Annotated in this window: 38 protein-coding genes and 2 pseudogenes; 15 read left to right on the top strand and 25 right to left on the bottom strand. The window is 61.0% G+C overall.

Annotation, left to right across the window (positions count from 1 at the left end; translation table 11 throughout):
* The 6 genes and pseudogenes from A9975_RS13930 to A9975_RS13905 all read right to left on the bottom strand — a co-directional run.
* A partial coding sequence (locus A9975_RS13930; protein ID WP_183033298.1) for a helix-turn-helix domain-containing protein occupies positions 1-205 on the bottom strand: 205 nt, incomplete at its 3' end.
* A 42-nt stretch (positions 206-247) separates the two neighbouring features.
* A pseudogene (locus tag A9975_RS13925) lies at positions 248-541 on the bottom strand (Bug family tripartite tricarboxylate transporter substrate binding protein); the annotation flags it as partial.
* A gap of 47 nt (positions 542-588) precedes the next feature.
* A complete protein-coding gene (locus tag A9975_RS13920) occupies positions 589-1,389 on the bottom strand; it encodes an SDR family NAD(P)-dependent oxidoreductase (RefSeq protein ID WP_183033296.1) in 801 nt (266 codons plus the stop codon).
* A 54-nt stretch (positions 1,390-1,443) separates the two neighbouring features.
* Complete coding sequence (locus A9975_RS13915) at positions 1,444-1,998, bottom strand: carboxymuconolactone decarboxylase family protein (RefSeq protein ID WP_183033295.1); 555 nt, start codon at positions 1,996-1,998, stop codon at positions 1,444-1,446.
* 442 nt (positions 1,999-2,440) lie between these two features.
* Positions 2,441-3,838, bottom strand: coding sequence for an MmgE/PrpD family protein (locus tag A9975_RS13910; RefSeq protein WP_183033294.1), 1,398 nt, complete (start codon positions 3,836-3,838; stop codon positions 2,441-2,443).
* 6 nt (positions 3,839-3,844) lie between these two features.
* Complete coding sequence (locus A9975_RS13905; RefSeq protein ID WP_183033293.1) at positions 3,845-4,834, bottom strand: tripartite tricarboxylate transporter substrate binding protein; 990 nt, start codon at positions 4,832-4,834, stop codon at positions 3,845-3,847.
* A gap of 213 nt (positions 4,835-5,047) precedes the next feature.
* Between A9975_RS13905 and A9975_RS13900 the strand changes: the two genes are divergently transcribed.
* Complete coding sequence (locus A9975_RS13900; RefSeq protein WP_183033292.1) at positions 5,048-5,935, top strand: LysR family transcriptional regulator; 888 nt, start codon at positions 5,048-5,050, stop codon at positions 5,933-5,935.
* Here the strand turns inward: A9975_RS13900 and A9975_RS13895 are convergent.
* From A9975_RS13895 to kbl, 6 genes are all read right to left on the bottom strand, one after another.
* Positions 5,928-6,809 (bottom strand): alpha/beta fold hydrolase, encoded by an 882-nt coding sequence (locus tag A9975_RS13895; protein ID WP_183033291.1) that lies wholly within the window; start codon positions 6,807-6,809, stop codon positions 5,928-5,930. The genes A9975_RS13900 and A9975_RS13895 overlap by 8 nt on opposite strands.
* A 134-nt stretch (positions 6,810-6,943) precedes the next feature.
* Positions 6,944-7,912 carry a tripartite tricarboxylate transporter substrate binding protein gene (locus tag A9975_RS13890; RefSeq protein WP_183033290.1) on the bottom strand — a complete coding sequence of 323 codons (969 nt, stop codon included), beginning with the start codon at positions 7,910-7,912 and terminating at the stop codon, positions 6,944-6,946.
* A 579-nt stretch (positions 7,913-8,491) separates the two neighbouring features.
* Positions 8,492-10,015: a 3-hydroxyacyl-CoA dehydrogenase gene (locus A9975_RS13885; RefSeq protein WP_183033289.1), complete on the bottom strand. Its 1,524-nt coding sequence runs from the start codon at positions 10,013-10,015 to the stop codon at positions 8,492-8,494.
* A 484-nt stretch (positions 10,016-10,499) separates the two neighbouring features.
* The gene (locus A9975_RS13880) at positions 10,500-11,918 is read right to left on the bottom strand and encodes an amino acid permease (protein ID WP_183033288.1); all 1,419 of its coding nucleotides are present in this window, start codon (positions 11,916-11,918) and stop codon (positions 10,500-10,502) included.
* 470 nt (positions 11,919-12,388) lie between these two features.
* Positions 12,389-13,363 (bottom strand): NAD-dependent epimerase/dehydratase family protein, encoded by a 975-nt coding sequence (locus A9975_RS13875; RefSeq protein WP_183033287.1) that lies wholly within the window; start codon positions 13,361-13,363, stop codon positions 12,389-12,391.
* Positions 13,360-14,562: a glycine C-acetyltransferase gene (gene kbl / locus A9975_RS13870; protein WP_183033286.1), complete on the bottom strand. Its 1,203-nt coding sequence runs from the start codon at positions 14,560-14,562 to the stop codon at positions 13,360-13,362. Before kbl ends, A9975_RS13875 begins: the two co-directional genes overlap by 4 nt.
* Positions 14,563-14,650: 88 nt before the next feature.
* On the opposite strand from kbl, the gene A9975_RS13865 reads away from it, so the two are divergent.
* The 3 genes from A9975_RS13865 to A9975_RS13855 all read left to right on the top strand — a co-directional run bounded on the left by A9975_RS13865 (position 14,651) and on the right by A9975_RS13855 (position 17,703).
* Positions 14,651-15,247 carry a helix-turn-helix domain-containing protein gene (locus A9975_RS13865; RefSeq protein WP_183033285.1) on the top strand — a complete coding sequence of 199 codons (597 nt, stop codon included), beginning with the start codon at positions 14,651-14,653 and terminating at the stop codon, positions 15,245-15,247.
* Between the two features lie 392 nt (positions 15,248-15,639).
* Positions 15,640-16,812: an MFS transporter gene (locus A9975_RS13860; RefSeq protein ID WP_183033284.1), complete on the top strand. Its 1,173-nt coding sequence runs from the start codon at positions 15,640-15,642 to the stop codon at positions 16,810-16,812.
* A 99-nt stretch (positions 16,813-16,911) separates the two neighbouring features.
* Complete coding sequence (locus tag A9975_RS13855) at positions 16,912-17,703, top strand: helix-turn-helix transcriptional regulator (protein ID WP_183033283.1); 792 nt, start codon at positions 16,912-16,914, stop codon at positions 17,701-17,703.
* A gap of 166 nt (positions 17,704-17,869) precedes the next feature.
* Here A9975_RS13855 and A9975_RS13850 read toward each other — a convergent pair whose 3' ends face one another.
* A complete protein-coding gene (locus A9975_RS13850; RefSeq protein ID WP_183033282.1) occupies positions 17,870-19,654 on the bottom strand; it encodes an acyl-CoA dehydrogenase in 1,785 nt (594 codons plus the stop codon).
* Between the two features lie 323 nt (positions 19,655-19,977).
* Here A9975_RS13850 and A9975_RS13845 point away from each other — a divergent pair, with 323 nt between their 5' ends.
* The gene (locus A9975_RS13845; RefSeq protein WP_183033281.1) at positions 19,978-21,609 is read left to right on the top strand and encodes a 3-(methylthio)propionyl-CoA ligase; all 1,632 of its coding nucleotides are present in this window, start codon (positions 19,978-19,980) and stop codon (positions 21,607-21,609) included.
* A gap of 9 nt (positions 21,610-21,618) precedes the next feature.
* On the opposite strand, the gene A9975_RS13840 is transcribed toward A9975_RS13845, so the two are convergent.
* Complete coding sequence (locus tag A9975_RS13840; RefSeq protein ID WP_183033302.1) at positions 21,619-22,590, bottom strand: AraC family transcriptional regulator; 972 nt, start codon at positions 22,588-22,590, stop codon at positions 21,619-21,621.
* A gap of 457 nt (positions 22,591-23,047) precedes the next feature.
* Here A9975_RS13840 and A9975_RS13835 point away from each other — a divergent pair, with 457 nt between their 5' ends.
* The 3 genes and pseudogenes from A9975_RS13835 to A9975_RS38070 form a co-directional block, all read left to right on the top strand.
* The gene (locus tag A9975_RS13835; RefSeq protein ID WP_183033280.1) at positions 23,048-23,227 is read left to right on the top strand and encodes a hypothetical protein; all 180 of its coding nucleotides are present in this window, start codon (positions 23,048-23,050) and stop codon (positions 23,225-23,227) included.
* Between the two features lie 77 nt (positions 23,228-23,304).
* Entirely contained in the window at positions 23,305-25,710 is a 2,406-nt protein-coding gene (gene ppsA / locus A9975_RS13830; RefSeq protein WP_183033279.1) for a phosphoenolpyruvate synthase, read from the top strand.
* Positions 25,706-25,882: pseudogene (locus A9975_RS38070) on the top strand (IS4 family transposase); the annotation flags it as partial. The gene ppsA and the pseudogene A9975_RS38070, both read left to right, overlap by 5 nt.
* A gap of 115 nt (positions 25,883-25,997) precedes the next feature.
* Here A9975_RS38070 and A9975_RS13825 read toward each other — a convergent pair.
* Together A9975_RS13825 and A9975_RS13820 are read right to left on the bottom strand one after the other, a co-directional pair.
* Entirely contained in the window at positions 25,998-26,342 is a 345-nt protein-coding gene (locus A9975_RS13825; protein ID WP_183033278.1) for an EF-hand domain-containing protein, read from the bottom strand.
* Positions 26,343-26,556: 214 nt separating this feature from the next.
* Positions 26,557-27,192 carry a LysE/ArgO family amino acid transporter gene (locus A9975_RS13820; protein ID WP_183033277.1) on the bottom strand — a complete coding sequence of 212 codons (636 nt, stop codon included), beginning with the start codon at positions 27,190-27,192 and terminating at the stop codon, positions 26,557-26,559.
* Positions 27,193-27,265: 73 nt separating this feature from the next.
* Between A9975_RS13820 and A9975_RS13815 the strand changes: the two genes are divergently transcribed.
* Positions 27,266-28,162 (top strand): LysR family transcriptional regulator ArgP, encoded by an 897-nt coding sequence (locus tag A9975_RS13815; protein ID WP_183033301.1) that lies wholly within the window; start codon positions 27,266-27,268, stop codon positions 28,160-28,162.
* A gap of 245 nt (positions 28,163-28,407) precedes the next feature.
* Here A9975_RS13815 and A9975_RS13810 read toward each other — a convergent pair whose 3' ends face one another.
* From A9975_RS13810 to A9975_RS13795, 4 genes are all read right to left on the bottom strand, one after another.
* On the bottom strand, positions 28,408-29,613 hold the full coding sequence (locus A9975_RS13810) for a porin (protein WP_183033276.1): 1,206 nt from the start codon (positions 29,611-29,613) through the stop codon (positions 28,408-28,410).
* A gap of 627 nt (positions 29,614-30,240) precedes the next feature.
* Entirely contained in the window at positions 30,241-31,044 is an 804-nt protein-coding gene (locus A9975_RS13805) for a GntR family transcriptional regulator (protein WP_183033275.1), read from the bottom strand.
* A 330-nt stretch (positions 31,045-31,374) separates the two neighbouring features.
* A complete protein-coding gene (locus tag A9975_RS13800; protein WP_174424987.1) occupies positions 31,375-31,578 on the bottom strand; it encodes a hypothetical protein in 204 nt (67 codons plus the stop codon).
* A gap of 345 nt (positions 31,579-31,923) precedes the next feature.
* A complete protein-coding gene (locus tag A9975_RS13795) occupies positions 31,924-32,952 on the bottom strand; it encodes an AraC family transcriptional regulator (protein WP_183033274.1) in 1,029 nt (342 codons plus the stop codon).
* A 126-nt stretch (positions 32,953-33,078) separates the two neighbouring features.
* Between A9975_RS13795 and A9975_RS13790 the strand changes: the two genes are divergently transcribed.
* On the top strand, positions 33,079-33,990 hold the full coding sequence (locus A9975_RS13790; protein WP_183033273.1) for a TauD/TfdA family dioxygenase: 912 nt from the start codon (positions 33,079-33,081) through the stop codon (positions 33,988-33,990).
* 9 nt (positions 33,991-33,999) lie between these two features.
* Positions 34,000-34,560, top strand: coding sequence for an alpha/beta hydrolase (locus tag A9975_RS13785; RefSeq protein ID WP_183033272.1), 561 nt, complete (start codon positions 34,000-34,002; stop codon positions 34,558-34,560).
* Between the two features lie 218 nt (positions 34,561-34,778).
* Here the strand turns inward: A9975_RS13785 and A9975_RS13780 are convergent, their stop codons facing one another.
* Positions 34,779-35,777 (bottom strand): tripartite tricarboxylate transporter substrate binding protein, encoded by a 999-nt coding sequence (locus A9975_RS13780; protein ID WP_183033271.1) that lies wholly within the window; start codon positions 35,775-35,777, stop codon positions 34,779-34,781.
* Between the two features lie 302 nt (positions 35,778-36,079).
* On the opposite strand from A9975_RS13780, the gene A9975_RS13775 reads away from it, so the two are divergent.
* Positions 36,080-37,369: an MFS transporter gene (locus A9975_RS13775; RefSeq protein ID WP_255503208.1), complete on the top strand. Its 1,290-nt coding sequence runs from the start codon at positions 36,080-36,082 to the stop codon at positions 37,367-37,369.
* 14 nt (positions 37,370-37,383) lie between these two features.
* Here A9975_RS13775 and A9975_RS13770 read toward each other — a convergent pair whose 3' ends face one another.
* A complete protein-coding gene (locus A9975_RS13770) occupies positions 37,384-38,523 on the bottom strand; it encodes a LysR family transcriptional regulator (protein ID WP_255503205.1) in 1,140 nt (379 codons plus the stop codon).
* Between A9975_RS13770 and glaH the strand changes: the two genes are divergently transcribed.
* Both glaH and A9975_RS13760 read left to right on the top strand, forming a co-directional pair.
* Positions 38,485-39,321: a glutarate dioxygenase GlaH gene (glaH, locus tag A9975_RS13765; RefSeq protein ID WP_370564581.1), complete on the top strand. Its 837-nt coding sequence runs from the start codon at positions 38,485-38,487 to the stop codon at positions 39,319-39,321. The genes A9975_RS13770 and glaH overlap by 39 nt on opposite strands.
* Positions 39,322-39,387: 66 nt before the next feature.
* On the top strand, positions 39,388-40,626 hold the full coding sequence (locus tag A9975_RS13760) for an alpha-hydroxy acid oxidase (RefSeq protein ID WP_183033269.1): 1,239 nt from the start codon (positions 39,388-39,390) through the stop codon (positions 40,624-40,626).
* A 266-nt stretch (positions 40,627-40,892) separates the two neighbouring features.
* Here A9975_RS13760 and A9975_RS13755 read toward each other — a convergent pair whose 3' ends face one another.
* The 3 genes from A9975_RS13755 to A9975_RS13745 form a co-directional block, all read right to left on the bottom strand.
* Positions 40,893-41,951: a 3-keto-5-aminohexanoate cleavage protein gene (locus tag A9975_RS13755; protein WP_183033268.1), complete on the bottom strand. Its 1,059-nt coding sequence runs from the start codon at positions 41,949-41,951 to the stop codon at positions 40,893-40,895.
* Between the two features lie 393 nt (positions 41,952-42,344).
* On the bottom strand, positions 42,345-43,325 hold the full coding sequence (locus A9975_RS13750) for a quinone oxidoreductase (RefSeq protein WP_183033267.1): 981 nt from the start codon (positions 43,323-43,325) through the stop codon (positions 42,345-42,347).
* A 409-nt stretch (positions 43,326-43,734) separates the two neighbouring features.
* Positions 43,735-44,412 (bottom strand): DsbA family protein, encoded by a 678-nt coding sequence (locus tag A9975_RS13745; RefSeq protein ID WP_183033266.1) that lies wholly within the window; start codon positions 44,410-44,412, stop codon positions 43,735-43,737.
* Between the two features lie 81 nt (positions 44,413-44,493).
* Between A9975_RS13745 and A9975_RS13740 the strand changes: the two genes are divergently transcribed.
* Positions 44,494-44,949: IS5 family transposase (locus tag A9975_RS13740; protein WP_183033265.1), on the top strand; the 456-nt coding region annotated here is incomplete at its 3' end.

The following is a 44,949-nucleotide window of genomic DNA, read 5'->3' as shown; positions in this document are numbered from 1 at the left end:
GTATCGGCTTAGCCAGCAGCGCCGTCTGCCCGCCGTTGGCAAAGTCGGCCAGCCAGCGATAGACGCTGCGCACATTGACACCAAAGGCCGCAGCCACGCTTTCTACCGTCTGGCCTTCGCGAATAGCCTTCACTGCCTGCTGCCGCATTACCTGCAAGGCTTGATGCTCGATCGACCGAGCATCCGAGTTTCGTTTGCATTTCATGAAAGCATTGTCTCACATGACAATACTTTCTAAAAGGTTAGTATAAAGCAGCGTGTAGCCATCGGCCGGCGACTTTGCAACGAATTCCGCGGCGATGTTACCCCCAGCACCGGGGCGATTGTCCACGATGATTTGCTGGCCAAGCCGAGCACTCATGTCCTTCGCAACGACGCGCGCGATGATATCGGTTGGACCGCCTGCCGAGAACGCCACGACGAGTCGAATGGGCTTGTCCGGATAAGTTGCGGCCAATGCAGGCGCCACTACTGCGCCCAGGACGGCGGCGGCCAGCAGGCCGAGCGACTGACGACGCTTCGCGTCGAAACTTGACTTCATTGGCGACTCCTTGAATTCCCTTGCTTCCATTTATCGGATCTACTGCATCAGTCGCAGCGAACGCTCATACCGCCATCGACCACAATCTCGGCACCCGTGACGAACCGAGCTTCATCCGATGCGAGGAACAGAGCGGCATTCGCGGTGTCACGGCCATCGCCCATAAAGCCCAGGGGAATACGAGCTTGCCGCTGCGCAAGCAGCTCATCGACATCGCCGCCGGCACGCTGACCCGCAAGGCGCGCCTCGACCATCGGCGTGTGCATCTGGCCTGGAATGACCGTGTTCACACGAATGTTCTTCTTCGCGTACTCGACAGCGACCACACGTGAGAACTGAATAATGGCGGCCTTGGCCGAGGCATAGCCCACTTGCGCCGCGCCGGTCCAGCGGATGCCGGACGTCGACGCAGTGTTGATGATGGCACCACTGCCTTGCTTCTCCATGCGCGGGAGCACGTGCTTGCAGGTCAGGAAGACGCTCTTCAGGTTAAAGTTGAGCTGACGGTCCCAGTCTTCTTCGCTCAGTTGAACCGGACCACCCTTCGCGGAACCACCAACGTTGTTCACCAGAATGTCCACTCGACCAAAGCGCTCGACGCATGCTTCGACCATTGCAGCGACTGCGGCAGAGTCGGTCACATCGCAGAGATACGATGCAAACTCTCCACCAACGGTGGCCAGGCGGTCCAAGGTCTCCACCATCGGCTCTTGGTTCTTGTCCACCGCGAAAACTCTCGCGCCCTCTTCCGCAAAACGTACAGCAACTGCGCGACCATTACCCCAGCCCGGACCGACACATCCTGCGCCGGTAACGATGACGACTTTTCCTTCCAGACGACCAGCCATTCTGAGTACCTCTATCCGTTTATTAGCAAGCGAAGTTAATATGACCCCAACCACTCAGGCTTTCTGGAGTTCCGGCGCGCTTCCATCGGGAGGAACAACGCCAAACACGTTGATGGTCATGGAGATCAGCGTGTAGTACCCGGCAACACCCACCAGGTCTACGACCATATCTTTGCCAAGGACGTCCAGTGCACGTTGGTAGAGCGCATCAGAAACGTTGCGAGTCGCGTGCAGCTCAGTGATGAAGTCGAATATCACTGCCTCGTCTGGTTGCGAGAAATCCGGCGTCTTGCCAACACGAATTGCTTCGACCACCTCGGGCGACACGCCGGCCTTCAGCGCAATTGGCTTGTGCGCCCACCACTCAAACTCTGACATCCAGGTCCGTGCCATCACCAGGATGGCAAGCTCGGAGAGGCGCTGCGGCAGCGATGAGTTGTAACGGCAATACTGTCCAAGTGCTTGCGCTCGGCTGGCCAAGCCGGCCCGGTGCAGCCACATGGCCAGCGGGCCACGCACTTGCCCCCGGGGGCCGGAAGCGATGGCGTCGTACACCTCGCGTTGTTCGGCCGACAGTTCTTCAGGTTTAAGCGGCTTGAGACGTTCCATGGTGAGCTCGTGATCCGAAGTGAAAATGAACCGGAACACCGCTCCAGGCACTGGCATCGATGGACATCGATGCGCCGCCAGACAAGGCTTGTCTCCGTTTCATTTTTGTTTTGATTGCCGTATTTTGTCGGCCCGAATCGATAGCGTCCAATACATATTTCGGAAGAGACTAATTCTCAAACAGAATAAGTACACCCGTCGACACTTCCTTCGTTGCATCGCACCTGCTTTCCGTGGTCGGCCTTGTCGGCTTGGGACGGGGTCTCGCCCTGGTGCCCGCAACCCTTGCCAAGGCTTCCTTGCCAGAGGTTGCGCTCAGAGAGCTGAACGATGTCTCGGCCGTGGCCGAATACTCTGCGATCTGGCACCCCGAGAACCGATCACCGGTGTTATTGAGGGCATTGAAGGCGCTCGGGGTCCCAGACCTGGACAGCTAAGGAGTTCACTTCCGACGGACCGCCAAAGCAAGAATGTCCTTGACGGGAGCGGCACTCAACTCTCCAAACGCCGCCGTGATCTCCTCTGCGCACTCCGGAGACAACACAGACTCCGTTAGGACCTTGAACTTTGCCCGAATGGCTGCCGCGCGTTCGGGGTTTTCGGCAGAACCGGAAGGATTGGCTTGGTCCGCTCGAACTCGCCTTCCATCCTGCGAATCGAGCTCGACCCATCCGCAGAAGCTTGCCGGATATAGGGCATCAAGTTTAGGATCGCGGACGATTTCGATGGCATTCGCGAGTGCAACGACTTCCGGGTCCGACAGCCGCTGGCCAGCAAACTGGGCAGGCAACACCTTCCCATCGATGAGTGCTACGGCAAGGCTGTAACGTGCACTCATTTGGGCATTCAGCACGCTGCCCGGCTCGTATCGATACCCGCATTGCACGTCCACGACGGTCGGCATACCGACCTTGATACTGCCCTGCCGAGACCATTTATCCCTTAGCTGCAACGCACAGTCCACGTGGGAATGAGCGCTACCGCAGCAAGCATATGGCTTGAAGTTCGTTCGCGGCATGCGCCATTCCCGGCCCAACGCCTTCAAGATTTCGTCCGGACGGGAATCATCCGAGAACGCCTTCAACCAGCCCCCGTCCTCTGCCTCGAAGAGCTTCCCTGGTCCGGTTAGTCCCCGTGCAGCGAGTTCCGCAGCCATTACCCCGGCATGAGAGCCACGGCCGGGATGGAAACGTTTCGAGTCCGACCCATCGCATGAGAATGCAAAGAGACCACCGGATTGCGTGCCTGCCAGCCCCAACGCCCACGCGGTCCGCTGGGCATCGAGTCCTAGCATGACCGCCGACGCAGCTGCCGCTCCGAGGGGCGCGCATACAGCGGTCATGTGCCAACCTTTCATACGGGCAAGCGCTGGCTGCAAGGCGAGGGAGCAGCGGATCATCGTCTCATAACCGACGGCAATGGCTGTCTCCGAGCGCCCAGGCTCCACGTTTTGTTCCTCCGCCAAAGCAAACACTGCCGGCAGCACGACTGCGCCAAGGTGCACCTTCGCGTTGTGGAAGTCATCCAGTTCGTACGCATGCGCCGCAGCGCCATTGACCAGGGCTGCGTCAGCTGCGCGGAAATTGGCAATCGGGCTGCCCCACGCGCTTGCTCCTTTCACACGTGGCCCCTGGCTGCCATCGGCCGCCCAATCTGCGATAGCTCGCGACCAAGGCTGGTCGTGACCGGTCAGGCCCGCGCCAAACGTGTCGAGAGACAGCAATCCGACTGCCTCCCTCACATCCTCCGGCAGATCCTCATTCCTGATGTTCGAAATCCAGGAAGCAAGCGTTGCCGTGATAGCCACACCCGGCTCCTCGTGATGAATGGCAGTAGTCATTTCGTGTCAATCAATCTGAATGTTGGCCGCCTTGACGATGGCGGACACCTTGGTAATGTCGGAACTAATCAAGGCCTTGAACTGCTCGGGTGTGGACTGCACGGGCTCGAATGCCATATCCGCGAATCGAGCCTTCACCGTCGGCTCATGGACAGCCTTGTTGATCTCACGTGAGAGTCGTTGCGCGATTGCTGGAGGAAGGTTCGCCGGCCCCCAGATGCCATACCAGGACAGCAACTCGAAACCTGCTAGCCCGCTCTCCGCTACCGTCGGCACATCGGGAAGTTGCGGAATTCGCTTTCCACTGGTGACGGCAAGGACCTTGAGCCGACCACCCTTCACGAACGGATAGACGCCCGGCATCGGGGAGACGGCGGCAGTAACGTGGCCACCCATTACATCGTTCAACTGTGGGACTGCCCCCTTGTAGGAAACAATTTCCATATCAAGTTTGAACGAGTGGCGTAGCATCTCTTCGGTGAGATGGCTAGTAGTACCTAGGCCAGATGTAGCCCAGGTGTAGGTTCGTGGTTTTGCCTTGGCCAGCTGCACGAGGTCGCGCAGGGAGTTCGCCGGCACATTCGTGTTTGCAACCACCAGGAGCGGCACATGGCCAATCTGGCCGATCGGCGTGTAGTCCTTTACTGCGTCGTACGGTGCATTTTTCGCAACCAGGGGCAGATACACTTGGCTCGACGCGTTGAAGAGCAGCGTGTAACCATCTGAGGGAGCCTTGGCGACAGCTTCAGACCCAATCATCCCCGACGCGCCCGGGCGGTTCTCAATAACGATCGGCTGCCCCATTTGGCGTTGCAGCTGCGCGGCAACCAGCCTCCCGACCGTATCGATGGACCCCCCGGGCGTGTAAGGAATAATCATCTTGATAGGCCGGCTCGGATAGTCCGCAGCGGCATGCGATGGCAGACTAAATGCAATCGACATCGCGCCAACCAAGCCGACGGCCGCCCGTCGCACATTCCATCCATTGACTTTCATGAAGGTCTCCTCCTAAGTGTTCTTGCGCTTCCCGTCGGTTTTGGACCCCGGTTACGCCTGCAAGCCACTTTAAGAATCGCCTTGGCCGTCGTCCAATACTGTTTGGCTCCATGAGTTATAGGGTTGACGAATCAGATGAGCCTCACGTCTTCCCTAGCACCTCGAAGCGGCACTTCGGGCTATCCTTAGGCCACAGAATACAAGGGATGTGGGATGGAACTGCGCCAATTGCTCTACTTCGTCACCGTTGCTGACGAACTCAACTTCAGCAAAGCCGCGGTGCGGCTGCATATGTCTCAGCCTCCGCTATCTCAGCAGATCAAGGCGTTGGAAGACGAGATTGGGGTGGAACTGTTCACACGCAATCGAAGAGAAGTCAGACTGACGGACGCCGGTCGGGCGTTTCAGTCCGACTGTCGCTCAGTTCTGGAGCAGGTGCGGGTTGCGGTATCAACCGCGCGCCGTACGGCCGCGGGCGACATTGGCACGCTCCAGATAGGAATGGTTACCTCGGGAATCTACCACGTGCTTCCGACCATCATGAAGCGCATGCGCGAGAGCTTCCCTGGACTCCATATCGCGGTGACCGACATGGGCTCCGCAGACCAGGTGCATGCAGTGATGCAGGGGAAGCTCGATATTGGCGTCGTTCATTCGGTGCCCACGCGAACGGGGCTCGGCAAAGCACCGATTCTGACTGAGCATTTCTCGATCGTTGTGCCGGAGGGACACGAGTTGACGACGAAGTCGGATTTGTCACTTCGGGACTTGGAAGGCATGCCCCTGGTGGCGTTCTCACGCGACCACGCGCCGGCGCTGTTTGATGCCATGGTCGCATCATGCATTCACGCGGGATTTAGCCCTGCGATTGCGCACACAGCACGAAACCCGCTCACAACCTTTCAGATGGTCAGGCTGGGGCTCGGAGTCGCGCTCGTGCCGCGCTCCTACGCTCATGCAGGGATGCCTGGTGTCGTGTTTCGCGAAATTGGTGAAACAGCTGGACATATCCAACTCTACGCCATCTGGCGCGAGCAAGGACCCGGGGAACTCGTCCGCAAGGTCCTGAGCACGGTGATGAGTGAGCCAATTGTTAGCTGACTGGCGTCACGCCACGCTCTGTCACTTCACTGCGATCCCTGAGGTAGCCGATGATGGCATCAGCCACTTCGCCTAGGCGCTCCGGCAACAGCGCATGAGCAGCATTGCGAATCGTGTGATTCTTGACTCGCTCACCCAGGTATTCGCTGAGGACATTGGCATAGCGCTGAGGCGCGATGACATCAAACTCTGCCTGGACGTTGAAGATTGGCTTGCCACCACCAGCGAAGAAATCATCGACGGGCGTTCGCTTCTGAGCCAAGGTCTGCATCGTCATCAAGTCAGTGTTCCAGCCCGTCAACCAGCTCGTCGGATCATTGCCCGGCGCGAAGAAGACTGCTTTCAGACTTTCAATGCGAACATCGTCCGGAAGGCTTGTGTCTCCGCATTGCTCGATCTTCGCACGAATCTCGGGAGGAATCGGCATTGCATCGACCCCGCGAGGTACCTTTCCCGCAGAACCAGCAAGCAATACCAATGCGCGGACGAGCCGGGGATAGTCACTTGCCACGGTCCGGGCGATCCAGTTTCCGTGGGCGTGACCCACAATCACAACGGGAGCCTGCCCGGAATGCTCGATAACTGCCGCGATATCGCTAGCCCAGTCGTGGAGGGTCTTGTTCTCGATGGGGCCGGTACTTCTGCCATTCCCTCGAGGTTGGGGACAGAGCACGCGATAGCCGGCGTCGACCAACGGCTCAGCAAGCTCAAGCATGTCCGTTGCACCACGTCCTAGCGACGGCAACAGAACCAAGACGGGACCGGCTCCAGCCGCATAGACCTCGATGGAAATCTCCTTGTTGCGACGGACATCGTATCGTTGCACCTGCACAGACAGTTCGGCCTGCGGTGCCTTCTCACAATCAGCTTGCATAACTACCCCTTCGGTTGGACGGCTATGTGACAACTTGCAAAGTCCAGACAACTTTACCGAGAGGGCAACGCAATATCCAATATGAATTCTGACTGAGAGTTATATCGGGCGCGTAGCCGTGCCGCCCTCCTACGTCAATCTGGCTTCACTCCCAGCTTCGTGACAATCCCTGTCCAGGTCGTGACTTCCCGTGCGATCAAGTCGTCAAACTGCTGCTGCGTGCCGCCTGCGGGCGCAGCGCCATCCGCAGAGAACTTCACGGCAGTCTCAGGCATTGCGAGAATGCGATTCACCTCGGCATTCAGACGTTTCACGATGTCTGCTGGCATGCCTTTTGGCCCGATGATCCCATACCAAAGTGCGACGTCGTAGTTGGGCAAACCACTCTCGGCAAGGGTCGGTACATTTGGCAGCGCCTTCATCCGCTGCTTCGAGGTCACTGCATAGGCCCGCAGCTTCCCGGATTTGATGAGAGGTAGCGCGCTTGCACTCGCTGCAAAGTACAGGTCAACTTGCTTGGCAAGCACGTCGTTCAGTGCTGCACCACCGCCCTTATAGGGTACGTGTCGGAGCGGCACCTTCCCATCCGCCCCGAAGCGCTCCCCTGCCAGGTGGATTACGCTACCGGATCCTGAGGACGCAAACGTCAGGCCGCCCGCCTTGTTTTTGGCCAACGCCAGGACCTCGGACACATTTCGCGCCGGAAGGTCTGGGTTCGAGACCAGAATGAGCGGGCCGGCCGACACCTGGGAAATCGGCGTAATGTCACGCGCCGGGTCAAACTTCAACTTATAGAGGCTTGGATTGACCGTGTAGCTAGAGGAAATAAGGGTCACGGTGTATCCATCCGGCTGAGCAGCCAGACCCGCATTTACGCCAATCTGACCTCCCGCGCCGGGCCTATTCTCGACTATCACTGGCTGGCCAAGCGTGCGCGACAGCTTGTCGGCGACATAGCGCCCCACAATGTCGGCACCACCGCCTGGCACGTATGTGACGATCATCCGAATCGGCTTCGTTGGATAGTCAGCGGCGAGCAACGAAGCGGGGGCCACGGATAGCGTCGCAAGAATGGTCGCAACAAGGCCAAGGTTACGGGACATGATGCAGTCTCCAGATTGGTTATTGTGAAAGTATCTGGCATCGGATAATGCCGGACACGAACGGCAATGGCCAATACCGTTTGGGAAACACTATGATTCCGCAGCGGTATCGCAAGGACCACCTCGTATCAGCCCTTCTCTGTTCACTTCCGCTATAAGGCAAAAGGCGAACCGAAATTGCTGTTCGCCATCGTCAGCAAGATTGGATCACTGGAAACTCCTTGAGCCTATCGAGGACGATGGATTGTGTCGCAAGCCCAGCATGGGACCGAACTGGGTCTTTCCTAGGACAAAGCTTGTGGACGTACCTGTCCTGGAGTTGTAGCCAAGTAGGCCGAGTTGAGAGCCAGCCTTGTTTCGTGTGAAGCCGACGTCCAAGTGAGCATCAGTGGGCACGGAGAACACGTAGTTGGCCAACGCTACAAGCATGAGCGGAACGGCACTGAAATGCCGTTCATCGGTGAAGTGTGCAGCCCCGCTGAGGGTTACGGACCCGGCTGGAGAATACCGTAGAGCGGCCCTTCAGCTTTCGCTCAGCCCGAAGTCTGAACTCAGCCCCGACGCGCGCAGGCCTGCGACCTACGCCTCTGTGCTAAGCAGAGACAGGCCCAAGCCGGCGCGGCGCCACAGCCACGGGCTCGGGCGATATCGCATGTCGCCGCTAAGGCGATTCATGTTGCGCAGAACCTCCAGGATCAACTTGGGTCCGATAGTGTCGCCCAGCGCCAGCGGGCCTTTCGGATAGCCAAGGCCCAAGTTCACCGCCAGGTCGATATCGGCTGGCGTGGCGATGCGCTGCTGCGCGATGTCGCTGGCGATGTTCACGATACAGCAGATGATGCGCTGCGCGATAAAGCCGGCCGAATCGCGGATCACGGTCACGGGTACGCCATCGCTGGCGAACAAGCCGTGCGCGGCATCGCGTGCGGCGGCGCTGGTGGCCGGTGTGGTCATCAGCGTGCGGCGCTTGGTGGCTTCAAACGATAGCAGCGTGTCGATGGCGACCACGCGCGCGGCATCGAGTCCTTCCTCGAGCGCGGCGGTGGTGGCGTCCAGACCCAGCGGCGTGACGACGATAAGCGCATCGGCCGACGGCTGCTTGCCGGCTTCAACGGTCACGCCGAGCGAGGTCAGCAGCTTCACGATCATGGCATGGCCGCGCTCGTTGGCGCGGCTCACCCACACACTGGCGGCGCGGGCATCGGGCACCGGCTTCGCGGCGCGCACCTGCTTCTGGCCTTCCGGGTAGGCATAGAAGCCGACGCCGGTCTTGCGGCCGAGCAGGCCGCCCGCGTAACGCAACTGCGTGATCGCCGACGGGCGATAGCGGGCTTCCTGGTAGAACTGGTTGTAGACAGATTCCATCACCGGGTGCGACACGTCGAGCCCGGTCAGGTCCATCAATTCGAACGGACCCATGCGGAAGCCGGCCTGCTCACGCATGATGTTGTCGATGTCGACGAACTCGGCCACGCCTTCCTGCGCGGCCTTCAGGCCCTCGATGTTCATACCGCGGCCGGCATGGTTCACGATGAAGCCCGGCATGTCTTTGCAGCGCACCGGCGTATGGCCCATGCGGCGCGATAGCTCCATCAGCCGGTCGCCCACGACCGGGTTGCCCGAGAGGCCGTCGATGACTTCCACCACCTTCATCATCGGCACCGGGTTGAAGAAGTGATAGCCGACGATGCGACCCGGCTGCCTAGCCCCCACGGCGATGGCCGTGATCGACAGCGACGACGTGTTCGAGGCAATCACCGCGTCTTCACGCAGGATGGCTTCGAGCTTGGCCACGAGATCTCGCTTGATGTCGAGCTTCTCTACGATGGCTTCCACCACCATGTCGCAGCCGGCCAGGTCTTCCAGCGCTATGCAGGCGTTCACGCGTGCCAGCGCAGCCTCGCTGTCGGCGGTGCTGATCTTGCCCTTATCGGCCAGCTTGGCGAACGTTTCATGCAGGTACTGGCGCGCGGCGGCGACGGCCTGCACGTTGGTGTCGAACAGGTAGACGGTCAGGCCCGCCTGCGCGGCGATCTGAGCGATGCCGCGGCCCATGGCGCCGGTGCCAACTATGCCGACAGCCATAATCTTTGCTTGGGTCATGTACTTGCGTCTCCGAGTCCCAAGGCTCGCAAGTGGCCCCGGGCAGTCAATTTCGATGCAAGATTTCGAGAGTTCCCTTTTTTTTTAGGTCCCAGTCCCCACCCGCACACTAGCTGTTCTTATGTCAGGCGTACAAGATCCGGCACGCCTCATGTATCGGAGAGACTACGCGCAAGTTGGCAGCGCTTCACCCTTCAATTTCCACCTGGTGGAACTGTTCAGCTTCACGGGCGCGGCGGGTTGTCCGCGAGAAAGGATCATCTGGCTGCGGTACACAGTGCAATATGAATTCTCACGCCGCACCGACTTTTCTCGCGGGCCAGCAAACAGGCAACGCTGGTAGCCCCCCATGCTTTGAAAATACGGAATTTTTGCCGCGCTGGGGAAGCCCTGACCCTTGCCAGATACCATGAAGACACGAGCGGCACACTTCCGACCGCTGCGCGCCTCCGCGTGAGAGCACTGGCAACGCGCGGGACAGTGGTCAAGCCGACTTTTGGACATGCCCCTCAAGCGGCGCACGCGACTTGGTGAGCCGATAGCCGATGCCGAGCAGGGCGAACCACACGGGTGCCACGTAGAGCGCCACCCGGGGACCCGGATCGAGCGACAGCAGCGCCGCAACCGCGATCATGAAGGCGACCACCAGCCAGTTGGCATAAGGCGCGCCAGGCATGCGAAAGTCCACCGCCTTGACCCGCCCGGCGGCGACTGCCTTGCGATAGCCAAGGTGGGCAATCATGATGATCGACCAGGTCCACAACGAACCGACCAGCGAAATGCTGGTGACCCAGACGAAGACCTGCTCCGGCACGATGTAGTTGAGCAGCACGCCGATGCCCATCAGCACGGCCGAGAACGTGATGGCGGTGGCCGGCACTTGCTTGCTGCTGACCCTGCCGAAGGCGCGCGGCGCCTGGCCAAACTGCGCCAGCGTATACAGCATGCGCCCGGTGCTGAAGATGCCGCTGTTGCAAGATGAGGCTGCCGCCGTGATGACGACCAGATTGACGATCGCGGCCGCCCCCGGAATGCCGATCCTCTCGAACACGTAGACGAAGGGGCTGACGCCGGGCTTCAGTTCATTCCAGGGCACCAGCGCCATCATGACGATCAGCGCGCCAACGTAGAAGATCAGGATGCGCCAGACTACGCCGTTGGTCGCATGCGGCAACACCTTCTCGGGATTCTGCGCCTCCCCCGCGGTGACACCGATCAGTTCCACGCCCTGGTAGGCGAACATGACGATCTGCAAGGTCAGCACTACGCCGAGCGTCCCGAACGGCATGAAACCGCCATGCGTCCACAGGTTCGAGAAGCTGGCCGTCGGGCCAAGCGGTGTCACACCGAAGAAGATGATCGCCAGCCCGATCACGATCATGGCGATGATGGTCACCACCTTGATCAGCGCGAACCAGAATTCCAGTTCGCCGAATACCGCGACCGCGATGCAATTCACCAGGTACAGCACCGCCAGGGTGGCCAGCGCCGGTATCCACTGCGGCACGTCCGGGAACCAGTAGTGCACGTAGACTGCGACCGCGGTGATCTCGGCCATCCCGGTGACCACCCACATGAACCAGTACGACCAGCCGGTGGCGAAGCCGGCAAAGGGGCCGGCAAACTCCTCGGCGTAGGTTGCAAAGGATCCGGTCACCGGGCGGTACAGCAGCAGCTCGCCCAGCGCGCGCATGATGAAAAAGATCGCCACGCCGCCGATGGCATAACTCAGCATCAGTCCCGGGCCGGCGATGGCGATCGCGCGCCCTGCTCCCAGAAACAGTCCGACACCGATGGCGCCGCCGATGGCGATCATCTGGATGTGCCGGTCCTTGAGCCCGCGATGGAGATCCTTCTCCTCGTGGGCACGCTCTTCGTCGAGCAGTTTCCTTACGTCAGTCATATTGATCTCCTCTCAGACCAGCGAACGCTTGTCAGCACCCGCACGGCTCTCACCCGTGAATTGGTTCCGGCGCGCAATGACCTTCCGGATACGGGTTGCCCGGCTTCGCGCCGGTAGCGCGCCAGCATGAACGCTCCGATGTCGATGCCGGCCCTGACGGCCGGAGAGTCGGATTGCTGGATTTGCAGCCGTGATCATGAGTTGTCTCCTCTGGTAATCGTTATTTGGATCGATGCAGCCGGCGCTTCGCGCCTTGTCTATCGCCCGCGCGGCATCGCGCATCGTCCAGACCGCCTTCATTCCCCGACAACGCATCCCAGCGTCCAAAATCGAGGCGATCTTCCATCACAGGGCCTCTGCCCTGTCTATACGTTTCCCGCGCTGCCGTGCAACGACCTTCGCGCAGCCTGCTGTCATGCCGCGAGACTGGCCTGCGCCCCGGGGTCCTGGCTTTGCCTGCTGCGCCAGTCTCAGCTCACGCATTCCAAGGCGCTACCCTGGTCAAGCGTTGCCAGGTTTTTCAGCATGTCGGCCACCATCTCCTTGAGGCCGAATTCAGGTCTCCAGTTCCAATCCCGCCTGGCTACCGAGTCGTCGATGGAGTTTGGCCATCCACCGGCAATTTCCTGACGGAAATCAGGCTCGTACCTGACATCGAACCCCGGGCAATGCCGCCGGATCTCGTTCGCGATATCGCCAGGCGTGAAGCTCAGGCCCGCAAGGTTGTAACTTCCCCGCTCGGAGATGCTGGCGCCAGGCGCCTCCATCAGCTCGATGGTCGCGCGAACGGCGTCCGGCATGTACATCATTGGCAGGGCTTCATCTTTCTCCAGGAAGCAGGTATAGGGTTGCGCCTTGAGCGCCGAATGGAAGATATCGATTGCGTAGTCCGTGGTTCCGCCGCCTGGAGGCGTCTTGTAGGAAATCAATCCTGGATACCGCACGCTCCGGACATCCACGCCATGGTTCTCAAAGTACCAACGGCACCATCCTTCGCCCGCCAGCTTGGAGATGCCGTAGACGGTCTTGGGCTCCATGATGGTGCTTTGGGGCGTGGCGTCCGGCGGCGTTGTCGGGCCGAATGCCGCAATCGAACTGGGCCAGAATACTTTGTCGAGCTTCTGGTGACGCGCAGCCTCCAGCACGTTCAGCAGGCCGTTCATGTTGAGTTGCCACGCCCATGTGGGCGACTTCTCTCCGGTTGCCGACAATGCGGCTGCCAAGTGATAGATCTGGGTGATCCCATGCCGCTCGATGACGTCGCGAAGTTGCGCCCGATCGGTTACGTCGAGCATTTCATGCGTGAGGTGCAGGTGGCGGCCGTGCGGCACCATGTCGCTCGTGACGACATTCTGCTTGCCATAGCGATCGGCCAGCGCCGACGCCAACTCCGTTCCCAATTGGCCGTTGGCGCCAATGATCAGAACCCTGGCTGGCTTTGTCATTGAATGATCCCCAGTTCCTTGCCTGCGATCTCGAACGCCTCCAACGCCTGGTCCAGCTCGGCGCTGTCGTGCAAGGCGCTGATCTGCACGCGGATGCGTGCCTGCCCTCTGGGAACCACGGGATAGAAGAAACCGATGACATAGACGCCCAGCTCCAGCAGACGCCGGGACAGTTGCTGTGCCTTTTCCGCGTCGTACACCATGACGGGAATGATGGGGTGGTCGCCGGGCTTCACGTCGAATCCCAGCGCGCCGAGCTTGCCGCGGAAGTACCGCGCATTGCGCTCGAGCTTGTCTCGCAACGTGGTATCGGCTTCGAGCAGGTCGAGCACCTTGAGTGTCGCGCCCACGATGCACGGCGCCACCGTGTTCGAGAAAAGATAAGGCCGAGAGCGCTGGCGCAGCAATGCCACGACTTCCTTTCGCCCACTCGTAAAGCCACCCGAGGCGCCGCCTAGCGCTTTGCCGAGCGTTCCGGTGATGATATCGACCTTGCCGAAGATCCCACGGTGTTCGTGAGAGCCGCGGCCACGCTGCCCGAGGAAGCCGGTGGCATGGCACTCGTCAATCCCGAGGAGCGCCCCGAACTCGTCGCAGATCTCGCGGATCTCGTCGAGCCGGGCAATCGTGCCATCCATCGAGAATACGCCATCGGTAAAGACGAGCTTGAAACGTGCGCCTGCGGCATCGGCCGCCTTCAACTGCTCGCGAAGATCCTCAAGGTCATTGTTCTTGTAGCGGAAGCGCTTGGCTTTACAGAGTCGGATGCCATCGATGATGGACGCGTGGTTCAGTTCGTCGCTGATGACAGCGTCGTCCGGACCAAGGAGCGTCTCGAACAGGCCCCCGTTTGCATCGAAGGCCGAGCCGTAGAGGATCGTGTCTTCTGTGCCGAGAAAGCTCGCGAGACGCGCCTCGAGCGACTTGTGCAGATCTTGCGTACCACAAATGAATCGAACGGAGCTTAAGCCAAAACCACGCTCGCCGAGCGCGCGATGCGCAGCCTCCACGACCTCCGGATGAGACGAGAGACCCAGGTAATTGTTGGCGCACAGGTTGATGACTTCCTTCCCATCGGTAGTCCTGATAAGGCTGCCCTGGGGAGAGGCGATGACACGCTCGGTCTTGAACAGACCGGCTTGTTCAATGGACTCGAGCTCCTGGCGGATGGCTGCGTAGAATGCGTCTGTTGTCGGCACAGCGGTGCTCCTGTAAACTGAAGGTGATCGATAAACCGAACATGTTCTGTATATCGAACGTTTTGTTCAATTTACAGGACTTCATTTCATGACACAAGTCCCCCCGACGGAGCCGTTCGCAGAAGGCCCCCCTGTCATTGGAGCCAGGCTGCAATTGCTTCGCCAGGCACGCAAGCTCTCTCTCGACGAGCTTTCCCGGCGTGCTGGCGTATCCAAATCGATGCTTTCGCAGGTTGAGCGGAATCTTGCCAATCCCACGGTAGCGGTCTTGTGGCGATTGGCGAACGCCTTGGGCATTGGCCTGGCCGAGTTCCTTTCCGGCGGGCAGGCCGACAAGCCGGCACCAACCGTGACGGTCATTCCTGCTCACTCGATCCCGGTGATCAGAAGCCCGGATGGCAAATGCGAGTTGAAGATTCTCGGCCCGGTGGACCTTGCAAGCCGGGTGGAATGGTATGAACTGTCGATCCATCCCGGCGGCGTACTCGCATCCGAGCCGCATGAAAGTGGTTCGAAAGAACATCTGTCAGTCATGAGCGGCTGCGTCACCGTTCAATCCGGCCCCAGTGAGAAGAAAGTCCGGCACGGCGAGTCCGCGCGCTATCCGGCGGATGTTCAGCATGCCATTTCGAACCCTGGAAAAACCATGGTCACGGCATTGCTGGTCGTTGAGTACGCCCAATGACAGCCGTTCATCGGAAGTCGACAGGATTACGCTCGCACTGCAACACGAGCGCGGATATCCGCTTCTTCTAAGCCATGTCCCGCGCGCACAAAAGCGCCGATACCCTCGTCGGAACTGGTAACGGATGCCGATGCGCAAAGGGCGGTCCGTACGTCCTGCCGCCGGACGTCTTACTCTCGGTAAGTTAACAATGCCGGTTCGACGCCGACAAATTTTGCCCCAACCTACTGCGGCAAAGCCCTTTTGTCTATTTCGCGACGAATCTTGTGGTTTCCGCGCGAGATCAATTTCCGGGGGCTGTCTACGATCTTCCATTCAAACGTCAAGGAGGATCCAGACATGCCATTATTCGCCCCCTCGCCACGCCGCGCCTCCCACACGGGAGACGCCGCATGAACAAGAAGCGGCTCGGACTGCTCACCGGCACACACGCGGTCAACGATCTCTATCAGGGGCTGGTGCCGGCCCTGCTGCCCTTCATGGTGCTGGAGCGCGGCTACAGCTACGCGGCCGTGAGCGGCCTGATGCTGGCAGCCACCGGCCTTTCCAGCGTGGTGCAGCCCCTGTTCGGCGCCTATGCCGACCGCGCGCACCGCGGCTGGCTGGTGCCCACCGGCTTCCTGGTGGCCGCGCTCGGCGTAGTGCTGGCCGGCATGGCGTCCACCTATTTCGCCACCTGGGTGGCCATCGCGCTGAGCGGCCTCGGCATCGCCGCCTATCATCCGCCGGCCACAGTGGCCGCCCGCGCTGCCGGCGGCACCTCGCAAAAAGCAATGAGCGTGTTCTCCGTGGGAGGCACCGTCGGTGCGTCGTTCGCGCCTCTGCTGGCCGCCCTCGCGGTTGGGGGCGGCGCGCTGGCGCGCAGCTACCTGCTGGGCATCCCGGCCGTGCTGATGGCCGTGCTGTGGCTGGTCGCGTCGGAGCGTCCGGCGGCCGTGCCCGGCGCAGCCGCGGCCAGGCGTTCGCAGGCGGCGCCGGTGCCCAATCACTGGCGCGCCTTCGGACTGCTGGTAGCTACCATCATCTGCTGGTCGATTCCCTATGTCACGGTGCTGTCGATGCTATCGCTCCATATGACGCGCGATCTCGGTGGCAGCGCCTTTCTCGGCGGCGCGGTGCTGACCGCGTTCACGGCGTCCGGCGCGGTGGGCACGCTGCTGGGCGGCTGGCTTGGCGACCGCTGCGGCCGCATGACCGCGATCCGTGCCGGCTATGTACTGATGCTGCCCATGCTGGCCGGGCTGGTGCTCGTGCAGAGCGCGCCGCTGGCGCTGGTGTTCACGGTCTTGCTGGGCGTTGCCATGTTCCTGCCGTTCACGGCGCAGGTCACGCTGGCACAGGACTACCTGCCGCGCAACCCTGCCATGGCCAGCGGCATCACGCTGGGCCTGGCGCTGTCGGTAGGCGGCATGGCATCGCCGCTGTTCGGCCTGCTGTCCGACGCGCGCGGCCTTGCCTTCACGCTGGCCACCGTGCTCGGCGTGCTGTGCGTGGCCAGCGCGCTTGCCCTGCGCCTGCGCGACCGCGCCCCGCGCATCGACGAGCAGGGCCTTGCCGTCGCCTAGCCTGCGGTAGGGTGGCGCCGCCTGCCGCCAGCCAATGGGCGGCGGGCGGGCTACACTGGCGCGCACGATGACGCTTTCACCGAACCACAGATCCGCCTCATGAAGACCCTGACCGACGCCGCCCTCCAGCAATCGCTGCAGACGCCCCGGCCGATCGTGGTGGTGGCCAACGACCAACCGGACGGCTCCGAGCTGGCCGAGCACTGGCACCAGCACGGACAACTGATCCATGCCATCTCCGGTGTGATGATTGTGCGCACCGCGCGCGGCGAATGGGTGGTCCCGATCGGGCGCGCGGTGTGGGTGCCGCCGCAGCTCAGGCACCGCATCGGCGCCGTCGGCGATGTGCGCATGCGCACGGTCTTCGTGGCCGGCGACGCCTGCGCGGCCATGCCGCAGGATTGCCGCGCCATCGAAGTCAGCCTGCTGCTGCGCGAACTCATCCTGCATGCGGTACGGATCCCGGCCAGCTATGCGCCGGAAGGGCGCGACCAGCGCATCATGGCACTGATCCTGGACGAAATCCGGGCGGCACCCGTGCTCTCCCTGCACCTGCCGATGCCGCAGCACGCCCGCGCCGCGCAGCTGTGCGCACGCCTGATCCACAGCCCCGCCCAGGCGGCCACCCTGACCGGCTGGGCGGCGGAGCTGCATATGAACGAGCGCACCTTCGCGCGCTTGTTCAAGCGCGAGACCGGATTGACCTTCGGCGCCTGGTGCCGCCACACGCGACTGCTGCTCAGCCTGCCCAGGCTGGCGCAGGGCGACGCCATCCTCGAGGTGGCGCTGGATCACGGCTACGACAGCCCCAGCGCGTTCGCGGCGGTTTTTCGCAAGACCTTCGGCGTCAGCCCGAGCGCGTACTTCCGCAAGGCCGAAGCACCGGACTGACATGGCGCCCTGGCGTGAGTGACGACACGGGGCGGCGGCGCACTCGGTGCCTTCTTAAGCGACCGCCCCATCAACGTGACGGTGCCAGAGGGAGTCAACACTGTCATCATTTCAATCGGCGTTGGCGCAACTTGCCGGCTTCGGCAAGCTGCGCCAACGTGCGACCTCAGAACTGCGCTTCGCTCAACGCATTGACCGGCACCGCGCCCGTCACGATGGCATCGCGCAAACCCGATGCCTGCGACAGGATGTGCTCCGCGAAGAAATGCGCCGTCGAGATCTTGGCGTCGTGGAAGGACGGATCCTCGCCACGCTTCGCATCCGCCGCGAGCATCGCGCGGCCAAGCTGCCAGCCCGAAAACACGATGCCGCAGAGCTTCAGGTAAGGCACGCTGCCGGCAAACACGGCATTCGGGTCCGACTTGGCATTGGCCACGACGAACGCCACGACGGTCTCCAGCGCGGCGCGCCCCTTGGCCAGTTGCGCCTGCACCGCGGTGAAGGCCGCGCCACCATGCTTGCCCAGCGCCGCCTCGGTCTCGGCGATCTGCGCGCAGATCGCACGGGCCACCGCGCCACCGTCGCGCAGCGTCTTGCGGCCGACGAGGTCGTTCGCCTGGATCGCGGTCGTGCCTTCGTAGATCGGCAGGATGCGGGCATCGCGATAATGCTGGGCCGCGCCGGTCTCCTCGATGAAGCCCATGCCGCCATGGACCTGCACGCCCAGGCTGGTCACATCGATCGACAATTCGGTGCTCCAGCCCTTGACGATGGGCACCATGAACTCATAGAACGCCTGGCTTTGCTTGCGCACCGCGTCGTCGGCATGCTGGTGCGCCGTGTCGCACGCGGCCGCGGCCACATACGCTACCGCGCGCGCACCTTCGATCAGCGAGCGCATGGTCATCAGCATGCGCTTGACGTCCGGGTGATGGATGATGGTCACAGCCTCGCGTGCGGAGCCATCGACCGGACGGCTTTGCACGCGCTCGCGGGCAAAATTCACCGCCTGCTGGTAAGCCCGCTCCGACACGGCGATGCCTTGCATGCCGACCGAGAAGCGCGCCGAGTTCATCATGATGAACATGTATTCCAGGCCGCGGTTTTCCTCGCCGACCAGCGTGCCGATGGCGCCACCGTGATCGCCGAACTGCAGCACGGCCGTGGGGCTGGCCTTGATGCCCAGCTTGTGCTCGATCGACACGCAGTGCGCATCATTGCGCGCGCCCAGCGAGCCGTCCGCATTCACCAGGAACTTGGGCACGATGAACAGCGAGATGCCCTTGACGCCCTCGGGTGCCGTGGGCGTGCGCGCGAGAACGAGATGGACGATGTTCTGCGCCATGTCGTGCTCACCGTAGGTGATGAAGATCTTGGTGCCGAACACCTTGTAGGTACCGTCACCCTGCGGCTCGGCGCGCGTGCGCACGGCCGCCAGGTCCGAGCCGGCCTGCGGCTCGGTCAGGTTCATGGTGCCGGTCCATTCGCCGGAGATCAGCTTGGGCAGGAAGGTGGCCTTCTGCGCGTCGCTGCCTGCGGTCAGCAGGGCTTCGATGGCGCCGTCTGTCAGCAGCGGGCACAGCGCGAACGACAGGTTCGCCGTGTTCAGCATCTCGTTGCAGGCGGTGGCGATCAACTTGGGTAAGCCCTGGCCGCCAAATTCCTGCGGATGCAGCACGCCCTGCCAGCCACCTTCGCCAAACTGGCGGAACGCGTCCTTGAAACCGGGCGTGGTGGTAACCACGCCGTCCTTCCAGCTGCTGGGATCGGTGTCGCCAACGCGATTGAGCGGCGCCACCACTTGTTCGTTGAATTTGGCCGCCTCGTCGAGCACCGCCTGCGCCGTCTCCGGCGTGGCGTCCTCGAAGCCGGGCAGCTTGCTGACTGCGTCAAGATCAGCCAGTTCGTTCATCACGAACAACATGTCCTTGAGCGGGGCACGGTAGGTCATTTTTTGGGGACTCCATTTTGGGGACAGGGCGCGGTGCATCTGGCCGGATGCCGGCACCGCATGGTCTGGGTACCGGATCGTAGCGCCCGCCGCGTCATGCGGGAATAACCAAACCTGCCCATTCATTGACAAAACCTGCCGCTTTGCGTCGCGCTGGCCGCTGGCCATGCACCCCGGTTCGATTGGCCGGATTTGTCACTAGTTCGGCCATTCCTGTCAGTGCCGGAGATGACGGGCACATCTAGAATGCCTCGCAGCCGGCGTCGCCATGACCGATGAATGCAACCGGCATAACGACAAACCGCCTGTCAGGAGACAAGACTATGGACCTGTTCGGTCAGATGATGTACGCGCCTTTGCAATTGTCCGCGTTGCTGGAGCAGGCGGCGCGGCACTCCGGCACGGTAGAAATCGTATCCCGGCGCGTCGAGGGCGACATTCACCGCTATACCTACGGGGACTGCCATGTCCGCGCCATGCAACTGGCCAATGCACTGACGGGCCGCGGCATCGTGGCGGGAGACCGCGTCGGCACGCTGGCGTGGAACGGCTATCGCCATATGGAGCTGTACTATGGCGTGACCGGCATTGGCGCGGTTTGTCATACCATCAACCCCCGCCTGTTCCCCGAACAGATCGCTTACATCATCAATCATGCCCGCGACCGCGTGGTCTGCTTCGATGCCTCGTTCCTGGGCCTGGTCGAGCAGATCGCGCCGCAATGTCCTCATGTCGAGTCATGGGTCATGCTGTGCGACGCCACCAGCCTGCCGCAAGCACCGGCGCTGCCGCTCGAAAGCTACGAGGCCTTGATCGGCGGGCAGCCCGGCCATTTCGACTGGCCCCGCCTGGATGAGCAACTGGCGGCGGTGCTTTGCTACACCTCCGGCACCACCGGCAACCCGAAGGGCGTCTTGTACTCGCACCGTTCGCTTTGCCTGATGGCCTATGCCTCGGCGCTGCCGGACGCGCTTTGCCTGCGTGCGTCGGACTCCGTGGTGCCTGTCGTGCCGATGTTCCACGTCAATGCCTGGGGGCTGCCGTTCTCCGCGGCGCTGGTCGGGGCGAAACTGGTGCTGCCGGGTCCAGCGCTCGACGGCGCGTCCCTGTCGGCGTTGTTCGACCAGGAAGGCGTGACGGTGTCGGCCGGCGTGCCCACGGTCTGGCTCGGCCTGGCCGACCATATGCGTCGCACGGGCAAGCGCTGCAACAGCCTGGAGCGTGTCATCGTGGGCGGCGCGGCATGCCCGCCGCAACTGGCCAAGGCGCTGGGCGAACTGGGCATCAAGTCGGTACACGCCTGGGGCATGACCGAGCTGTCGCCGGTTGGCACCGTGTTTTCGCCCTCGCAGGGCTTCGCGCAAAAGCCGGAGCAGGAGCGCGCGCAGCTCGAGGCCAAGCAAGGCAGGGTCGTGCCGGGTGTCGAGATGAAGATCGTCGATGCCGATGGTGCCGAGTTGCCGCGGGACGGACGCTCGGCGGGCGACCTGATGGTGCGCGGCCATTGGGTCGTGGAGCGCTACTTCGGCATGGAGGAAACCTGCCTGGAGAATGATGGCTGGTTCGCCACCGGCGATGTCGCCACGATCGACGCCGACGGCTATATGCAGATCACGGATCGCAGCAAGGATGTGATCAAATCCGGCGGCGAATGGATCTCCTCGATCGAACTGGAAGGCATTGCCGTTGCGCATCCGGAGATCGAACTGGCGGCCTGTATCGCCTGTGCTCATCCCAAGTGGGACGAACGACCCCTGCTGGTCGCGGTAAGGCGCGCCGGCAGCACGCTCGATGCGCAACAACTACTGGCCTTCTATGAAGGCAAGGTGGCCAAGTGGTGGATCCCGGACGATGTGATGTTCGTGCCGGAACTGCCGCTGACCGCGACCGGCAAGCTGCATAAGCTGATGCTCAGGCAGCGTTTCGGCACCCATTACAGCGGTGCCGCCGCCTAGCCGGGCCGCTCAGGCCATGCCGCGGTACGCCTTGGGGGTGCTGCCGGTCCAGTGCCGGAAGGCGCGGTGGAACGCGGTCGGGTTGTCAAAGCCGACGTCATAAGCGATTGCCGCGATGGCGTCGGGCGAACGCGTGAGCCGCTGGATCGCGATATCGCGCCGCACGTCGTCCTTGATCGCTTGGAACGTCGTGCCTTCGTCCGCAAGCCGGCGGCAAAGCGTGCGCACGGAATAGTGCAGGTCCTGGGCAACCACTTCCAGCGTCGGCATGGCGGGAAGGCGATCGGCGAGGAATTGCCTGACCCGGTGGCAAACCATCTGGTCGGCAAAGGAGACGAAGATCCAGTCTTCCGGAGCGCGCGCCAGGAATCTCTGCAGGTCGGCCTTGCGTTGCCGCACAGGCATATCAAGGTAAGCCGCCTCGAAGCGCATGCGTGTCTGCGCGCTACCGAACTGAACCGGCCCCGGGAAGAGAAAGAGGTAGTCCGTTGCGTGCGCGGGACGCGCAAAATCGAACTCCGCCGCGATCAGCGGGATCCGCTTCCCAACCAGCCATGAGGCAATGCCGTGCACCAGCTTCATGATAAGTTCGCGGCCGAGTTCGGTCACGCTGGGGCCCGCCGGATCCGCCACCATGGCAACCCAACCGCCTTCGCCGTCGCGGCCCGAATCCAGCCGGAAATCATCCAGGATCAGGTGGAAGAACTGGCCGAACCGGTGCAGCGCGACCTCCAGCCGCGGGGCGTCAAGCAGGCTCAGGCACAGGTATTTCAGCGTGCCGTTGCGCAAGGGGCGGCTGAAGATGCCCGGCATTTCGTCGTCCAGTTCGGTCGCGAGCAGGCGGTAGAGCGTGGAGAACTGCTCCTCGGTCACGCGGGAGCCAGGGCGGCGCAGCAAGCCGTGGGGGATGCCGGAGCACTCCGCCAGCCGCTCAATGGCGGCGGGATCGGCGCCCGACAGGAAGCCGTTGACCAGCGAAATGGGAACCGTGCCAGAAATATGACTCAAGGGTACGTCGACGTGCGGACCGCAACGTCATTTCCGGTGTGATCAGGGGGTACTGATTTTGTCATAAGCTGGACTGGCCCGTCACTTTTTTGGCTTTCCGGCGACGAGCGCGTTGTCACAGTAAGGGAGCAAGGCAAGCAGCAGCGCCCCTGGAGTGCAGTTGGCTTATGCTGCCAGTGATCTTCGTACGGTGCCGCTTGCCGCTTGCGCTGGATCAAGCCGTGCCGCCGTTTCGCCACTACTGTGAAGGTAGGCTGTCATGCCGGAGCTGACCCGCCTAAGGTGCTCGTTGCAGCGCTCCATAGTGGCTCCGCCGCGATGCGCAAGCGCAGCAGCAGAGTGCGAACGTGGATGAGATTGACCGTACGCCACGCCAAAATGCGCGCAGTGAGTTTGCTGCACCATCCATAAATACCCGCAAGGAGTAGCCATGACCGCTGAAGCTGTGAAGAAGCTATGGGAGGAGTTCGACGATCTCGCATCCAAAAGCGAGAATGAGGATATTCAATTTCTAATCAGAGCGATAAAACTGCACGCGGAAGTGATGAACTCGCATTTCAGCGCTCTCGAGGCGATTGCGAGTAAATCGGCCAAGCATCCAACGAAGTAAATCGGGCGCTCGGACCTGTGGTCCGAGCGCCTTCGATTTCGGGGCAATATCACTACCCCGCCGCGAAGGAGCTGCACATGGTCAACGACACATCACACGTTCTCTGGTTCGAGGAACTGCGACGCACCGACGTTGCGCGCGTCGGCGGCAAGAACGCGTCACTTGGCGAGATGGTGGCCAAGCTCGCGAGCCGAGGCGTCAATGTCCCACCGGGCTTTGCACTCACAGCCGACGCTTACTGGCGCTTCATCGACGCGAACGGGTTGCAACAGACGATCTCCTTGGTGCTCCGCGAATTCGGTGACGCCAAGCTTCCCCTGGCCGAGGCGGGGCTGACTATCCGCCGGGCCATGCTTCGCGGCGAATGGCCAAAGGAGACCGCCGAAGCTATTCGGCTCGCTTACGAGGAGTTGAACCGGCGAGCGGGACGGGTCAACATGGACGTCGCAGTGCGATCAAGCGCGACAGCCGAAGATCTGCCGGACGCGAGCTTCGCCGGGCAGCAGGAAACTTATCTCAACATCCGGGGCGAGCGTGCGTTGCTTGATGCCTGCCGGCGCTGTTACGCGTCGCTTTTCACAGACCGGGCGATCAGCTACCGCCAGGCGAAGGGCTTCGATCATCTCAAGGTCGCACTGTCGGTCGGTGTGCAATGTATGGTGCGATCTGACCTTGGTGGTGCCGGTGTCATGTTCTCCATCGACACGGAGACCGGCTTTGACAAGTCTGTCCTGATCAACGCGGCCTGGGGACTCGGCGAGAACGTGGTTCAGGGTGCGGTCGATCCCGACGAATATGAGGTATTCAAACCGCTTCTGTCGGAGCTATCGTTATCGCCTATCGTCGGGAAGAAGCTAGGCGATAAAGGTCTCAAGATGATCTACACAAACGAGAGTGACCGCCCGACAAAGAACGTCCCGACATCGAAAGCGGAGCGCGCGGCCTTCGTTCTGAGTGACCAGGAGATCCTGACCTTGTCGCGATGGGCCTGTGTGATCGAGCAGCACTACGGCCAGCCGATGGATATCGAATGGGCAAAAGATGGCCAATCCAATGAGGTGTTCATCGTGCAGGCCCGGCCGGAAACGGTCGAGTCGCGTCGCGAAGCCAGCGCAGTCAAGACCTGGCGCATCAAGAAGGCAGGCCGCATGCTCGTATCCGGTGTAAGCATCGGCGAAGCCATAGCGACTGGCAAGGTCTGTTTCATCGAAAGCCCACGTGACATGGGGCGCTTCGTCGACGGCGCCATCCTCGTCACTCAGACCACGGACCCCGATTGGGTGCCTGTCATGAGGCGCGCCGCGGCCATCGTCACCGACGAGGGCGGCCGCACATCACACGCCGCGATTGTCAGCCGCGAACTTGGCCTTCCGGCCATCGTCGGCGCAGGCAATGCGACCCATCTGCTGCACGACGAACAGGTAGTGACTGTGTCCTGCGCAGACGGCCGCGAAGGATTCGTCTACGAAGGCATCGCCGACTTTGAGGTCGAGGAGATCGATTTCGACAATATCCCGACGACGCGCACCAAGGTCATGCTGAACCTCGCCAATCCGGCAGCAGCGTTTCGCTGGTGGCGGATCCCGGCGGATGGCGTCGGGCTCGCACGAATGGAATTCGTAGTGAGCAACCATATAAGGATCCATCCAATGGCACTCGTGCGCTACGACGCGCTCAGGGACGAGGAGGCAAAGCGGACCATCTCGGCGTTGACGGCGGGGTACGAAGACCGGACGGAGTATTTCGTCGATCGTCTCGCACGAGGGTTGGGACGAATCGCTGCTGTCCAGTACCCCCATCCTGTTGTCGTTCGCATGAGCGACTTCAAGACCAACGAATACGCCCATCTGATCGGCGGGGCGGAGTTTGAGCCGAAGGAGGAGAACCCCATGCTCGGATTCCGGGGTGCCTCGCGGTACTACTCTCCCCGCTACCGGGAGGGCTTCGCGCTCGAATGCCGGGCCATTTGCCGTCTGCGCAACGAGATGGGCTTCAGCAATGTCATCGTCATGATTCCGTTCTGCCGCTCAACAAAAGAGGCGGACCGCGTGCTGGAGGTTCTGGCCGAAAACGGTATCCGGCGCGGCGAAGCGGGCCTTAAGATCTACGTAATGTGCGAAATCCCGTCGAACGTGATTCTGGCGAAGGCCTTCGCGCACCGCTTCGACGGCTTTTCGATTGGCAGCAACGATCTGACGCAGCTGACACTGGGCGTTGACCGCGACTCAGCCGACCTTGCGGGACTTTTCGATGAGCAGGACGATGCTGTCAAGTGGATGATCCAGAGCGTCATCACGGAGGCGCACAAGGCCGGCGCCGAAGTCGGTTTGTGCGGACAGGCGCCGAGCGACCACCCTGAGTTTGCCGTCTTCCTTGTCGAATGCGGCATTGATTCCATGTCAGTGAGTCCCGACAGCTTCATCGCGGTCAAGCGCCGCGTGGCCGCTGCGGAGGAGGCCGCGCTGAAGGCCCCGGTTATATAGGCGCCGCTGTGAGGTAAAACTGTTCTTTCACGTGCTGAAACACGGCTGCCGGGTCAAAGCGCTGCAACTGGCGTCAATAGAGCGTCTCGAACACGTGCTGGCATTGTTCATGGTGGTGGCCTGGCGCATCGCTCGGTTGATGCGACTGGGTCGAGCTCATTGCGATATAGACCATGGCCTCGGACACATCAGGACGCCACCCAGAACATCCGAACCGGTCGAATATTGGAGCGTAGGCTACCCCATTCCGAGCCCTGGGCGAGTTCGGTCGCCATAGCAGAGAGGGCTCAGTTCCAAATGGGATCTTCCTTCTGCATCTTTTCCTTGGTCTTCATCTCCCAGTAGGCGCCGATCTGACGTTCTGTTACGTAGCCCCGCTTCCTGACATCGATCTGGTTAAAGTGCTTGTAAACCTGCGGCATACCCGCCTTGGCTTCTTCGCGGCTTAATTTGCCGTCATGGTTGATGTCGGCCGCCTTGAAATGTTCGGCAATGATGGCCTTGGCTTCCGCAGTGGTCGGCGGCGCAGTCGGAATCTGGTTCGATTCGGCTCCTGGTTGGGCACTCGCACCCGTAAAGGCAAGCGCCATCACAACGGTTAAACCAACTGCGGGCAATTTACGCACGATCATTTCCGTCTCCTCCAGCATTTTTAGCTCCGCATTGCCTTTTTACGAAAAATGCCGGGGCAAATGAAAATCCCCGCAAGCCAATGCTCACAGTGCATTCTAGGCACTCAAGGCCCGCTTACCAACACCTTTGTGCGACGGGTTGGGCGAGGTGACCTGTGGGACAAAGCGCCGCTGCAGCCAAGGCCGCTACCTATTCGACGCCCCCGAAAGCACCTCACAATCCTCGAAGTACGTGCTGCACCAGCAGACCGGACAGGACAAACATGGTCATACAGATGAGACCGTCCAGCACCTGCCAAGCCCTCGGCCGGGCGAACCACGGCGCCAGCCAGCGGGCGCCAAAGCCCAGAAGCCCGAACCAGAGCAGGCTGGCAAAACTGGCGCCAGCCACGAACCAGCCTCGCAGCGCCGCCGGTTGCTGGGCACCGATGCTGCCCACCAGCAGCACCGTATCCAGATAAACATGAGGATTGAGCAGCGTGAACGCCGCTGCCTGAGCCAACGCGCCCCCCCTGCTGAGCCCCTTCCCACCGTCGGGTGCTTTCAATGGATGAGCATGCCGAGCACGGCGCAGCGCCTGCCATCCATATACCGCCAGGAAGACGGCACCGGCCAGCGCCAGGACACGCGCGAGACCGGGGCGCTCCCCCAATGCCTGGGCCATGCCCATGACACCCGCTGCTATCAGCAACGCGTCCGCCGTGGCGCACAGCAGCACCACGCTGCCCACATGCTCACGACGCAGCCCCTGGCGCAGTACGAATGCATTCTGTGCGCCGATGGCCACAATGAGCCCCAGGCTCAGGGCCAGGCCTTGGAGGGAAACGGATAAGGCAAGCGAAGTGTTCATGCATCTAGCTTGCCTGCGTTAGCAAATGAAGACAAACTACCTTTTCTTAACTTACTTTAGTTTAACTAATCTGATGCTTGACTACTCCGCTCTGTCCGCCTTGGCTACCGTGGTTAGGGAGGGCAGCTTCGAGCGGGCAGCCCGCGCACTCCATGTGACGCCATCGGCAATTTCGCAGCGCGTTCGGCTGCTGGAGGAGCGCGTAGGCTGCGCGCTGGTGGTACGCGATCAGCCCTGCCGGGCCACGGAGACGGGCCGCCGGCTTTGCCAGCACATTGACCGTGTGCGGCTGCTCGAGCAGGAGTTGCAAGGGGCTCTACCAGCGCTTGCCCCCGAGGGCATGGCACGGGTAGCCCTACCCATTGCGGTCAATGCCGACAGCCTGGCCACCTGGGTCGCGCCGGCCATCGCCGCCTTCGCTGCAGAAAGTCCCGTGTTGATGGAGGTGGCGGTGGACGACCAGGACCACACCACAGAGTGGTTGCGCAGCGGCGCAGTGCTGGCCGCCGTAACAGCCACAGCCCGTCCTGCCGCTGGCTGCAACAGTCGTCCGCTCGGCTCCATGCGCTACCTGGCGGCCGCCAGCCCGGCTTTTATCCAACGCCATTTCGGCGATGGCGTGGGCGCTGGCAGCCTGGCGCTGGCGCCCAGCCTGATGTTCAACACCAAAGATGAGTTGCAGGCGCGGTGGGTGCGGCGTTTGTGCCATCGGCACGTGGAGCTTCCCCGGCACACGTTGCCTTCGTCCCACGCCTTTGTCACCACAGCATTGGCTGGCATGGGCTGGGGCTTGCATCCGGAGGCACTGATCGCCCCTCATCTTGAGGACGGCTCATTGGTCGAACTGGTGCCGGACACCCCGCTTGATGTACCGCTACACTGGCAGCATGCACGCGCAGCGTCAGGGTTGCTCGAAGGTTTGAATCGCGAGGTTCTCGCCGCCGCCCACGCCGCGCTGTTACCGCCCTGAGTGGCGCCGGGTCGGACGCGCGTTGTCTGATTCGGATGCATGCCTGCTTTCGGCTGAACTTTGCCGAATTGCAGGCGCACTGTCCTGGCCCGTAGCTAAGCAGATTGACCTGCACCACTGGACAACAGAATTGAGCTCATCCGAGCTGACAGGGTTGAGCGCAAGCCGTAACCCTTCAACTTGGTCTAACCAGACGTTACATCCGCCCTTCAGAACACCTCTGCAGTGAATTTTCCGACAGGTTCTCAGAACTTGTGGCGAATACCCGCGGCGACACCGAGCATATTGCTTTGGCCGCTGGCAAGTGTGTAGCTATTGCCCAGGGAAAGGCTGTTCGCGTAGGCAATCATCGCGGAATCCAGTCCCAGGCCCGCGTTCTTTGCATATGCCGTGGTCAAGTAGACATCAGTCCGCTTGGAGAGGGCGTAGTCGGCGATGAAAGCAACTTGCCACGGGTTCGGGGTCGATGTGTTCGCGAAGAAGCGCTTGACGTGGTCATAGTTGTATTCGAGCGTCAGGCCAAGCGCCGGCGTCACCTGGTAGTTGGCGCCGATCCAGTAGAGGTCGTCACGTTCAAGCAGGCCGCCATTCTGATCCTTGTTCTGACCCCAGCGGTAGCCGCCCATGATCTTTGCAGGGCCAAACGCATAGCTTCCCGCGATCGTCGCCTTCTTGAAATTTCCGCTCCCGAGGACAGCCGCGTTCAAGGGGTTCGACACAGTGGGGTTGAACTGGTCGTAAGCCACAGCCACGCCGACAGCGCCGGCAATGTAGGTTAAGGCCGCACCATAGGCGGTATCGCGACGGAACTGGCCCGGGACTTCACCATTACCCCCCAGAAGCGGACCATTGGCCACCGTCGTCGGCAATGCCAGGCCGGTACCGAAGGACCAGTGTGCCAGAGCGGTGACCGGGCCGAAGCGACCGGTGTACTTGATGGTATTGTCCTCGCGGAAGTTCGCGCCTGTCAGCATCACGATCGGTTCATACTGCGTGGCAAAGGCTGCGGGTACAAAGTTTGCGAGGCCTTCGAACATCGAAGTGTACTGACGGCCAAAGGTCAGTTGGCCAAACCGCGAGCTTTGCATGCCCACATAGGCTTGGCGACCGAACAAGCGGCCGCCCTGCTGCGACGTGCCGGTGTCCAGGTTAAAGCCGCTTTCCAAGACAAAAATGGAACTCAGCCCGTTACCGAGTTCTTCCACGCCGCGCAAGCCCCAACGCGATCCAGACAGGCCGCCAGAGTCCATTCGGTAGACATTGTTTGACGGGCCCGCATTGAATTTGTTGGCTGCATTGGGCACGGCGCCGACATGGCTAGCAAACTCGACGTTCATATCCGCCACACCATAAAGCGTCACGCCGCTCTGTGCGTGTGCGCCGCCGGTGCAGATTGCGCCCGCGGCGATGAGTGCACCATGAATCTTGCTCCGCTGGCTGAATAATCCCATTGCCTCTTCTCCTTTGGTTTATTTTTGCACCCCTGGCGTCCTCGTTGACCCGTCCCCCCTACTCCGCGCGGGACATCTTGTTCGATCGTCATCATGAGTTCGATCACAGCCAACGCGCTTCAGTCGCTTTCCTTTACCGATCAACGCCCTATTCCGGCCTCGGGTGCAGGCAATCATATCAGCCAGAAATCTTTCTTGTCGACATAAATAACATTGACCTGAAATGCGATGAACGCAGCGAGCGCGCGCAACTGGCCCTCGCGCGGCTATGAGGCGACCGCGCGGTCACTGCTGTGCTGAGTCGTTGGGAGGTTGCCGTGAGGTGGCGCGCATCGGCAGGTGCTTCGGCTCGTTCTCCCGCGTGCGCAGCAGGTGTTTGAGCAGCCGGTCTTGCCGGCGCCGAGGAGCCCGTGCCGTTCTGGGGAAGCCGAATCGGGCAAAGCCCTGTTCGGCACGCAGCGGCGCTTGAGACTCTGCTAAACCGCGCCGATTTCTTCCGGCGGGACGGCCGCAGCCTCACGGGAGCCATGCTCGCGAGCAGATATCGCGGCCTTCGCTGGTCGCTGTCTACTGGGAGGAAACTGGGGAGCCATGGCGGGCAGTCTTGCCCGCGCGAGCTTGGAAGGCCTACGCCGACACAGCGCTGCGGCCGGCAGCGCCGCCCTTGCCTTTCTGGACGCCGGATGACAGAGCACGGACGGCAGCTTCGCGGGAATTTCCGATGCGCTTGTGCGCGGTCTGCAAGACCGCTTCGATGTCCCGCTTGGTGACAGCGCGCTGCAGAGCACGCCAGGTCTTGAAGGAATTCTCCAGCGAGCCGGGATGGGATGCGAGTCCCAGCCGCACATAGCGCAGGACCCGCAGCGAGATCGAGTTCAGCACCTCCCCTACCAGCCGGTTGCTGGACAGATCTGCCATGGCCATGTTTGCCAGGAAGGTCACGCTGATATAGGCGTCTACCGATTCCTCGGCGGCCTTGCTGAACTGCGGAATGAACTGCTCGAACAACGCTTCCAGCGCGTCCGCGCGCTCTTCCATCAACTGCCTGAGCAGGATCTCGAACAGCGCGTCCCGCACGACGTAGATATCCCGCAGGTCCTGGGCATTGGGCTCAGTGACGATGGCGCCGCGCCGGGGACGGAACTCAATCAACCGCTCCCGCTCCAGGATGCGCAAGGCCTCGCGCACAGGAGCGCGGCTGACCGCCAGGACCTCGCTGATGTCTTTCTCCAGCAAGCGCTGGCCTGCGTGGATCACGTCGATCGTAATCAGGCCCGCCAGCCGTACCGCAATCTGGTCGGCTACGGATGCCGACCAGTCGCGTCCATGCATAAGCGCCTGCTCGACAGCCAGCGTGACCGGATTCTGCGGTGTTTGCGGTGCAAGCAGCGACTGCAATTCCGGCGTGTTGGTAGTCTTGAGCCTGCCCATGAATGGTAAGTCCTTCCGATGATTGGGGAACGGGTCGGGTGCTGCCCTTGGTCGGCACTCCACCGCCTGCAGCGCCCAAGATCTTACCTTACGTGGCGAATCGGGCAGATTGGGGATACTGGCGGAGCCAACTGGGCCATTGCCCCAGGCAGTTGCACGCGTCCCCAAGAAACAAGGGCCTGCACAGGACGACGTCCTTGCAGGCGCGCTACAGGCCCCCGGGACATCGGGCCACCGCTGGAACATTGGTGCCGCACGCCGGGGCAGAGATAGGGGAAGCAGAACCGGATTTCTATCCTTGGATTCAATCCACGGGCTTAACCAGCGCGTCTACTCGTCGGATCCGGGAAGCGCATCGATGTTCAGGTATTTGCGCACGATGTACCCGTCATTTTCCCACGCAATCAGATCGGTCAACAGCATCGCTGCCGTCGCATAGGAGAGCCGCTCGGCGAGCCAGCAGAATCCCATGCAGATCGCCGAGCCCATCCGATCAAGGTACGGACCATTGCCTGCTGACTGATCGTCCTTCATTGTGCTATCCCCCTCGCCCAAGGCTGCGGGCACGGCCCGCCGAACATGGAAGCTTGTCGCCTTGGCATCCAAAGCATGCGCGGCTCTTTCCGACTGCACTCCGGGAAAGGCGCAACGTCTTCATGATACGGCAGTCTATTTTTGTCGACAATATAAAAATCAAGTCCGCATTGGTTCTACAGGGGGTTGCGCAGAGCCGGTGGGGTTACTGAAGGTTGCTCGAAGGCCAAATCACCACGCGCCGTGTGGCTGGCAAGACTGAAGACGTGAGGCATCCGAATCTGGCAAAGAGTGCATCCGGACATGACATGGCCTGACGCGGCTGACGCCCTGTCAGGGTTATGCTCAGGTCGGTGCCGTCTGCCGACGCAATGTGCCGCGAGCAGCCCTGCTCTCCTTGGGGCTGCAGCCAAATTGCACGTGATACCAGCGCGAGAATCCGCTCGGCGCGGAAAAACCAAGCAGGGTCGCCACCTCCGTCAACGGACGATCGCTCTCGGTGACATGGCGTATGGCGAGTTCCGTACGGATGTCGTTAACGATCGACGAGAAGCTCTGCCCCTGTTCCGCCAGCCGGCGCTGGACCGTGCGGCACACCACGCCCAGGTGCTCCGCAACCTGTTCGATGCTGCAGCGCCCGCTGGGCAACAGCAGCAGGATCATGCGCCGCACATCTTCAAGCATTGTCGCCTGCTGCGACATGGCCGACGCGTCTATCAGCCGCTGCGCGTAACGCCCCATAGCCGGATCCGCGGACGGGTTGCGTGCATCGAGATCGGCCTTTGCGCAGATAATGCAGTTGAAGTCATAGTCGAATTCGACGCAAGGGCCGAAAAACCGCCGGTGCGTACTCAGGTCGCGCGGCGCGGGGTGCTCAAAGCACACACGCCGCGGCTCCCAGTCGGGCTTGTGGAGCTGACGGATCAACCGCACCATGACCCCGAGCGCCAGCTCAACCCTTTGACGCGTGGGCTGATGTGCACTGCCAGCCACTACCACCTCGCGAATAATGACCAGTCCATCGCACTCCTCAATCGCCAGCGACAGCGCACTGTTGAGCGACGCTTGATAGCGCATCAGCATGTGGAGCGACTCACGCAGCGTCGCCTGGTCGCGGATCAGCAGCCCTACCGCTCCAAGATTGGACAATAGGCGCGACTCGGCCATGCACAGTCCGAAACTCTCGTTGCCCGACATGGTTGCGGACGCCTGAAGCAGCCTTCCGACACGCTCGACCGGAATCATGATGTCCGGCTCGCACAGTACGCTCGGGCTCAACCCTGCGTCAAAGAGCATCCGCACCGGGTCCAGTCCGGCAGCTCGAGCGACCTCGCTGTAGTTGGTGAGGGCCGCGGCGCGGACAAGTGACGACATTAGAGTACTGAGTAGGACATTGACATGGAATGATAAATGCCTGTCATGTACTGTCAAGCGGGAGATACCCGCGACATCCAGACTCGCAATGATCGATCGGCCTAACCGACAATCGGAGACACGCTCATGATTCAACACCTCACGGCGGCACCCGCAGTGGTCCGCGCAACCTCTCTAGGCAACTCGATCCGGGTCGAGCCTATTACCTGCACGATCGGTGCGGAACTCAGCAACGTCAACCTGGGCGCGGCTGCCGAGGACGACCAACAGATGGCGGAGATTCGGGCGCTGCTCCTGAAGCATCGCGTGGTGTTCTTCCGCGACCAGGACATCACGCGCGCGCAGCACGTGGCCTTTGCGCGCCGCTTTGGTGAGCTGGAGGATCATCCAGTGGTAGGCAGCCATCCCGATTACCCAGGACTGGTTCAGATCTATAAGACCCCGGACAGCCCGCCAGAACGCAACGAGAATTCCTGGCATACCGATGCCACCTGGCGCGAAAAGCCTCCGATGGGCTGCGTGCTGCGCTGCGTCGAATGCCCGCCTGTGGGCGGTGACACGATGTGGGTCAACATGGTCGAGGCTTACAACCAGTTGCCCGAGGATATCAAGACGAAGATCGCCTCATTGCGCGCGCGCCACAGCATCGAGGCGAGCTTCGGTGCCGCGATGCCGATCGAAAAGCGCCTTGCGCTGAAGGCTCAGTACCCGGATGCCGAACACCCGGTTGTGCGCATCCATCCCGAAACCGGGGAGAAAGTGCTGTTCGTCAATGGGAGCTTTACGACGCACTTCACCAATTTCAATGTGCCGGCCAACGTGCGCTTCGGGTTGGACAAGGCGCCGGGTGCAGCCAATTTGCTTAGCTACCTGGTCAGCCAGGCCAACATCCCCGAATACCAAGTACGTTTTCGTTGGAAGAAGAACAGCGTCGCGTTCTGGGACAACCGTTCAACCCAGCACTACGCAGTGATGGATTACCCACCGTGCCACCGAAAGATGGAGCGTACCGCCATCATTGGTGACGCGCCTTACTGAAAGATCGACATGACCTCCACGGCACCGACCGTCCTCATCGTTCCTGGCCTGCGCGACCATGTGCCGGAACACTGGCAAACCCTGCTGGCGGCAACGCTGCCTCGCGTCGTCAGCGTCGCTCCGCTTGAGCAAGACAAGCTGAGTTGCGCTACCCGCGTCGACGCAATCGATCGCGCCTTGGCCACCATCGAGGGGCCAGTGATCATCGTGGCGCACAGCGCAGGCGCCATGATGGTAGCCCATTGGGCAGCCCGAGGCCCCACACGCGAGATCCTTGGCGCGCTGCTCGCGGCGCCCGCGGACCTTGAAACGGCCATGCCGGCAGGCTATCCGACGCTCGGCACGCTGAGCGACCACGGCTGGCTGCCGATCCCTCGCGGCACATTGCCGTTTCGGAGCATCGTTGCGGCAAGCAGCAACGATCCCCTGACGCGTCTCGATCGTGCCCGTGGCCTGGCGAAGGGGTGGGGCAGCCGCTTTGTCGAACTCGGCGAGGTCGGGCATCTGAATCCCGCGTCAGGCTATGGTGCGTGGCCGCAAGCCAAAGAGTTCATTCGCGAACTCGCGTGACCGAACCCACGGCGGAATGTCACCGGCCGGGAAAACAATGAGCGGGCCTGCGGGATTTGAAGACGGCAGCGCCCGCTAAAGATGATCAGCCAGACTCAACGACCGCGATCCGTCTGCTTAACTGACGGACGAGCCGGAACGACGATGCCGCAATCATTGGCCAATGACTGCGCAAAGGCCATCCAGACTGCAATGGCGAGTTTGCGCAGAATAGTCCTTTATTGATCTGGCTGGTAGTTAATGGACTTCAGCAGCGCGGCCTGTTGCTCGTATGCCTGCTTCAGGTCCGCCATCAACTCGTCCGACGTAGCGGCGCCCCCCTGCTCCATCCCCATGTCCTTGACGCGGTTCTGCACTGCGGCCTGCCTGAAGTACGCCAGTGTTATCTCGCGGATTTTCTCCTGGACTGCCGGAGCGACATCCGGGCGGGACCACACTGCGAACCACCCGGCTTGCGCCAGTTGCGGGTAACCGAGCTCCTTGAAAGTCGGTACATCCGGCAATTCGGCAATCCGGGTCGGATAGTTCAACGCAATCGCTTTGATCTTTCCCGCTTTTATCAGCGGCAAAGAGGTGGTCACCCCATCGAACATCAGGGGCACATGGCCACCCATCAGGTCGTTCAGCGCCGGAGGAGAGCCTTTGTAGCCCACATGCCGCATTGGCACATGCGTGAGCTGCCCCAGCAGTATGCCGGAGGTGTGGCCCTTCAATCCTGTAGCGTAGGAAGCGAAAACAAGGCCGTCCTTTTGCGACTTGCCATAGTCCACCAACTGCTTCAGGTTCAAGATGGGCACATCCTTGTTGGCAACCAGCACCAGCCCCGTGCGACTGATCTGGGCCAGGGGCTTCAGGTCCGTAAAAGGCTTGTAGTGGACCTTGTAGGCCAACGGCGCTTCGCTCACGACACCGCCCTGGATAACCAGGAAGGTATAGCCATCCTTGCCGTTGGACTGCAAATCGCTGATCGCCAGCGCACCGGCGGCACCCGCCTTGTTTTCTACGATGACGGGCTTGCTCAATTTTTGCCGCAGGCCTTGCGCAAGCAGCCGAGCCAACGCGTCCGCACTGCCGCCGGCAGGCCCCGCCACCACCAGACGGATCGGCTTGCTGGGCCAAGCCTCCTGGGCCTGGGCCACGGACATGCCCCCGGCGACACCAACACCGATTACCAAGGCGCAACCGCGCCACCCCAAGTGATTGGCCTGCTTCTTCATGTCTACCCCTTTTGATTTCGATTGCGATGCTTTGCGTGTTTAGAAAGGCTTGTTCGTCTATTCTCGGACCGCACCGGGCCAACCGGCTTGACCGTTCACGACAAGTTATTACCAACTCGCGCAAGCAAAGGGAAAACCCTGCTCAGATCTCCAGAGCGTGCAGGCGGGCCCCGACCAGGGCTCCGCTGCGCCTGCGGATGACTGTCATAAATAGCCAAGTTCAAGGCATGCAAGGTAAAGCGGGAAGTAGCGCCATCCTAGATGATCCGATGCAAGAAGTCATAAGGAGACAAAAATTGAACATGTCTACGAGTAACGCAATGCCGGCTGGGCCGGCAGCGGCTACCACTGGTGCGCGCCCCTACGCGTGGGTGGTATTTGCATTGATGTTCTGCCTGTTACTGTCTGACTACATGTCGCGGCAGGCGATCAATGCCTTGTTTCCGCTCTTGAAAGTGCAGTGGCAGATTTCCGATACACAGCTCGGCTCGATCAGCAGCGTGGTGCCGTTGATGGTCGGTGTGCTGACCCTGCCGTTCTCCATCATCGCGGACCGTTGGGGGCGCGTCAAAAGCATTGCACTAATGGTTGCCGTGTGGAGTGTTGCCACGCTCGGGTGCGCCATTGCCAGCACCTATCACGAGATGTTCGTTGCGCGTTTGTTCGTTGGCGTCGGCGAGGCTGCCTATGGAAGTGTCGGATTCGCTATGCTCGTGAGCGTCTTCCCAAGGCACATGCGGTCTACCATTGCCGGCGGCTTCACGTCTGCCGCTGCCTTTGGGTCCGTGCTCGGTGTTTCGCTTTCCGGGATCATTGCGACGCACTTTGGATGGCGATGGTCGATGGGCCTGATGGCGATCGTCGGTTTTGTGCTGGTGATCATTTATTTCTTCGTGGTCACCGAGAAAAGAATCGCAAGTGCGCAACCGGACAATGCAAAGGGAACTCCGGTCCACGGGCATGTGAAACTGACACCGCGCGCGTTTTTCTCTGGCCTGTTTCCGTCCCGTTCCGTCTTTTGTGCCTACCTCGGTTGCGCCCTGCAGATATTCGTTCAAGGCACTCTGTTCGTGTGGCTGCCCAGCTACCTGAATCGCTACTGGGGCATGCCTGTCAGCGAAGCAGCCACACTGGCGGCCGGCCTGGTCCTTGTCAGCGGCCTTGGCCAACTCATATGCGGTGTGATGACCGATCGGATCAGCGGGGATTCGTCGCTCAAGAGGTGGAACATGGCCATCGGCTATTGCCTCGTGTTAGGCGTTCTGCTGGCGATCGCGCTCCGCTTGCCACAGGGTAATCTGCAACTCGCGCTCCTTGCGCCCGGGGTGTTCTTCCTTGCCAGCTCGTTCGGCACATGTAGCGCGATCATCGCCGGGGCCACGCCGCCAGCCATTCACGGCTCGGCATTTGCCACTCTGACGCTGTTTAACAACATACTGGGCCTCGCAGCAGGCCCCTTTATCACCGGCATGGTAGCGGATGCGGTTGGTCTTCAAGTTGCCTTGCGCTGGCTACCGTTCGCGGCAATTCTGCCCTTCGCCGTGTTCCTCATCGGCAGATGGTGTTACCTCGCGGAATCGCGACGCGGCTGAGCGCGCTGCTGAGTCTACGTTGCTCGGCCATTGTGAGCCTCGGTTCCAAGTTGCACAAAGGCTCGTACCGCCGGGGATACTTCCCGACGCCTATACGCTAGCGCCAGGTGCACTGAGAATTTAAAGTCGGCGATCTGTGTGTAGAAAATGCCTGGCTGGGAGAAATTCTGCATTGACTCAGGCACGATGGCCACTCCGTATCCCGCGGACGCGAGGCAGATTGCGGAGATGAAATCCTGGACGCGATATTCCAGATGAGGCGTGAACCCACCGGCTTTGCCCAGGGCGGTTAGCGCATCCCCGAAGCCTTCCTCGTCTGCAAACTGCGGAACGATGAAGGATTGATCTGCCAGTGCGCGCGCTGAAACAGTCCCTCGCCTTGCAAGGGGATGGCTTGCTGTCATTGCAGCCAGTAGACGTTCAGTCTGCAAGACTTTCGTGATCACACCCGCCGGATAAAGTCGTCTTGGCCTGACAATTCCCACATCAATCTGGCCTTCGCTGAGCGCTTCGAGCTGCCTTGGCGTTTCCATTGGCACGACTTCGATCCGGACCATCTCGTGTGATTTCCGGAACTCGCTCAGCATCATGGACAAAAGACCGCTGCTTACGCCAGATGCCACGTAGCCGACCCGGATGACGCCAGCCAGCCCTCGGGCAGCCAGGCGTCCCACCTGGTCGGCTCGCTCAATGTGCCGCAACGCAGCGACAGCCTCGGCATGGAACAGGCGCCCCGCGTCGGTAAGTGACACCGGCTTCCTTTTGTTGCGGTTCAAGAGCGTGACCCCCAAATCCTGCTCAAGGCGTTGGATCTGGGTGCTGAGCCCCGATTGTGCGACACCCAGGCGATCTGCCGCCTTCGCAAAGTGAAGCTCTTCCGCCACGGCAAGGAAGCTCTGCAACTGGCGAACGTCAATCATGTTTTTAATCTCAAATTCGGAACAAAGATTACTGTTTTCTATCTGGATCATATCAAAGAATCCAGATGAAATAGCGTCATACAACACCCCGGAGAACGATCGATGAATGCCCCGCTTCCTGCGGCCGTGCTTGCCAGCAATGACGAGTCCCGCTTCCAGTTTTCTGCCCACCCAGATCACCATCGCATCCTGCATGTGACCGTTGAGCGCAATGCCCTTCTTGCGTTCCTGCATGACGCACGCAAGGTCGATGTCCAGAACCTCGAGTATGTCCCCTTCATGCGCTACGGGCTCGCGGATGTACTCGCGAAGCATGTCGGCGAAGACTTCGCGACAACCATCAACCGCATTGTGAAGGACCGGCAGCACGGTGGCTTTACGGTGGGCCTCCAGGGACTGACGACGGACGCCGACGATTTCGTTCGCTTCGGGACTGCCATTGGGCACCTGTTGGGCCCGGGCAACCACGATGCGATGTCGGGCACTTACTATGCTCGCTTCGCGGTCAAGCACACGGACGATAGCGACTCCTATCTGCGCCAGGCCTATCGACTCTTCACGATGCACACCGATGGCACCTTCGTCACCGAAGCGACGGACTGGCTGTTGATGATGAAGTTCGCGGAACAGAATGCAAGTGGAGGCGAGTCCCGATTCCTGCATCTGGACGATTGGCAAGAGCGTGACCGGTTTGTCAGTCACCGTCTCGGGACGCAGCCTTTCCTCTACAAGGCGCCTGGCTCCAAGAATGTCAGCGATAGGGTCGAACGCCCGCTCTTCTTCCAGAACGCGTTTGGGCTGTCGATGTCATTCATCGATCAATTTGTACAGCCTCGCAATCGCGAGGAGGCTACATTTCTCAACGACCTGTCGACGTCCATGGAGGCTTCGCCGGGAACAAAGGAAGTTTCGCTGCCCGTCGGCGATCTGGTTGTCCTGAACAACTACTTCTACCTCCACGGGCGTGCGCCGTTCGAGAAAAATGAGGGGCTGTTCCGTGAGCTGATGCGCCAGCGAGGCACGTTCGCCTAATCATCAATGTGATCCGGCGTGGCTGATAGTGACAGCGGTTGGGCCTGATTGACGCTTCAAATCAACATGACATCTCAAACAGAAGTTGCAGATATCCAGGCCGTTCCGAGCGCTGGAATGCCCGCCAAGCCGGCATATGGGGCCAACAGTCAGATTCATCGACGACTGCGACCAATCCTCTCGCTGGCCGATTTTGAAGTCGCGGCAAAGAGGGCGCTTCCGCGCCCGATCTTTGGCTATATTGCCGGCGCCGCGGAAGATGGAAAGTCGCTTGCTGCGAACAGGACGGCATTCGACGAGGTCAGGTTTCGTCCCAAAGTCCTTGTCGACGTGTCGGGAAGGTCGCAAGCGACTGAGATCTTTGGGCAACGTTACGCTTCCCCCTTCGGCGTGGCGCCCGTTGGAATCAGTGCGATCGCCGCTTACCGCGGCGATGTGGTTCTCGCGCAAACGGCGCGGGAAGAGCGGATACCCGCAATCATGAGCGGCACGTCCCTGATTCCGATGGAAGACGTTCACGCAGCCGCGCCAGGCACCTGGTTTCAGGCATACCTGCCGGGTGACACCGCACGCAGGGACGCCCTGATTGAGCGGATTGAAGCGGCCGGATTCGCCACGCTTGTCCTTACGGTTGATATTCCCGTTTGGGCCAACCGGGAGAATAACGTCCGCACTGGCTTCTCTTTGCCTTTGCGACCATCTGTGCGCTTGGCGCTCGATGGAGTGTCTCGGCCGCGTTGGCTGGCCGGGACGTTCGCCAGAACGCTCATTTCTAGCGGAATGCCGCATTTCGAGAATTCTTTTGCGTCTCGCGGCGCGCCGATCCTGTCGGCCTCCGCGATTCGCGATACGACGGGGCGCGATCACCTGAGCTGGACGGATATCGAGCGAATCCGGCAAAGATGGCGCGGCAACTTGGTCATAAAGGGCATTTTGCATACGTCCGACGCCAAGCGCGCTGTCGCCTTGGGCGCAGACGGCATCATTGTCTCGAATCACGGCGGGCGCCAACTGGATGGTGCCGTGGAACCGCTTGCTGTATTGCCGGAGATTTGTGAGGCAGTCGCGCACAAGACAACCGTCATGATGGACAGCGGTATCCGGCGAGGCGGTGATGTTCTGAAAGCGTTGGCATCAGGAGCCCGCTTTGTCTTCCTGGGGCGACCCTTTATCTACGCGGCGGCCGTTGGGGGAGCCGAAGGCGTTCGCCACGCCATCACGCTCTTGCGTGATGAGGTCGATCGAAACATGGCCATGCTTGGTGCGAAGACCATCGCAGACGTAAACGATTCCGTCATCGTCTAGGACCACAGAACAGCCTGGATTGCGTCAGGCAGGATGTCCGGTCTACCGACCGGCATCCGGCAAGGTCTGCCTCCGGCTTTGGCTAGCTCTACGATTCGTTGGCTAACCTCGGGAGGGTAAGGCTGCTTGCCTTTTGGATCATGACCGACGCCTTTATCGAGAGATGTCAGGAGTCCGGTCGATGGGGGGGAACTTCAACCTCAGCTTGAGTCAGTCCCAGAGAAAATGCCGGACGACTCATATAGCATTGATGCCCCCCTCAGGCTTTAGGCCGGCTTGCGCAGGAATCCCTGATTGCCACCGTTACGGTTGGGCGCGAACCCATTGGCCTGAAGCGTCTCTTCCGCCGTGTCGTAGAAGACCCCGATCTGCATGATCTCTCGTGCCTGTTTCGCTGTCGCGATGGGGCGACCAAATTCGCCGGCGATACGCACCAATTGCTTGATCTGCTCGACGGAGGACATCTTTCCCGTGCGGGTCTGGTTCCAGAGTACATCCTCGATGCCGCACCGCACATGCAGGCCCAAAGCAATACCGATCATATTCACGGGCAGCACGTTCAGCACCGAACTCTCCACCGTTATCACCGCTCCGTCGGGCGCGGCACGCAGGAAGTTAGCCAGGTTGTAGATGTTCGCTTGGTCCATGCCGCCGCTGATCGCCACCCAGTTCATCACCAGGGGCCCCTTGTAGACGCCGCGGCGAATCATCCGCTCAATGGTTTCAAAGCTGTTGATGTTGTAGCACTGGAACTCACTCTGGATGCCGGCGGCCGTCAGGCGCCGGATATGCTCCTCGACCCAGCTGGGGTTCGAGGGCACGATCATGTCCTTGTAGGTCGCATAGAGGTGCGGGAATCCCCGGGAAACTCCCTTGAAGTCATCCAGGCCAGCATGCTCTGTCACATTCATCTGCGTGGTGTTGACGGTCACCGTCACCTGGTCGGGCTTCGGATCGAGTTCGGCCAGCATATGCCGCGTGTCGTCGGAGAGCCATTTCGCCGCGGAGCCATCGTCCTCGGGCGCAAAGCTGATCGAGCCACCCACCTGGATGACCATCTCGGGCACGGCCTTGCGCACCCCGGCGATCAGCTCATTGAACATGGACAGGCGCTTGCTGCCCTTGCCATCGGGTTCACGCACATGCAGATGCAGCACGGTGGCGCCAGCTTCGTAGCAATCCACCGCCTTCTGGATCTGCTCCTCCATCGTGACAGGGATATCTTCCGGGAAGTCCGAGGGAATCCAGCCCGGCGCATAGGGAGCGGCCGTGATGATCAGAGGCTGCTGGTTCTCGGGATACAGGTGGCCGTCAAGGAAGTTCATGATGATGGATCTCCAAGTTGATGTGAGAATATTGAGAATGTCGAAAGCGGTGGATGTCCAAGTGTCGGGGACGACGAGTGAATCATCCGGCCTCGCACCACTTCCCGCTTTACATTGGATGTCTCGAATTTAACTATTCATGACAACAACGCACCCCTGTCCGTTGAGCCACCGTCAAGGCGTAACCAGTGGGTTCAAGCCAAGCTGAGTCATTCAGAACTGAAGGGTGGAGGTCGCCGGCAGACGATCGGAAGCCATGCGTGCATTCCAGGCGGCGGTGGCATTCATACCGGCAGCGGGTCCTGGGCAACCTGACCCGACTGCCAAATCACTGGGTTTCGTTCTCAAGGCCAGACCGGCCCGACTGCTCGCGTTTCCCAGGAAGGGGAACACTCAAATCACGAAAATGGACGAGCCCGTGGTCTTTCGAGCCTCCAGGTCCCGATGTGCCTGCTCGGCGTCCTCCAAGGCATAACGCTGATTGATCTCGATGCAGATGCGGCCTGCCGCCACGTGACCGAATAGCTCATCGACCAGTTCCGCCTTTTCGGCCGGATCGGCAATGTAATCGGCCAGGCCCGGGCGGGTCAGGTACAGCGAGCCCTTGCGGGCGAGAATTTGCGGATCGAACGGCGGAATCGTGCCGGAGGCGGTACCGACGCAGACCATCAGCCCGCGGCGCTTGAGGGAGTCCAGCGAGGACATGAAGGTGGCCTTGCCCACACTGTCGAAGACCACGGACACACCCACTCCGTCCGTCAGTTCCCGCACACGCTTGGCCACATCCTCATGGCTGTAGTTGATCGTGTGATCACAGCCGTGGGCGCGCGCCACTTCGGCCTTGGCATCGGTCGAAACCGTGCCAATCACCGTCAGCCCGAGCAATTTGGCCCATTGCGAAACGATCAGGCCAACACCGCCTGCTGCGGCATGCAGCAGCACCGCGTCGCCCGCCTTGAAAGGGTAGATTCGGCGCACCAGGTAAGCGGCGGACAAGCCCCGCATGGTCATGGCCGCCGCAGCTTCGCAACTGATGGCCTCCGGCAGCTTGATCAGTAGTGCGGCAGAAATCAGCCGCTCGGTGCTGTAGGCACCCAGCGTGTTGATAAAGCCCGTGTAAGTCACGCGGTCGCCGACCGCCAATTGGGTCACGCCGGCACCGACGGCCTCGACCACGCCGGCCGCCTCGTTGCCAAGGCCGCTGGGCAGCGGAACCTTGTAAGTACCACCGCGGAAGTAGGTGTCGGCAAAATTCAGGCCCACGGCTACATGGCGGACGCGGACCTCCCCCGGTCCCGGGTCACCAACGCCAACGTCCTCAAGACGAAGGACATCGGGCCCACCCGTTTCGTAGAATTTAACGACTTTCGCCATGTTGTCTCCTGTTCTGTATCAAAGATCACAGTTCGCCTGCAGCTTGCCAGCCCTTGCTTCACGCTTGATCTGGCCAAAGAACGAATCAATATGGTGGCACGGTTGGTCAGGCTGCAGAAAATTTGCCAAAGGCAGCGTGAGAAAGCCGACTGTGGCCTCTCCCCGGGTAGCAGTGATGCTCGAGCGGGAACCGCTTGGATTGATGCTGCGCTCAGCACAAAAACGTCGTCCAGAAGGTACATTTGTATCTCCTTTAACCGGCTTAAGCGGCTTAACCGGTTGATATCAGAGTGTCCTTCGCGACGATTGAATCATCTGGCCTGGCGCCACTTCGCGCTTTACCTTGCACGCCTTGAACTTGCCTTTTTATGACAATAATCCGCTGGCTGAACGGTGGGAGAGGCTGGACTTAGCCCAGCTTGGCCGCCACCGCTTGCTGCATGACGTGAACCAGCTCACTGCCTGGAACGGCGCCAGTGACCGGCCACTGCCCATTGAAGACGAGATGAGGAACCCCTGTTCCATGGTCAGCTTCCATGGAAGGCTGAAGTTGGGAGGACGCACTGCCGTCCCAACTGAACCCAGACGCTTGAGCCAAGGCCTGCAGTGTCTCTGTTGAACCGATGTCTTGCCCTTGGGAGAAGAATGCGCGGTAGATGGACTCCACCAACTGGTACATGGCCACCGGCGCCAGTTTGGACTGGGCCGCATTGACCAAGGCACATGCCAGCGCCGAATTCGGAAAGGTCGCAATGTTCTCGAAGTTCAACGATAGATCGACCGATTCGGCCACAGCGCGAATCTGTGCGCGGCGCATCGCCACGGCCCGTTGGCTACCAAGCCGTGCTTCATAGAATGCTTGGTACGGAATGCCTTGCGCGGGGATCTGCGGCAGTAAGGCATGGGCATGCCATATCGTCTCCAGCACCAATCCAGGATGCTTCTGTCGAAGGCTCTCCCATGCCGAATGCAGATTTCGCAACCCAATCCAGCACCAGGGGCAAATCAGGTCAAGGTAAAAATCAACGCGCAGAGTTTGCGACGATGTCGGGGCGGAGACCGCACCCGCGAGTTCAGAGCAATTCACGCTGCAGTTCCTTAGGGATGGTGTTCAAAACTCGCCGCAGACCGGGCGCTCATGGCGGGGTTTTCCAGCGACAATAAGTGCATGAAACAAACTGACCTTGGCCTGGACCTGAGCAACCGCCGCACGCGCAAGCGCGTGTTTCTCGATGAGATGGAGCGCGCGGTACCTTGGGATGAGTTTCTGACGCTGATTGCGCCGCACGCCCCGACCAAGGCAACGGGCCGCCGGCCGTTTCCCCTCGCAGCGATGCTGCGTATTCACCTGATGCAGCAATGGTTTGGTCTGAGCGATGTGGCGATGGAAGAAGCGTTGTATGACACGCCGCTGTACCGCGAATTCGCTGGCCTGGGCGGCATGAGCCGCCTGCCTGACCGCGTTAGCATCCTGCGCTTTCGGCATCTGCTCGAACGACACCAGCTTGCCGAGCAGTTTCTCAACACGGTCAACGAGCAACTCAATGCCAAAGGCTTCCTGCTCAGGGAAGGCACGGTGGTCGATGCCACGTTGATTGCCGCGCCGAGTTCCACGAAGAACAAG

The organism is Cupriavidus sp. UME77 (assembly GCF_014170355.1).
Classification (GTDB): Bacteria; Pseudomonadota; Gammaproteobacteria; order Burkholderiales; family Burkholderiaceae; genus Cupriavidus; species Cupriavidus basilensis.
Note: the sequence above shows the minus strand (reverse complement) of the source record. Positions and strands in the feature narration are given on the sequence as shown.

Coding starts and splice junctions, on each gene's coding strand:
- A9975_RS13920 (WP_183033296.1), bottom strand. CDS start 1,389: ATGGCTGGTCGTCTGGAAGGAAAAGTCGTCATCGTTACCGGCGCAGGA.
- A9975_RS13915 (WP_183033295.1), bottom strand. CDS start 1,998: ATGGAACGTCTCAAGCCGCTTAAACCTGAAGAACTGTCGGCCGAACAA.
- A9975_RS13910 (WP_183033294.1), bottom strand. CDS start 3,838: ATGACTACTGCCATTCATCACGAGGAGCCGGGTGTGGCTATCACGGCA.
- A9975_RS13905 (WP_183033293.1), bottom strand. CDS start 4,834: ATGAAAGTCAATGGATGGAATGTGCGACGGGCGGCCGTCGGCTTGGTT.
- A9975_RS13900 (WP_183033292.1), top strand. CDS start 5,048: ATGGAACTGCGCCAATTGCTCTACTTCGTCACCGTTGCTGACGAACTC.
- A9975_RS13895 (WP_183033291.1), bottom strand. CDS start 6,809: ATGCAAGCTGATTGTGAGAAGGCACCGCAGGCCGAACTGTCTGTGCAG.
- A9975_RS13890 (WP_183033290.1), bottom strand. CDS start 7,912: ATGTCCCGTAACCTTGGCCTTGTTGCGACCATTCTTGCGACGCTATCC.
- A9975_RS13885 (WP_183033289.1), bottom strand. CDS start 10,015: ATGACCCAAGCAAAGATTATGGCTGTCGGCATAGTTGGCACCGGCGCC.
- A9975_RS13880 (WP_183033288.1), bottom strand. CDS start 11,918: ATGACTGACGTAAGGAAACTGCTCGACGAAGAGCGTGCCCACGAGGAG.
- A9975_RS13875 (WP_183033287.1), bottom strand. CDS start 13,363: ATGACAAAGCCAGCCAGGGTTCTGATCATTGGCGCCAACGGCCAATTG.
- A9975_RS13865 (WP_183033285.1), top strand. CDS start 14,651: ATGACACAAGTCCCCCCGACGGAGCCGTTCGCAGAAGGCCCCCCTGTC.
- A9975_RS13860 (WP_183033284.1), top strand. CDS start 15,640: ATGAACAAGAAGCGGCTCGGACTGCTCACCGGCACACACGCGGTCAAC.
- A9975_RS13855 (WP_183033283.1), top strand. CDS start 16,912: ATGAAGACCCTGACCGACGCCGCCCTCCAGCAATCGCTGCAGACGCCC.
- A9975_RS13850 (WP_183033282.1), bottom strand. CDS start 19,654: ATGACCTACCGTGCCCCGCTCAAGGACATGTTGTTCGTGATGAACGAA.
- A9975_RS13845 (WP_183033281.1), top strand. CDS start 19,978: ATGGACCTGTTCGGTCAGATGATGTACGCGCCTTTGCAATTGTCCGCG.
- A9975_RS13835 (WP_183033280.1), top strand. CDS start 23,048: ATGACCGCTGAAGCTGTGAAGAAGCTATGGGAGGAGTTCGACGATCTC.
- ppsA (WP_183033279.1), top strand. CDS start 23,305: ATGGTCAACGACACATCACACGTTCTCTGGTTCGAGGAACTGCGACGC.
- A9975_RS13825 (WP_183033278.1), bottom strand. CDS start 26,342: ATGATCGTGCGTAAATTGCCCGCAGTTGGTTTAACCGTTGTGATGGCG.
- A9975_RS13820 (WP_183033277.1), bottom strand. CDS start 27,192: ATGAACACTTCGCTTGCCTTATCCGTTTCCCTCCAAGGCCTGGCCCTG.
- A9975_RS13815 (WP_183033301.1), top strand. CDS start 27,266: ATGCTTGACTACTCCGCTCTGTCCGCCTTGGCTACCGTGGTTAGGGAG.
- A9975_RS13810 (WP_183033276.1), bottom strand. CDS start 29,613: ATGGGATTATTCAGCCAGCGGAGCAAGATTCATGGTGCACTCATCGCC.
- A9975_RS13805 (WP_183033275.1), bottom strand. CDS start 31,044: ATGGGCAGGCTCAAGACTACCAACACGCCGGAATTGCAGTCGCTGCTT.
- A9975_RS13800 (WP_174424987.1), bottom strand. CDS start 31,578: ATGAAGGACGATCAGTCAGCAGGCAATGGTCCGTACCTTGATCGGATG.
- A9975_RS13795 (WP_183033274.1), bottom strand. CDS start 32,952: ATGTCGTCACTTGTCCGCGCCGCGGCCCTCACCAACTACAGCGAGGTC.
- A9975_RS13790 (WP_183033273.1), top strand. CDS start 33,079: ATGATTCAACACCTCACGGCGGCACCCGCAGTGGTCCGCGCAACCTCT.
- A9975_RS13785 (WP_183033272.1), top strand. CDS start 34,000: ATGACCTCCACGGCACCGACCGTCCTCATCGTTCCTGGCCTGCGCGAC.
- A9975_RS13780 (WP_183033271.1), bottom strand. CDS start 35,777: ATGAAGAAGCAGGCCAATCACTTGGGGTGGCGCGGTTGCGCCTTGGTA.
- A9975_RS13775 (WP_255503208.1), top strand. CDS start 36,080: ATGTCTACGAGTAACGCAATGCCGGCTGGGCCGGCAGCGGCTACCACT.
- A9975_RS13770 (WP_255503205.1), bottom strand. CDS start 38,523: ATGCAGGAACGCAAGAAGGGCATTGCGCTCAACGGTCACATGCAGGAT.
- A9975_RS13760 (WP_183033269.1), top strand. CDS start 39,388: ATGACATCTCAAACAGAAGTTGCAGATATCCAGGCCGTTCCGAGCGCT.
- A9975_RS13755 (WP_183033268.1), bottom strand. CDS start 41,951: ATGAACTTCCTTGACGGCCACCTGTATCCCGAGAACCAGCAGCCTCTG.
- A9975_RS13750 (WP_183033267.1), bottom strand. CDS start 43,325: ATGGCGAAAGTCGTTAAATTCTACGAAACGGGTGGGCCCGATGTCCTT.